This window comes from Planococcus notacanthi (assembly GCF_030407825.1).
Lineage (GTDB): Bacteria > Bacillota > Bacilli > Bacillales_A > Planococcaceae > Planococcus > Planococcus notacanthi.
Map to the genome: position 1 here is coordinate 1,094,759 of NZ_JASDCQ010000001.1, position 57,212 is coordinate 1,151,970.

The following is a 57,212-nucleotide window of genomic DNA, read 5'->3' on the forward strand; positions in this document are numbered from 1 at the left end:
GTAAGCGGGGCTTTCGCTTCGTGAACCCATCCGGCGATATAATCATCTTGGATAATCGTATTTTGCCGAACTTCACTCAATTGTTTAGAGAACGAAATGCCTGCACTTTGCAAAATGTCGTTTACCTGTTCATCGCGCTCGAATATTGGGTCAGGCAAAGCTTCGTACCAGTCAGTCTCCGTTTCTTCTTCCAGTAATGCCAACTGCCGAATATACGCTGTCTCCCGGTAGTACCGCCAACTGATAAATGCAATAAAAGCAATCAGCAGTAATGCATTTACGTAAACCAGCGAAGAAATTTCCACGTCAATTCCTGGATCCAACCACAGCAACAAATCAGCTGACAAGAGAGACAGGAAAAAAAAGAATATCCAGCTTTTCATATCATTTATATAGCTGAAAAACATAAAATCCCTCCATCATGAAGTAACGGCTACATAACCCAGCCCTTTTTTCGTCAGTATCGCTTCCCCTAAACCCAGATTCGCCAGTTTTTGGCGAAGCCGTGTAATATTGACCGTCAAGGTATTGTCGTTTACGAATCGTTCATCATCCCATAAAGCTCGGATCAACTCATCACGGGAGACGATTTCTCCTTTTGCCTTCACCAAAACAGTCAAGATGAAAAATTCATTTTTGGTCAGTTCTTCTTCTTGCCCATCCAAACGAATCATGCCGCGTTTCAAATCGATCAATGCCCTGTTCCACTCCATGGTGTCAGGAGATTCTTCTCCATAAGAATACACTCTTCTCAATGTGGCTTGTATTTTCGCAAGCAGGACATCCGAGTGAAACGGTTTTTGAACATAGTCATCCGCTCCCATCTGCATCGCCATAACCATGTCCATTGGGTGATCGCGTGAAGACAGGAAAATAATCGGCACTTTCGAAATCGAACGAATCTCACGGCACCAATGAAACCCGTCGTAAACCGGCAATTGGATATCCATAATGACTAAGTGTGGTTCATCTCCCCTAAAATCAGACATGACGTCTTGAAAGTTTTCCGGTCCTGAAATGTGCATGCCCCACTTTTCCAAGTTTTCTTTTAATGATTGAAAAATGGCCAGATCGTCCTCTACAATGAAGATTTTCATTTCCATTTTTAGGCACTTCCTTTCTTTCTCCTAATTCTACTAAAAATCCGTTCAAGCAATCAATCAATAGCAAAACCGAATCCGATCCCTTTAACAGATCGAAAAGTTATTTCGCACATTAAGTTTTTAGTTATACGTAAAGCCCGGCACAAGCATTAACGAATCGCTTGCGCCGGACTCTATTCAATCAATGAGTTTTAATTTCCCGTTTATTGCTTTTTTACTGCTATTTGTTGAGCAAAATGACGAAAACCAGCACTACGGCAGCTAATGCAATGATAACCGTAGCCCATCCGATTTTCACCCTCGTCAATAACCGGTCCACTGTAAAGAAGGAAATAGCGGACACCAGGCTCATCACCAATAAGATGGATCCAAATAAACAATGGAAAACGAGCGAAATAATTTCACGTGTCACCGTTTTCTTGCTAATCTTTCTGCTGATCCAGTCACTAAAGAGAGAAGCAGCCAATCCATAGGAAACAGCAAACATGAAATTCAAGTAATACATGTTTGCGAATCCATTTACTGAAAAATCAAATCCGCCAGCTACTGAAAAAATAAAGGCGAACAACAAACTACTGACAAGTGCCGTTACGATCTTTCTTTTTAAAGCTGTAATAATTCTTTCTCCCGTGTTGTGAGTGTTCAACTAAAGCGCTCCCTTGGCTGGTATCTATCATCTATCTATTTACCGCTATTAAACGGTCTTCTATATTATTCCTTATTTATCGGCATACAACAATACCAGTCAACAGATAAGATGACTGGTATGGCAATCTTTAGTTTGCTGCACCGACCAACATCGGTTCACGATGAGCTACAACTTGTTCTTCGAGACGGAAATAGCGCTTGTACCAAATCAGAAAAGTGAAAATTGTCCATACTTTACGGCCGTTATTGGATTTCCCTTCGTAATGGTCGTTCAACAACAGCATGATTTCATCTGTATTGAAAAAGTCGGCAGCATCCGCACTTAAGAAATACTCTTGAATTTGGCGGTAAAATCGTTCTTCCCGGATCCAATTGCGGATCGGCACCGGGAAACCGATTTTCTTGCGGGCAGCAGAAAATTCAGGAAGGGCTTTTCGCGCTGCAAGGCGCATCGCATGTTTTGTTTCCATTTTAGTGATCCGGTATTTGGAAGGAACTTGTTCTGCGATAGCCATCACTTTTTTATCCAGGAAAGGCACACGCACCTCGAGTGAATGGGCCATGCTCATCTTATCGGCTTTCAATAAAATATCGCCCACCAGCCATAGATTCATATCCAGAAATTGCTTTTTCGTCAAATTGTCTTTGTCTTTTACTTGATTGTAAAAGGGAGTAACGATTTGTTTAATGGACGGACCGTGCTGAAACGGTTCTTTGACGATCCTTTTCGCATCCGTCTCACTGAATATATTCGCTTGTCCGATAAACCATTCTTCAACAGGGAGACCGGCATGCATCAAAAATTGTTTGCCGCGCATTTCGGGAAGTTTGGAAGCAACTCTTCCTGCGGGTCTACGGACGATGCTCGGGATTTTCCCGTACTTTTTCATCAACGGTGTCATGTCATAGGCTTCATACCCACCGAACAATTCATCTGCCCCTTCCCCCGATAGAATGACGGTGACGTCTTTTTTGGCCAGTTCGGCCAGAAAGTACAGCGGCACGATCGATGGATCTGCATGCGGTTCGTCCATTTGGTACTGAATATTTTCCAATTGCCCAAAGCAGGCATCCGCATCCAGTACGGCATGGTTGTTTTGGATCTCCAGTTCATCTGACAATAGTTTCGCATTGTCGATTTCCGAGAAATTTTGGTCGCTGAATCCTACTGTAAACGTTTTGTCCGGCTTTAATACGGAAGCCACATAACTGGAGTCAACACCACTCGACAAAAACGATCCGACTTTCACTTCACTGACACGGTGGCTGAGGATGGATTCCTGAATGGTCTCATCGATTTCATCCACCAGCTGCTCCAGTTTCCGGTCGCTTGATTGAAAATCAGGTGTCCAGTATTTCTGGAGCGTAACTTCTCCCTTTTCATAGACCAAATAATGGGCAGCCGGTAATTTAAATATCCCTTTAAAAAAAGTTTCATCCAAAACAGAGTACTGGAATGAAAGATAAGGCAACAAAGCGTCTTGATTGAACGCTTTCTGGAAACCTGGATGCGGAAGAAAACTTTTGATTTCAGATCCAAAAAAGAACGTATCCTTCATTTTCCCATAATAAAGCGGTTTGATGCCGAACATATCCCGCCCTGCAATTAGTTTCTTGTTTATCCGGTCCCAAATGACAAAAGCGAACATGCCACGCAATTTGGACAGAATGGCTTCTCCATACTCTTCATAGCCATGAAGAATCACTTCACAATCTGACGCTGTTTCAAAAACATGCCCTTTGTCCATCAACTCTTTACGGAGTTCCAAAAAATTATAAATTTCGCCGTTAACCATCGCAACCAACGAATTGGATTCGTTATAAAAAGGCTGTCCTCCGGTCTCCAAATCGATGATACTCAAGCGCCTGAAGCCGAGAGCTGCATCCCCTTCGATAAACTCTCCCGCTGAATCAGGACCTCTGTGTATAATCCGATCCATCATATTCGTCAAATCTGTTTTCATGTCAGCTTTTTTTCCAATAAACCCCGTAAACCCGCACATTTCCATTCTCCCTTTTAATAAAAAATAAATTCCTAAACCATTGTGTAATGCTTGTTTATTCCACTACCCTAACCAGTTGGGTGTCGTCTACATCAAAGTCCATCAGTTTGATGCTGGGATCTTTTTTGTATTCCATGATTGCCATGAACTTTTCTTCTCCTTCGATTTTCGGCCAATCAGCATCGTCGACGATCAAAAATTTCTCGACGTATGCTCTGCCATCACCGATGATCGAGTTGCCGCCATAGCTTGCCTTTAGGTTTTGGCCATCCAAGTTCAATTGTTCCTGTTCGGTTTTTGCATACACGACGGCCTCCCCTTCAGAAAGCTTTGCAACCGATGAGATGGCTTCTGTTTTATCTCCGGTGGTGACTTTTCTCAACAATTCTTTGTCCGCAATAGCTTGAGCTGTCTCTTCACTCAAAACCATCATCCATTCGCCTGCTTCGGCCACTATTTTTATCGGATATTGGCTCTCGTCGATCAACTCATCCTTCTCCTGTTCCAATGCTTCGGCTACCTTCACTTCATCCCCGTACAAAATGATTCCATTCGCTTTTTGAAAAAAACTGCAGCCAGACATTAATGCCCCTGCCATGATTGCTGCGGCGCATACTGATAAGGTTTTCTTCAATGCAATCTCTCCTCTCTTCGTTCTTTCATGAGTTGCCTTTAACATTTTATGTAAAGCTGCTCTTGCTCACGGAGCACTTTAGTAACTTTAGTATAAAAGAGGCTATTCACTTTATCGTTTGTTCCAGATGACGTTTACCTTACAATATTGCAAGATACGAATTTCAAGAAAATCGGCTGAAAAGGAAATAAAAAGAAGATGCAGTATTGGCAGCATCTTCTTTCTTTGCAATTCTATATACTTTTCAGTGCATTCATTCTTCATCTTTCCCAGACATCACTGCGAATAAATAAAACTCCTGCAGATCACAAAATTTTGAAGTCTGTCAGTTCTTTATGGTTCTTCAGCAAATCCAGAAAGGCAGAAAGGGCTTTTGTTTGGAAAGGCGATCTTGTCACGATCGAAAAATCCCTGGTGTATGGAAGACCTTCCACATTCAGAACCTTTAAGTCTCCGTAGCGCAGCTCTTTTTGAATCGCCCACTCGGAAACCAAGCTGATGCCCATTCCCGCTTCGACCATGGCTTTAATGGGTTGTGTGCTGCTGAAGTGCATGAGGGACGGAGGTAAAATCGAAAATTTCTTAAAGACAGCTTCTGATGCTTCCCTTGTCCCTGAACCGAGTTCCCGCAATATCCAGGTTTCTTCAATCAGCTCTTTTACTTTTATGGGCTTAGTGCGCTGCACCAAAGGGTGATCAGCAGCAGCGACTACAAACATCCGGTCTTCTGCAAAAGGTTCAGTCTTCAACTCCTGGACTCCTTTGAAATGGCCTTCTACAATGCCGACATCCAATTGATGGCTGAGGACGAGCCCGGCAATGGTAGTGGTGTTGCCTATGGTGACAGTTGGCTTGATATCCGGAAATTGCTCTTTTGCTTCTGCGATGATTTGCGGCAGCAAGTATTCTCCGAATGTGTAGCTGGCACCAATGGCAATCGATCCGCTCGCTTTGTTGGTGAGGTCATCAAGAAGATGATTCATTTTCGCGTAGAGCTCTTTGATTTCGATTGCATGGTGGTAGACGATTTCTCCCGCTTTGTTCAGCCGCACATATTTGTTTGTCCGTTCCAGTAATTTGACGCCTGTTGTTTCTTCCAATGAACGGATATACTGGCTGACGGCAGGTTGTGTCATGTGCAGCTCTTCTGCCGCTTTCGAAAAATTCTTCTTTTCGATTACCTTGAGAAATACTTCCAAGCGCTGATCCATCTTTATCCTCCAATCATTTATATGCTTTTGCTTATGATAATCATATTAGATCGTTATTTTACTAATGTATAGAAGTTTTTTATACTAACTGCAGGAGGTTTCATCATGTCTGCACATTATAATAAACCTGCACAATCCAATTCCACCGGTTTATCACCAACTGCTGCCTGGATTAGCGGAGTGCTATTTACTTTTCTTTTGGCTTTTCTCGGCTATTTATTGGCTCAAATCCCTGGCTTCAACCAAGTCGGCCAACTTGCTTGTGCCATCATCATTGCGGTTTTTTACCGGCAGATTTCCGGTTATCCGAATGCCATTCGTTCCGGCATTGTGTTTTCCTCAAAACGCCTATTGCGGGTCGCCATCATTCTTTATGGATTGAAACTGAACATCGACATCGTCCTCAGTGATGGACTTGGCTTGTTGCTGCGGGATATGGTTGTCATTGCTTTCGCTATCCTGCTGACGGTATGGCTGGCTAAACGCTTTAAAGCCGATCAGACCATTTCCCTGTTGCTTGGTGTGGGAACCGGAGTTTGCGGAGCGGCTGCGATTGCCGCAATCGCCCCGATCATCAAAGCTAAAGACGAAGACACGGCAATCAGTGTCGGCATCATCGCCCTTGTCGGCACGGTCTTCGCTATTTCATACACCATTCTTCGTCCGTTTTTGCCGCTTGATGATGTCCAATACGGCATGTGGGTCGGCATCAGCCTGCACGAAATTGCCCATGTGGCATTAGCCGGAGCGCCCGCTGGTGAAGACGGTCTGGCAATTGCGTTATTGGGGAAATTGGGGCGTGTCTTCCTGCTCGTTCCTCTTTGCTTGATTTTCATTTTTCTGATGAAACGAAAAGACAAAAATCAGGAAACAAACGCAAAAATTGAGTTCCCCTGGTTTCTTCTCGGCTTTCTCTTATTGAGCGTTTTAGGCAGCTATGTTTTTGGCCAATCGATTCCATTCCCGCAAGAGTTGCAGGAGTTTGTATCGACAGCGACTACCTGGCTCCTGACGGCTGCGATGGTTGGGCTTGGATTGACGGTCAGCTTGCGCGATTTGCGTGAACGTGCCATGCTGCCGCTCGCTGCAATGACCATTACATCGATATTGCTGGCAGTCTTTACATATTTCGCTGTCTGAATAATTTCAGGCTGTATTCTACCTAATAAAAAAAGGAAAAGCAGATGCCTCCAAGGCCATCGCTTTTCCTTTTTTGCATTTATGATTGCGCTGGCCATTCTTCACGCAACATCCCCATCTTGATGGCATCGAAGTAGTTGCTATCCACGACGCGTGCTTTTCGAATCCGCGCTTCTTCTTTCATGCCCAGCCGCTCCGCCACTTTCATCATCCGCTCATTGCCGGACCAGGTAGACATGCCAAGACGGTGAAGTGTTGTGAAGTCGAATAAAAAATCGATCCACAACCGGTAGGCTTCGGAGCCGTACCCACCGTTCCAGTACTGGGTGTCGTATATGACAATGCCTGTCTCCACCCAATCTGTATGGCGGTCGATCCAATAAGCTCCGACGTAGCCGATCGTTTTCTCATCTGCTGTAATGACGAGCGAAGCGGGAACGCCATTTGTGATTTCCTCTTCTTCCATCCATTGTTTTCGGTGCTGGTCTTTACTCAGCCAGGGTTCCGGAATGTAAGGCCCATTCCACTTCTTCGCTTCCTACTGTTTTTCCTCGTAACGCCAGTAATAGATGCGATCCATCTGGGCTGCTGTTGCTTTTTCAAGTTTCACTTTTTTGCCAATGATATTTACCAACACCGTTTGCATCCTTTCTCGCTTGTTTTTTATTTTGTATCGATCACGTTATGTACCTGCCTTTTGTGTTCAAGCCCTTATCATGCAGCAGCTTCTTCCGCCAACTGTTTTTCCGGCCAGTTCACCAGGAAAATCCCTGCAAAAATCAAGCTTCCTCCAATTAGTAAAGGCAATCCAAGCTGCTCTCCAAGAACCAGCCAGCCGAACAGGATGCCGAATAAAGGAGCTAAAAACAGAAACGCGCTCACTTTTCCGGAATCACCTTTTTGCAGCAGGTAGAACCACACCGTGAACTGGATGATTGAAGCCGGGATGGCCAGCCATAACAAGATCAAAATGGAGCTTGAATTGATGACCAGACGGGACGTTTCCAGGAAAACCGACCCGACCAGCAAAATAAGCCCGCCAAAAAACATCTGATAGGCAGTCATGACCCAAATATCGAACAGCCCACCCCATTTCTTGATAATCAATGTCCCAACCGACCAAAAAACAGCGCTCAAAAATCCGAGAAACGTACCGATTTCAATCGTCAAATGGCTTCCCATGGCAATGAAGACCCCGGCAAAACCCAAAAGCACACCTGTCCATTGAACCACTCGGTACCGGATGCCCAGTGCCAGAGTGCCGATCAATACCACCAATAAGGGATTCATGAAAGTTAAAATCGCGGATTCACCGGACGTAATAGTGCGCAGGCTCAAAAAGATTGATCCCATGACGCCGGCTGTTTGGATGGCGCCGATCAGGATCAGCTTGCCCCATTCGCCTTTGTTGGCAGGCTGCTTTCTTTTGAACAAACGCACAAAGACCAGCATGATGCAGCCAGCAATGACAAAACGAAGACCTGCCAGCAACAAAGGCGATATGTAGGTTAAGCCGATTTTGGCTACCACAAACGAAGACCCCATCAACCCAGTCGTCAGGACGACCAGAAACGAGAATACTAATTTTTCTTTCATCTGGCCACCCCCTTTACCTGAAGCTTGCCTTCGCACTTCAGCGCTTCTCTATTCTGTATTATTACAAGGCGAGCTTTCTTGTCGACAATTTCTCAGCAGTTTTAATGACGTCAGTCGAGCGCTTAATTGGAATAATCATATCATTTTTAAGAATATAAATTGCAATACTTAATTTTTTTTGCTCACGTTGAAAGTTTACTTTTAAAACAAAAAAAGAGATTCGCTTTTATAAGCGAGATCTCTTCGTTTTCATTTTCATTCCCGCAATAATCCAAAGCTTAACAATTTGCTTTACAACTTGTCATCTGCCCCGCTGACTTCAACGGAAATGATGAGCATTAAAATGGCTGTAACAATAAGAACGAGAGACATGATTACCAGCATAGGAATCTCCTCCAAGCTTTTTTTTCTGTTTGTTTACTGTAGTATACCCAAATTTCTTATCGATAGCGTTGACCTGCATCAACTTTTAGCTGCACCATTTTTTATGGCCAAATTGACCGGAAAAGACGATTTCCCAGTAATTTTAAAAAATAAAAATGACAGGATTTCCTTGACGCAGGTCAAGGTTATGTGGGATGGATTTCGGTATGATAAACAATCAATGAAATCTTTTTTAGCTTTTCCTTTTACTTATTAGTCGTGCTAACTCGAAAAGAAAGCAGATTCCTCTTCCAAAGAGTGTGTATTTTTGGTAAAATTCAGATAATTCAAATAATATTATTTTCATTTAGTTATGCCTTTATAGAACGTGCCATCCGGTTCTCTAATGTAAATATTAGGAAAGGAGGAACTTAAAATGAATGATTCTTCTTCTACAAACAGAAAGAGCAACACACGCAAGAAATACGATGAAACTTCCTTGAGCGGCACTTTTGTATCCGTTTTGATTATCGCGGTTTTTATGCTTATCTCCTGGTTCAGCGTATTCTTATTATTCTTGGAGCGCAATTAAAATTAACGGTTTACTCCCGAATTTAGAAAGGAGACTGTCACGCATGCATATCCATCGTTATGAAAAACTATGGTTAATTATCGGCTCTCTTATCTTATTGGTATTCTTGGCCATTTTAGCGATTCAAACTTTTTACCTTGAAATGGGTCCGCCCAGCCATGCTGAGATGATTGATCCGCAAACTGTCAAAGAATCGGAAATCTTTGCAGATGCCGGACTGAAGGAGATTGGCGACAACGAATACGAAATCGCCATTGTGGCTGAAATGTTTTCATTCCAGCCTGGAGACTTGGAAATACCCGCTGGTGCGACGGTGCATTTTACCTTGGCCTCTCCGGATGTCACACATGGCTTTAAGATCACCGACACCAATGTGAACGTCATGGTGGTGCCCGGCCATATCTCGAAAGTCAGCCATACCTTTGATCAGCCTGGTGAATACTTGATCTTATGCAACGAATACTGTGGCCTAGGGCATGAATACATGGCCAATACCATTACAGTCAACTAAACAAATGCAGATCGCTCTGATTTACCCGAATCAATTCTATCAGAAAGAAGGGGAAACCATGACGCATATCACCGATATACACACTCGCCATAAAGGGGCAGCCGTAAATGAAGATGTCGCAGCCGGCATCTCAAAGCGGGATTTCCATTTGTCCATTGCTAATTTGTCCATCGCTTTTATCGCTTTGCTGGTCGGCGGAGCAGCAGGCTTGTTGCAGGGATTTGTCCGCAGCGGATTTTTGGAACTGCCTTCCTGGATCAGCTATTATGCACTTTTAACGGCTCACGGAGTCCTATTGGTTTTGGTATTAAGTTCTTTCTTCAGTATCGGATACTTGTACGCAGGAACTTCGCGTGTACTGGGCGGTCTCGCCGATAAGACACTTGCTTTCGGATGGGCCGGATTTGCGCTAATGGCTGCTGGAACAATCATCGCCGCCTTCTTCATCTTGGCTGGCGACGCTAACGTTCTTTACACATTCTATACACCGATGCAGGCACATCCATGGTTCTACATCGGACTGGCTCTTCTGGTCGTTGGAATCCTGTTGAATTGCATCGGGATGTTCATCACCTACCAGAGTTGGAGAAAACGAAATCCGGGCGTGCTGACTCCACTATTTGCCTTCTTCTCGAATGCTGTTTTTGTTCTGTGGGTTTTCGCTTCTCTCTTTATCGCTGTATTCGTCGTCGGAATGGTCATTCCTTGGGCATTCGGATGGGTGCCGACCATCGATCCAATGATGGGGCGTACTTTGTTTTGGGCGTTCGGCCATACACTCGTCAACATTTGGATGCTGACATCTATTTCTGCCTGGTATGTCTCTATGCCGAAAATCATTGGCGGAAAAGTGTTCAGTGATTCACTGGCACGTGTCGCAGTCGTCATTCTTGTGGTTGCCAATGTACCTGGTGGGTTCCACCACCAGATCCTCGACCCAGGACTGTCGGTTGAATTGAAATTCTTGCATGTCATCCAAACGTTTATGATTATCTTCCCTTCCCTTATGACAGCTTTTGCAATGCTCGCAACCATGGAGCGTTCCGGAAGGGCAAAAGGCGTGACGAGTTTATTAGGATGGTGGAAAATTTTGCCTTGGTCCGATGCACGCTTTTTCGCTTTGATCGTCGCGATGCTTGCTTATATTCCCGCTGGGCTTGGTGGCATCATCAATGCCAGCAACCAGGTCAACCAAGTGGTCCATAACTCGATCTGGGTTACCGGCCACTTGCATTTGACTGTCGGCACGACGGTCATGCTGACTTTTTTCGGCATATCCTATTGGTTGATTCCATATCTGTCCGGAAGAAAACTGACGAGGAACCTTAACCGACTGGGCATCGCCCAAACCATCATTTGGGCTTGCGGCATGTTGCTTATGTCGGGTGCCATGCATGCCAATGGCTTACTTGGCAGCCCGCGCCGGACTGCGAATACGACGTATAACGGCCACAGTGCCGCTTCTGACTGGGCGCTTTATGAAATGTTCATGGCCATGGGTGGTGTTATCCTGTTCGTGGGCATTCTGCTGTTGGTCTATATCTGGATTCAATTGGCATTTTTCGCACCAAAAGGTGATACTGATTTTCCGATCGGCGAGGATTACAATCCGAAAGACGCTTCGCCTTTATTCATGGACCGCTGGTCGATATGGGTGGTGCTTGCCACACTTTCAATCGCCATTGCCTATGTGATTCCATTGCTGGACTTCGCTTCAGGCCACAGTCCGGGTTCACCGCCATTTTTGATGCCTTGATCCAGGCACTAATTTACGATATCCAAAAGAGGAAGAACCCAAACGGGCTCTTCCTCTTTTGCTGTTTCTTTTATCATCAATCTGGCATCCAGCAGTTCCTGTTATCAAAGTACAAATTTCCTCATCTAGCCATCCTGTCGAAATCTGACGGAGAACACGGTCCCTTCATCGCTCGTGTTAACATCAATTTGCGCGTTGTGGCGTGCGGCGATGGCATAGGTTACCCCAAGGCCCAGTCCGGTTCCATTGTCTTTTGTGGTATAGAAAGGTGTGCCGATTTTTTTCAATACGTTCTTGTCTATTCCTCCGCCTTGATCACGGATTTCCAGAACAGGTGTATTTTCATTTTCCATATACGTTCGGATTGTCAGCAACTTGCCCGGCTCCATGGCTTCTAAGCCATTGCGGCATAAGTTAATGAGCAATTGGCGGATTTCATCCCGGTTCAGCAACATTTCAGGAATCGGCTGTGTAAAGAATTCAATCGCCTTATTTTGATTGAAAGTATCGATTTCCAAAAGAGGTGCAATGTCATAGATAATGGCATTCAGATTCTGCATTTTCATATCCGAAGAACGTGTATTGCCGATGGATAGAAACTCAGAAATAATCGAGTTGGCGCGATCGAGTTCATCAATCATCAAATCAAAGTACGTATTGTATTTCTCTAATCCTTGCTCACCTGTCAGCAATTGCAGGAATCCCCGGACGGTGGTCATCGGATTTCGGATTTCGTGGCTGATTCCGGCTGCCATCTGGCCGATCAGCTCGAGGTTCGACAAACGCTGCAATTCCATTTCATATTTCTTCTCGGTGGTATTTTTGCACAGGCAGCAAATACCGTCATCAAAGGGATAGGCAACCACTTCAAAACAGCAGCCATTTGCTGAAGACACTTCAAACTGGACAGGGACTCTCTCGACCATTGCCCGATGGAGTTCCTCATGCAGAACCGGATTGAGTGTATCGGAGTAAACTGTCCAAATGCTTTCCCCGAGTACATTTTTAAAAGTTTTTCCTTTAGGCAGGTATTGATGTTCATTGATGTAAATGAACTCCCATTCCTTATTGAGTGCAAAAAATCCATCCGTGATGCTGCCAATAAGACTCGTTACTTTGTCGTTGGCAGTTGCCAACTGATTGGTCCGCCTGGCCACACGCAGCTCCAGCTGGTCCATATACGTTAGATTCGAATAAGTCAGCGCTGTAGCATCAACAATGGAATGCGCTAAATGGACCTGTGATTTTTCATCGGCTTGCAGCGTCTCCATCAGGCAAGCAATGGCGATAAATCCGAAGACCTCTCCTTTGGAAATCATCGGAATCAACAACAGCCTGCACCTTTCCTCACTTGGGATAAATTTGACTGTCCGGTTGACCATGACTTCATGAATCACATGGTCCGTCTGTTGGTTGGTTTGAATATCTTCAAGCGCTCTTTTCCATTCATCTTCAGACCACTCGGAATCTTTGCCCATTTTCTTGAAACTGAGGTTTCCTTCTTGTTCTGGGTCTCGAAGAAAAGCTGCGACGTTATTGCAATCTACCGTCTTGCCCAAATAATGAAAACACGTATCCAAGGTTTCCGGAATGGTTGAACACATGGATAGTTCCCGGTTTGCATCAAGCAACAGCTGCTTCTCCGCAATCAAGTACTCCTTCTGTTTCAAGTTGTTGGCATTCTGAATAGCGACAGCCGCCATATTGACGTACGCTTCAATGCTTTGGATCTCAATTTCCGTCAAATTCATCCGCTTTCCGCAATCAAACAAAAAAATCAGCCCGTATAAATGCTGTTCATAAATGATCGGCAGCCCTAGCAGTGATTTGATATTGAACGCAGCCACCGACCTTGGATCCGGACGCGAATCAATGGACGTATCTGGAATATAAATTGTTTGTTTAGTTTCCATGACTTGTCTAGCAAATGCATCTGCTTCAAAATCGATCAGTTGTGCAGTGATCATCTCGTTATTGATGAAGTCGGGTTTACCAGCCATCCCTCTGTATACTCCATCTTCACCCGGCAAATAAATTCCGACAGAATCGCATTGGACGATTTCTTCAGATATTGCTGTAGTGACATGCTGCAGCATGTCGTTCAATTCCAGCTTGGTATTGATGATTTTCGTCAATTCAGCCAGCCTCGAATATCTTGTTTGTTCTTTTAACATGGCTATTCGCTCCGCTCTTGATCATCGGGAAACGGGGTTGCAGCTTCCCGCTGCAACTCCCTCTATTCCGTCAAGACATTATGTCAGTAGCTTACCATAAATGATTTCTCGCGGCTAAATAATTTCTGCTGAACTTGCGGTTAGTCGCAATTCTGTTAAGCTGACTGCCGTTAGACAGGCAGAATGATGCCTGCAAATCCACCGATCAACACTTCTTTAGAAAATTGGTTTTTGCAGCTGAAGGAAGCTTCTATCGCCGTCCGCCTGTTTTCCAATCGATCGTAGCGATCGATTTTCACGTCACAACGAATGGTATCTGTAGAAAAAACGGGACGCAGAAATTCAAAGTTCATGGTGCGTGCCAGTACATTGTTATCTCCACCCACTTTTGTCGGCAACGTGGCTGTCAATAGACCTTGCACAACCAGCCTGCCTTCTTCGTCGGGCGTCAGGTGATGATTTCCGTAGTCCCCAGAAACCTTAGTGAATAATTCTATGTCTTCTTTCGTAAATGTCCGTTCGAATGTAATGATATCTCCGACAGATAGTGACAAAGCATTTCCTCCTTTTTAGCAGCCTGTTTCATAAAGATGACCTTAATTGTTTTTTCACCCGCTCTTACTCGGCAACTTTTTTGTAGTTGAATACTTGCTTTCCTTCAAATAGGCTGTGTTCTTCTATTATAAACATAAAGAATCGATTCATCTGAAAAATTCATCGTATATTTTTTCGCTGATTATGTTCCAATCAAACTTTCTGCAAAACAGTTAATCTTTCCTTGCACCCAAAAGGACATATGTCCTTTTTTTTGATATCGTAAACTATAGCCAAAGAAAGGGTGTGAAGCGCTTGAAAGGAATCTTTTTTGCATTAGCGGGTGGGTTCTTCCTGACCTTCCAAAGCGTCGCCAACGCCACAATCAGCGGCAGCATCGGCACTTGGCAAGCTGCCACGATGACGCAGTTCACCGGCTTTGTGCTGGCAATATTGATTGTCATTGTGCTGCGTGACCGATCTTACTGGAACTTGAAAAACGTGCCGCTTCTTTACGCTTCCGGCGGGCTGCTGGCCGCTATCGTGCTCTACACCAACATGACTGCTGTCCACCGAATGGGCGTGACGTTGACCATCGGCATTTTCCTGATTGCCCAATTGCTGGCAGCCGTATTGGTTGACGCCAAAGGCTGGTTTGACATGGCCAAACAACGGATCGGTGTAACGCAGATTGCCGGGCTGCTGTTGATGATCGTGGGAGTTGTCGTTCTTAAATGGTGAAGAATCGAGAACAAACCATCCATGATTACCTCAATCAATATGGAATAGCATCTGTGTTCCCGGAACGCGTTCAGCGGTAAATGCAGCTGGAAAACTTGGCATTAGGAGATTGCTTATTGTCTCAAGGCGACATTTCACAGTCACTGTATTTGCTGGTGGAAGGAAAACTGAAGATTTCCATGCTGTCTCCTGAAGGGAAGCGCCTGATTCTGGCTTTTAAAACGCCTTTCGATCTGGTTGGTGACATTGAATACATTCAGCAATGCCCGTTAATCAATACAGTGGAAGTTGTCACGGATTCACGGGTCATCCGGATTCCCTATGAGGTTTTACGTAAAGAAATGGAGAACCATGTTCCTTGGCTTCAATTCCTTCTGGGGACCATCACACAGAAGTTCAAAATGAAATCGCAGGCAATGAATTTCAATCTGTTTTATCCTGTAGACGTGCGTTTGGCGAGCTACTTATTGTCGATGACGCCAAAGCAGCCACAACTCGACTCCGCGTCGCTTATCGATATAGCCGATTTGATCGGTACCAGTTACCGCCATTTGAACCGCGTCTTGCAGCAATTCGAAAAAGCCGGATGGATCACGAAGAAGCGCGGGAAAATCACTGTCCTTGACCGCTCTTCCCTGCTCGCCGAGGCGGGTCAAAATATTTACGAATAGGAGATATGTATATGGCTATCGGCATATTACTGGCATTGCTTGGCGGGGCATTTGTCTGCCTTCAAAATACATTCAACGCCAACGTCAAAAAACAGGTCAGCGTCTGGTCTACTACAGCCCTTGTCCTGCTCCTCGGATTTGTGGCTTCACTCGCCGCCGGCCTCGCTTTTGAAGGCAGTAGCCTGTTCGAATTCCAGGCACAGCCCTGGTTCTGGTTCAGTGGCATTCTCGGTGTCGGCGTTGTCGCTTGTGTAACGCAAGGCGTCCAGCTTCTCGGACCCAGCCGCGCCATTTCCCTGATTATGGTGTCGCAGATTTTCTTCGGCCTCATGTGGGACACACTCGGCTGGTTCGGCCTGGAAAAAGTGCCTTTCACCTGGCAGTCTTTGCTTGGCGTCCTGCTGATTAGTGGAGGCGTCTTGTTGTTTCAGCTTGGACCTAATCTCGAACAACGCTATGCCTTGAAACGAAAATCCGTTCGCACAGACAGTTCTGTAAAAGGGTGAAATGCCTAATTATCTACGTTTTATTAATAAACCACATCAAAAAGGAAGAGCCGTTGTTGCAGCTCTTCCTTTTTGTATGCCATTCAATAATAGATCATTTCATATATCGGTATTCGCGCAGGCTGTTCAAATTGAAGATTTCCTGCAATAAGCCTTCACCGATATTCGTTTCTCGTACTTTTTTGCGTTCCAGCTCTTCATCGACGAGGCGTTTCGCCGACAAGACATCGGTCCCTTTTTGCAGGACTTCTTCTTTCGAATTGAAGAGCTGATGCGCGACCAGCTGCATGCCATATGAATTGTACAACAGCGTATAGCCTGCGATTCCGGTGGTCGATTGATAGGCTTTAGAAAATCCGCCGTCGATGACCAGCATCTTGCCGTTCGCTTTGATTGGATTTTCGCCGTCGCGTTCCTTGACTGGCGTATGGCCATTGATGATGCGCCCGTGATCCGGATTCAAATCAAACTCCTCCAGCATTTTACGGCACATGTCCTCATCTTCACGCAAATAATAATACGGATTTTTCCGTTCCTTATGCGTGTCTTTGTCTTTGATGAAATAACGCTCGAACGTCGTCATTTCCCTTTTGCCGAAAAGCGAGGAATATTCGCCAGTCCATAAATACCAGACCATATCGGTCGCGAAATCGTCGGTTTCTTCAGGATGGGCAAAGGAATGGCGAAGATAATCTTCAAACAGATCCAGCAGATCACGGCCGGCATAACTTTTCCCATCTATTTCCATTTTCTCCATATTGCCTTCTTCATCCAGCGGAATGCAGCCATGAATCAGCAGATTGCCATTGTACTTCAAATAAAGGCTGCCTTTTTTCATGAGGAAATTCATATGCCTTGCCAGTTTTTCAGAATGCTGTAGTGAGAACAGCAATTTATCGATGACCTGCTCTTCTTCTTCCAGCAATTCATCCGGCTTTTCCGGATTGACAGTAGCGAAACAACCGTTTTCCAGTGGATAGGTTTTCCCGTGGATGGTGGCTTCATTTTTATCATAATCCACTTTTTCAAGCAGGAGGCGATCTTCCATAGCAAAACATGGACGTCTCTTGATGATCGGGCTTTCCAGCTTGAACTGGATGATGGAAATGGCCTGGTGGATTTTGGTGATTTGCAGCTGTTCCTGTTCCGTCATGGTTTCCCCTGAAATTCTTTTCGGGTGGAACGCTGGATTGTCCTCATAGTATTTTTCGGCCAGGTTCAGCAACGGCCGCAGATTGATGCCGTAGACGTCTTCAATGATGTCCAGATTGTTGTAACGTGCACAAATGCGGATGATGTTCGCAAGACACACTTTCGATCCTGCAAAAGCCCCGATCCAAAGAACGTCGTGATTTCCCCATTGAATATCGACGGAATGATAGTCGATCAGCGTGTCCACGATTTTATGCGGATCCGGCCCCCGGTCATAAATATCACCCACTACATGCAGATGATCCACAACCAATCGCTGTGTTGTATAAGCAAGCCCGATAATCAGCTTATCGGCTTGGCCAAGCGCAATGATCTGCTCAACCATTTTGGCGTAATACTCTTTTTTGTTTTTGAATTCATCGGTTTTGTACAACAGCTCTTCAATGATATAGACGAATTGCTTCGGCAAGGCTTTGCGAAGCTTTGAGCGCGTGTATTTGGATGACGCATACGAAACAAGTTTCAGCATCCGCTCAATAACTTCTATGTACCATTCCTGCAATTCCTTTTTGCTGGTGAAATTGCTTTTGATCAATTGCAGCTTTTCTTCAGGGTAATAGACCAGTGTTGCAAATTCATTGAGCTCTTTTTCACTCAGTTCCTCTTTAAACAAGTCCTTGATTTTCACTTTGACATTACCGGAACCATTTCGCAGCACGTGCTGAAATGCCTGAAACTCCCCGTGTAAATCGCTTACAAAATGCTCCGTCCCTTTTGGCAGATCCAGGATGGACTCCAGGTTGATGATTTCAGTCGCCACTTTCTCTTCACTATCGTATTTTTGCGCCAACAGATCCAAGTATTTTAAATTCAACATGGTGCATCTCCCTTCACAACTTGCTTGTAATTTTCTGTCGATTAAACCCATATAGATTATGGCCTTAAACACCGGTATCCAACTCTCGTCTTATCCGTATGAAAAAACCGTTTACTCACGCTTTAAATAATGGTCTTATTTGGATAGAAGGTAAATTAACCAGCTTTTTTACTGATAAATGAGAATGGAAGCGAACTTTTCTCGATAAGATCTCCAATAACCAGATAACAGGAAAAATTAGGCTTCCTTATGATTCAGTTTACCGCAGAACCCTTATAAGCTCTAGTGGAAAAAAGTAGGATTAGAAGAACAAATTGAAAATGGTGCTGAAAAACAATGCACCACATGAAAAGAGGAATGGTAAAATGATTAATTTCTCAGCAATTGTCAATACCACGGCGTTTCCACAGTGGGAAGAGATTTTAGCAACCGCGTTGAACCTGGCAGATGAATTTGGCGTGGTTTCCCTGGCGGCCCATACGATCCTGAAAACCCTTTTCTTAACGGCAAACAAGAAATCTCTTCCTTGCCCAACCTAAAAGTCGGGCGTTGGCCGAATATAGTCCACTGCAGTTAAACTATTCTGCTCATTCGTTACATCATGGCTATTTCCTTTATTCGCCTCTTTTTTGGAAATTCCTTCTAGAAATAAAAAAAGCAGCAGAAAAGGATTTCCTTTTTCCGCTGCTCACTTCATGCCTCGTCATTCAAGTTTCCAGCCGTTATTCAACCAGCCGATATGCACAGTTTTCAATATGGTCATGAACCATTCCGATCGCCTGCATAAATGAATAGGTTGTAACGGGACCAACAAACTTGAAGCCGCGCTTTTTCAATTCTTTGCTCAGTTGAACGGACAGAGGCGATTGTGCAGGAATCTGTGCATCACTTGTCCAATTGTTGTAGACCGGCTTGCCATCGGTAAAGCTCCATAGAAAATCAGCAAAGCTACCCCATTCTTTTTGGAGATCCAATACCGCCCGGGCATTGCTGCGGACAGACTGAATTTTGGCGATGTGTTTGACGATTGCATAATCCTGTTTAATAGACACCAAATCCTCATCTGAAAGCTCCGCACAATAGGAAAGGTTAAAATGGTGGAACGCTTCCTGATAAGCGCTCCGCTTTTTCAACACAATATTCCAGGACAAGCCGGCTTGTGCCCCTTCAAGTGTCAGCATTTCGAAAATGTAACGGTCATCAAAGCTCGGCCTGCACCATTCTTCGTCATGATAAGCCTGCATAAGTGCATTGCTTTGCGCCCACAAACAGCGGTTTTCCATATGCGCCACCCCATTTCTTAAGTTCTTTCTACTATACCATTTTAATCCTGAAACAATAAAAGGGGGTTCAGCATTGGCTGAACACCCTTTTTACCGGATTCGCGGGTACTTGGCGCAACCGTTAAATCAATAAATTGAACAACATCGAATCGTTGTTAAGGTCTTTATAAGGGAAGCCGTTTTCCGCCATGCGTTGAACAAGCGGCTCGTAGTCTTCACGGCATTTCAGTTCGATGCCGACCAGCACCGGCCCTTCTTCGCGGTTTGTCCGTTTCGTGTATTCGAAATGCGTAATGTCATCCGTCTCGCCCAGAACCTGTTCCATGAATTTACGGAGCGCTCCTGCACGCTGAGGGAACGTGACGATGAAATAATGCTTCAAGCCTTCATAAATCAAGGATTTCTCTTTGATTTCCTGCATGCGCTCGATGTCATTATTGCCTCCGCTGATTACACACACCACATTCTTGCCTTTGATGTCGTCTTTATAAAAATCAAGCGCGGCGACAGATAAAGCTCCTGCCGGCTCCGCGACGATGGCATTTTCATTATACAGCTGCAAAATCGTCGTACAGACCTTGCCTTCGGGAACCAAAGCGATATCGTCTAAAACATCCGTGCAGATCGCCATAGAGAGATCGCCTACCTGTTTAACCGCAGCACCGTCCACAAATGTATCAATGGTGTCCAGGCGCGTCACTTGTCCATTGGCAAGTGACGTTTTCATGCCGGCAGCACCTTGAGGTTCCACGCCAACCAATTTCGTCGAAGGGCTGATTCCCTTCAAATAAGAACCCACTCCGGACGCCAATCCCCCTCCACCGATTGCACAGAACATATAATCCACCGGTTCTTGCATATCGTTCAGCACCTCGACCGCGACCGTTCCTTGGCCCGCAATGATGCGGCTGTCGTTGAACGGATGAACAAAGACTTTTTCTTCCATTGTGCAATAATCCATTGCCGCAGTGAATGAATCATCAAAAGTATCGCCGATCAAAACAACCGATACCTTATCTCCACCAAAGCGTTCCACTTGCGACACTTTTTGGCGCGGTGTTGTCAGGGGCATGAAGATTTTGCCTTCAATTCCAAGCGCAAAGCATGAGTATGCAACGCCTTGTGCGTGATTGCCCGCACTGGCACAGACCACTCCTTTGGCACGGTCTGCGGGGCTCAGACTGCGGATAAAGTTATAGGCGCCGCGCAATTTAAAGGACCGCACTACTTGCAGATCCTCACGCTTTAAATAGACGTTGCAGTCATAGCGTGCAGACAACAGTTCGTTTTTCTGCAAAGGTGTCTTGATGACGACATCTTTGAGCGCTTGGTTGGCTACCATAATTTCTTCCACGGATACTCTGGCTAATGTAAGTTCTCTGTCGAGCTCTTTGATGTTGCTCTTAGTCATAGATGTCACCTTCTTATTTTTATTTATCTCACTACTCTAACACATCACAGCGTCATAATGTCTAGAAGATTGCGACAATTTGTTGAAAAGTTTTTTCATGACTGCTTGCTATGAAATTCCACACCTTCTTTCAACAAAATTCAGGCCTCCCTCTAGTTCCCTATATTCATCTTTAATCACTTCTCTATCCATTTGTTCCCCATTGCTTTTTCATGGATTCCAAATGAATAATTAACCATTTCTATACCTTATCGAATGAATGAATAAAACCCACTCCTACATTCAAAGGAGTGGGTTAATTTGTTTATTCTTTTGTTTCAATTCGGTAAGCTGCAACTACTTTGCCGTCTGTCGCTTCATCAGCAATGAATGATCCGTTTGAATAACGGTCCACATTTTTTAGTGAGTTGGCAACCAATGGAATTCGTATTCCTTTAGCTGTTTCAAGCAGAATCTCTTCTTTTCCGGTTGCCCCAATAACGGCGACGACACGATGAGGATTTGATTTCAATTCGCGCAGCATCACTACGCCTCGTTTCGCGCGGCTGCCACTTTCGAATTCCTGAAGCTTCATTTTCTTAGCTGCTCCCCGTTGGGTCACCAGCACAAGTTCCTGTTTCACTTCCGGGTCAATCATCACAGCAGAAACAACTTCATCGCCGTCCTTCAGGTTGACGCCTTTGACTCCGGCGGTGCGAAGTCCAGTAAGCGGCACTTCATCCATCGGGAAACGAACACCATATGCTTGGTTGGTTCCGATGAACAGTTCCGTCTCTTTTGTCACCAATCCAGCGAATATCATGGCATCGCCAGATTTCAAGTTCATGGTTTTAATGGCACGCGAATACCGCTGGATATGATAGTCTTTTAAAGCTGAACGTTTAACCTGGCCGAATTTCGATACGGTCAGGATACTGGCATCCGCATCAAAGTTCTCAAATGGGCAGACGGCAAGGATCGATTCATTCGCATCCAATTGGACGATGCTTGATAAATGCTGGCCGAGGTCTTTCCATTTGATGTCCGGTAATTCGTTGATCGGCTGGTAAACGAAATTCCCGGCTGTAGTGAAAATCAGAATCGTATGCTGAGTGTTCAAATTGCCTTCGAACAACAAATAATCCGATTCCTTCATCGCAAAATCTTTGCCGTTGGAAGCCGCATGCGAACGGGTGCTGGTCCGCTTGACATAGCCTTCCTTCGTAACCGTCACGACCACTTCTTCACTCGGAATCATGATTTCGCGTGTAATGGTGATTTCTTCAATTTTGTCTTCAATGACTGAACGGCGCGGTTCGGCGAACTTCTTGCGGATCGTTGCCAATTCTTTTTTGATGACGTTTTTCAACTTGGTTGCACTGGTCAGGATGCCGGTCAACTCAGCGATGAGTTTTTTCAGATCCTGCTCTTCTTTTTGAAGATCGGTGATGTCCGTATTGGTGAGACGGTATAATTGCAGCGACACAATCGCTTCTGATTGAGCTTCAGAGAAATCATACGATGTAATCAAGTTGTTTTTAGCATCCCGTTTATCTTTTGAAGAACGAATGGTTTTGATCACTTTATCCAGAATCGACAAAGCTTTCATCAAGCCTTCCACAATATGCATGCGGTCGCTTGCTTTTTGCAGATCAAATTCCGAGCGCTTGGTGATGACTTCTTTTTGGTGTTCAATATAGGCGTCAAGCATCGTTTGCAGGGTCATCATCGTTGGCCGGCGATTATGGATCGCCACCATGTTGAAATTGTAGCTGACCTGCAAATCGGTATTTTTGTATAAATAATTAAGGATGCCAATAGCCTGAACATCTTTTTTCAGTTCAATGACAATACGCAGGCCAGTTCTGTCGGATTCATCGCGTACTTCAGAAATCCCTTCGAGTTTGCGGTCAAAGCGGTGATCATCGATTTTCTTGATCATACTGGCTTTATTGACTTCAAACGGAATTTCCGTAATGACGATTTGTTCTTTTCCGCCTTTTAATGGTTCAATTTCCGCTTTTGAGCGGACAATGATCTTGCCTTTACCGGTTTCGTAAGCTTTACGGATGCCGTCCACCCCTTGGATGATGCCCCCTGTCGGGAAATCTGGTCCTTTGATGACGGTCATCAATTCAGCAACGGTTGCCTGTGGATTGTCCATGCGCATCAGTACCGCATCCAGCACTTCGTGAAGGGCGTGAGGTGGGATATCAGTCGCATAGCCGGCAGAAATACCAGTTGATCCATTGACTAAAAGGTTCGGAAAACGTGCTGGCAGAACGGTCGGCTCCATATCCGAATCATCAAAGTTCGGAATGAAGTCAACGGTGCGTTTGTCGATGTCCCGCAGCAATTCAGATGAAATCGCTGACAGGCGTGCTTCTGTATAACGCATTGCAGCCGGCGAATCGCCGTCCATCGATCCGTTGTTGCCGTGCATTTCAACGAGCATGTGGCGGATCTTCCAGTCCTGGCTTAAGCGAACCATCGCTTCATAAACCGAACTGTCACCATGTGGATGGTAGTTACCGATAACGTTACCGACAGTTTTTGCTGATTTCCGGAACGCTTTATCATTGGTATTGCCTTCGTGGTACATAGCATATAAAATCCGGCGCTGAACGGGTTTTAAGCCGTCACGGGCATCCGGCAGTGCACGGTCCTGGATGATGTATTTGCTGTAACGGCCAAACCGATCACCGATTACTTCTTCCAGTGGCAAATCTTGAAATCGTTCGGTTTGTGTCATACAAGTTCCTCCTCAGCGTGAATCAAATCATTTTCAAGAATATTGCTGTCTTCTTCCAGTCCGAAGTCGACATTGTTTTCAATCCAGCGGCGTCTTGGCTCCACTTTGTCACCCATTAGCGTCGTGATGCCGCGTTCTGCACGGGCACTGTCTTCAATGGTTACGCGGATCAGCGTCCGTGTTTCCGGGTTCATGGTGGTTTCCCACAATTGGTCTGCGTTCATCTCACCCAGACCTTTATAACGCTGCAGCATATAGCCTTTTCCGACTTTTTTGATGGATTCATCAAGATCGGCTTCTGTCCATGCATAGTCGATCACTTCTTTTTTGCCGATGCCTTTGGAGACTTTGTACAGTGGGGGCAAGGCGATGAAGACTTTGCCTGCTTCAATCAAAGGCTTCATGTAGCGGAAGAAGAACGTCAGCAGCAGCACTTGGATGTGCGCACCATCTGTATCGGCATCCGTCATGATAATGACTTTGTTATAAGCGATGTCGTCGATTGAAAAATCCGAAGATACCCCACCGCCGATGGCATGGATAATGGTCGAGATTTCTTCGTTCTTCATGATTTCCTCAAGTTTTGCTTTTTCAGTGTTGACGACTTTCCCGCGCAGCGGCAAAATCGCTTGGAATGTCCGGTCGCGCCCCTGTTTTGCAGAGCCGCCGGCCGAATCTCCCTCCACCAGGTACAATTCATTTTTTGCAGCATTTCGGGATTGGGCAGGCGTCAATTTACCGGATAACAAAGCATCCGATTTTTTTCGTTTCTTGCCGTTTCGTGCGTCTTCCCGTGCTTTTCTGGCGGCCAGGCGAGCCTGTGATGCCCGAATCGCTTTGCGTACCAGAGATGCGCTGAGATCGGCGTTTTCTTCCAGGAAATACATTAACTTTTGGGACACGACCGAATCGACGATGCTCCGTGCTTCGCTCGTACCCAGCTTGCTTTTCGTCTGTCCTTCAAATTGCAGCATCCCTTCGGGAATACGGACAGAAACGATAGCTGCCAATCCTTCGCGGATATCCGAGCCTTCCAGGTTCTTATCTTTATCTTTCAAGAGATTTATTTTTCTTGCGTAATCATTGAAGACTCGGGTCATCGCTGCTTTTGCGCCGGTTTCATGTGTACCGCCGTCACGAGTGCGGACGTTATTGACGAATGACAAAATCGTCTCGGAATAGCCATCGTTGAATTGGAAAGAAAACTCGATTTCCATCTCATCCTGCTGCCCCTCGATATAAGCCACTGGATGCAGCACATCTTTTTCTTCGTTCAAATAAGAGACAAATGCCTCAATACCGGTTTCGTAATGGAAAACATCCTTGGCTTCTGTCCGTTGATCGAACAGCTCGATCTTCAGTCCTTTCAGCAAGAAAGCCGATTCGCGAAGACGTTCTGACAATGTTTCATAATTGTATTTGCTTACAGAAAAAATGGCGTCATCCGGCAAAAAGTGAATGACTGTACCGGTTTCTTTCGTTGAACCGATTTCTTCCAATGTGGTGACCGGCTTGCCGCCATTTTCAAAACGTTGGCGGTATTTTTTGCCGTCGCGGTAAATAGTGACTTCCAAAAACTTGGACAGTGCATTGACCACTGACGCACCAACTCCGTGCAGGCCTCCGCTTGTTTTATAGCCGCCTTGCCCGAATTTCCCTCCAGCATGCAAAACCGTCAAAATCACTTCTGGTGTGGGTTTGCCGCTGCGGTGCATTCCTGTAGGCATGCCGCGTCCATAATCCCGGACACTGATGCTATTGTCTTCGTGGATCGTAACGGTGATTCTGTCTCCGTAGCCTGCAAGCGCTTCATCAACTGAGTTATCAACAATTTCATAGACTAAATGATGAAGTCCGCGTGTGTCCGTCGAACCGATATACATTCCCGGCCGTTTTCTGACGGCATCTAAGCCCTCGAGTACTTGGATCGCTTCTTCGTTGTATGCCGTGCTTTGAATTTTAGCCATCTAATTCCCTCCAACAAACATCTGTTCGTATAATTCTCTCTCTTAATCGTATTCTATTCTATGGCCATCTGTCAAACTTCATAGAAAAAGAGCGCTGGGCGCTCTTAGCGGTAATGCCTTATTTCAAAATGGCGTGTTCCACTTTGATGCAGCGGTCCATGATGACCGTATAGCCTGCATCAGCCAATCGATTAAATACATTTTCATCCACTACATTCAATTGTGTCCAAAAAACTGGACAATCGATTTTCACAAATTCATCAGCGATATCTACCAAAAACTCACTGCGCCGGAAAACGTTGACGATATCCACTTTTTCTGGAATATCACTCAAAGAAGCGTAACTTTTTTCGCCCAGTACGGAATCTGTCTGCGGATTAACTGGGATAATGCGATAACCGGCCCGTTGCATAGCTTCCGAAACCATATAGGATGTTCGGCTCGGATTAGGGCTGAGCCCGATTACAGCGATGGTTTTCGCATTGTCGAGTACGTTTTTGATTTCTTCACGGCTAGGATTGTTCAAGATGATCACCTGTCCTTTTTATTCTATCATACACGATTTCGTCTTGCCTGTTGAATAATCTGCCATCTATTGTTCAAAGATCTTCAGTCATGGTAAACTGATACTACAAAATAAGGTTGTTTTAAAGGAGTTTATCATGAGTACATTGCTTCCTATTCTATTAGCTTACCTGCTCGGCTCAATTCCATCTGCTCTGTGGATCGGAAAGTTATTCTACAATACCGATATTCGCACAAAAGGAAGCGGCAACCTGGGCGCCACCAACACATTCCGGACTCTCGGCAAAAAAGCAGGCATTGTCGTTACGCTGCTGGATATCCTGAAAGGGACCGCTGCTACATTGATTCCCCTGTACATTGCTACTGATATCCATCCATTGATATTCGGGGTCGTTGCAGTCATTGGCCATATCTATCCTGTATTCGCCAAATTTAAAGGCGGAAAAGCAGTTGCAACTTCAGGCGGCATTCTGTTGGGCTACCAATGGCCACTATTCATCATGGCAGTTGCAGTGCTATTGATTGCATTGAAAATCACTAAAATGGTGTCTTTGTCTTCAATCATCTTGGCCGTGGTGTTCATCATCTACACCACCATCTATGGAGTGATCACCGGTGATTACTTGTTTATGGTCGTCATCTACATTTTAGCGATTTTCATCATTTTCCGCCACCGGGCTAATATTTCCAGAATCCGTGCGGGTACAGAACCAAAAATCAACTGGTAACATCTGCGAAAGGACGTGCCATATGCAAATCAAAATCAGTGACGACGCATTCAATTGGTTTAAGGAAGAAATGGAAGTGTCTCCCGGTGAGTCGGTAAGGTTTTTTGTCCGCTACGGAGGTGCAAGCAAGCTTCAGCCCGGATTTTCATTGGGCGTCACTAAAGATCAGCCCCATGAAATGGATGTTCAGGTGGAGGAAGACCAAGTCACCTACTTTATTGAACAAAGCGATGTCTGGTATTTTGATGGACACGATCTTCAGGTCACGGTTAATGATGACCTGCACGAACTTGATTATTCATACTCTAAACAGAACGCTTAAATGAATGAATAGTTGGTTGTTTTATACATTCTCATGCATATAAGCATAAAAGCTGCCGTTAACTGTCTTGATTTTGACAGTTGACGGCAGCTTTTTCGATGTATTCCGGACAAATTCCAGACTGGTTTAGATGTTCAAAACCTGGGAATTGCAACAAAATTTATCAGTTGAATAATATTGCTACACGTATTCCCCCGAAAATCACGAGTCTTTTCGTCCGCACATCTTTCGGCAATTCGAGTAGAATAAAGAGTTTTTTTACCGATGAAATCTGTTTAATTGCTCCAGATAACCTTCAGTCTCCAAGATTTCCCGTTGCCGATCGCCGAAAAGATCGAAATGCGGGTAATCTCCCCGCAAATCCATCCACTCCCGTTTCAATCCGTATTTTTTGCCCCATTCCTCCAATTTGTCCATGTCGCAGCAACCCACTTTCGTCACGGTGCTGCAGCCGGGAAAACGCTCATCCACCCAGTAATGCGTCAAGAAAGCAATTCGGCCGTCCGTGACATCCTGTTTCCAGCGATTCAATTCGTCCCTTTTAATTCCGAACGCCATCGGCCACCTGCTTTTTGATTTCTTCGTATTTGGCGTGCCATTCGGGATAAATCTTTTTGATGGACACTGGTCGGAAGTTGTCTTTTTTGACCACGACATGTTCAGAGATTGCGGTAGCGGCGATCGTTCCATCTTCATGGAGAATTTCATAGCCATATTTGGTCCGCAACCGGCCATGCTCCTCGACCCACGTCCGGACAACAGCTTTCTGTCCATAGCGGAGTGCCGCCTTATACTGGATGGAGATGTCTGTTACGGGGGATAAATACCCGTCCTTTTCCATACCTGCATAGGTGAATCCCAGGTCTTCAATGAGCTTTGTACGGCCAATTTCCAGCCAAATGATGTAGTTGGCATGATAGACCACACCCATTTGATCGGTTTCTGCGTAACGGATTTCTATTTCTTTTTCACTTATGTACATGTCCATTTCACCTCTACATTAGTATACAAGAAATCTCATTCTTTATGTAACAGAAAAGGCTGCCGGGGAATTCCCCGGCAGCCTTCACATGAATAAATCTTATACTTCTAGCAATTTGTTGCGCAGCACCATTTGCAGGATGCCGCCGTGGCGGAAGTAATCCACTTCGACTTCAGAATCGAAACGTGCCAATACTTTGAACTCAGTCACTTTACCGTCTTCAGCAGTAGCTGTAACAGTAAGGACGTCGCGAGGTTTCACGTCATCAGTCAAGTTGACGCTGATTGTTTCGCGGCCAGTCAAACCAAGAGAATCCGCGCTTTCGCCATTGACGAATTGCAATGGAAGAACACCCATCATCACAAGGTTTGAACGGTGAATACGCTCGTAGCTTTCAGCGATGACTGTTTTGATGCCTAGAAGGAATGTACCTTTAGCAGCCCAGTCACGTGAAGAGCCCATGCCGTAATCTTTACCAGTCAAGACAACAAGTCCTGTGCCTTGCTCCTGGTACTTCATAGCAGCATCGTAGATCGCCATTGTTTCGCCCGTTGGCCAGTAAGTTGTGTAACCGCCAGTTGTGCCTGGAGCTACTTGGTTACGGATACGGATGTTAGCGAAAGTTCCGCGCATCATAACTTCGTGGTTACCGCGGCGAGATCCGTAAGAGTTGAAATTACGTGGCTCTACGCCGTTTTCACGAAGGTATAGGCCTGCTGGCGTATCTTTGCCGATGGCACCAGCTGGTGAAATGTGGTCAGTCGTGATAGAGTCTGCAAATTTCGCAACTACACGAAGGCCGGATAGTGCTTGGATCGGTGCCGGTTCTTTAGAAAGACCTTCAAAGAATGGCGGGTTTTGGATATAAGTTGATGTTGCATCGAACTCATACAATGAATCGTCGTTAGTTTCAATCGCATTCCATGCTTCGTTCTCGTTGAATACGTGCTCGTATTCTTTGCGGAACAATTCTGGAGTAACTGTGTCTTTAACGACTTGTTTGATTTCTTCAGTTGTAGGCCAGATATCTTTGAAGAAGACATCTTTTCCTTCTTTGTCTTTGCCGATCGGCTCAGATTCAAAGTCGATATCCACAGTTCCAGCAAGTGCATAAGCAACAACAAGCATTGGAGATGCCAAGTAGTTAGCTTTAACAAGTGGGTGGATACGTCCTTCGAAGTTACGGTTACCTGACAATACAGATGATACCAATAGATCGTTGTCCAAGATCGCTTCTTCAATTTCAGGAAGCAATGGACCCGAGTTACCGATACATGTTGTACAGCCGTAGCCAACAAGGTTAAAGCCGATTTGGTTCATGTAGTCCAACAAACCAGAATCGTTCAAGTAACCTGTAACGACTTTAGATCCCGGCGCCAATGAAGTTTTCACGTAAGCAGGTGGAGTCAATCCTTTTTCTACTGCTTTTTTCGCTACTAATCCAGCACCAAGCATTACGTACGGGTTAGAAGTGTTTGTACAAGACGTGATTGCCGCAATCGCCAATGCACCAGTCTTCATTTCGGCAGTTTTGCCGTCTTTGAAGTTAACTGTTGCTGTTTTCGCGATTTCAGCTGCATCAAGTGCAAAACCGTGTGGTCCTTCTTCGCCTGTTACAGCTTTGTTGAACTCAGGTTTCATTTGAGACAAAGGAATCAAATCCTGTGGACGTTTTGGTCCAGCAAGGTTAGGTTCGATTTCAGAAAGATCGATTTCCACAAGGTCTGTGTAGATCGGATCTTCGTTGTCAACTGTGAAGAACATGCCGTTCTCCTGCAAATATTTTTTAGTGACAGCGATTTGGTCTGCATCACGTGCAGTCAAACGCATATAGTCAAGCGCTTCTTCGTCAACTGGGAAGAATCCGCAAGTTGCGCCGTATTCTGGAGCCATGTTGGCAATCGTTGCACGGTCAGCAAGTGGCAATGTTGTAACACCAGGGCCGAAGAACTCAACAAATTTACCTACAACACCTTTTTTACGCAAAGTTTGTGTAACTTTCAACGCCAAATCGGTTGCAGTAGCACCGTTTGGAAGTTCGCCAGTCATTTTAACTCCGATAACTTCAGGAATCGGGAAATATGAAGGCTGCCCAAGCATACCGGCTTCTGCTTCGATACCGCCTACGCCCCATCCAAGAACACCGATTCCGTTGATCATTGTCGTATGTGAATCTGTACCGACTAATGTATCAGGGAATGTTTCGAAAGTACCATCCGCATTTTCAACAGCATGGACAACGTTTGCAAGATACTCAAGGTTTACTTGGTGAACAATACCAGTTGCGGGTGGAACTGCACGGTAGTTGTCATAAGCTTTTTGAGCCCAGCTAAGGAATTGGTAACGCTCAGCGTTGCGGTCGAATTCAAGTTCCATGTTAATGCGTAGTGCATCTTGTGTTCCGTAGTTGTCAACCTGTACCGAGTGGTCAATAACCAGATCCACTGGAATTTCAGGGTTGATTTTGTTCGGGTCTCCACCCATTTCAGACATAGCTGAACGAAGTGCAGCCAAATCAACGACTACTGGTACGCCTGTGAAATCCTGAAGGATAACGCGTGACGGCTTGAATGGAACTTCAGCTTCTTTGTTAGCGTCTTTGCCCCATTTTGCTAATTCTTCAACGTGCTCATCTTTGATTACGTACCCGTCGTGCTGACGCAATACGGATTCCAATAGGACTTTGATTGAATAAGGAAGGCGTGATACTTTAGCGATCCCTGCTTCTTCTAATGCTGCTAAACGATAATAGTTAAACGTTTTGCCATTTAGCTCAAAAGAAGTGCGGCTGTTGTGCAAACTGCTCTTTGCCATTTGTGTGTTCCTCCTTTAAATCTTCTGAAAAGGCTCGTGACAGCACTTTTCTCCTCTTCCATCATACCTAATGCTTGAGCATAAGTAAATTACATTAAAATTATACAATGTGATAAGTTTTTCGAATGACTTTCTTTCGACTCAATCGAGTTTGCTTAAGGTCTCTTGCAGTTGCTTGAAATGGCGCTTTTCGTGTAAGCCCACAAATGGAAACCACTGGACCAGAGGTACTTTCCCAAAGACCGGGTGCGGCATTGATTTTTGTTTCAGCTGTTCAGGCGTAGCCTGGCTGTACACTTCGTACAGAAAATTATGGGAAGCATTCAGGCGTTCTTTCATTTCTTCGAGTGTAACAAAGTCTTCGGTGGGCACTACGTGTTTCGGAGCATCCACTTTAAAAGAACGGCTGACAGTCAACGCAATCGGTTTTTTCACCGCTTTTTCACCAGTTTCTTTTTTCAGCTCACGGGATACGCCTTTGGCAACAGTTGTCTCCATTAATTGAAGATGATCCAAGATTTGAATAGGTGACCATTCTTCAGGTGTCGGTTTTCTGTTCAGCTTTTCATCAGGCATCCCTTCTACGGCCTGCAGAATCTGGTTCCTGATTTTGGCATTGTCTTCTTTGAACATATCAGTATGCACCTTCGTTTCCTCTAATTGCCTATCCTTATTAACATACCCTAAATCGAATGGTTTATATACATTTATGGCGATAGATTTTCTTTTCTCTTCTATAGAAAGAATAAAAATGAGATTGGTTTCTTCAAAATAGGAACGAAAGGGAAAATACGTTCTATTTACCTGTATTAATGGTATAATTTAAGGAAATCCCTTAGAAGAGGTGACGCTTTATGCCTTATGGTTACGAGAAATTCCGATTGGACAACGGCATCAGCCCCAACACGGTTGTCCATGAAGTCCAATTGATCCGCTCGCTCTTCGCTTTTCTTAGGCATACGTACAAAAGACCGGTGGAACCTCACGAAATCCGTCCTTCCGATATTCAGCAATTTCTGCAGGACCAGCACGCTGCCGGCATCAAAGACAGCACACTGAACCGAAAACTGATCTATATAAGAAGATGGTTCGATTATATGTGGCAGATCGGACGCATTCCCAACGATTTTATGCCCAAGTTCAAATTCAACAGAAAACTGGATTTGACCCCTTCCGATATTCACTTGGATTACGAAGACCTGCTGAAAAAGAAAGACGCGGTGCTCGAAGCCGATCACCTTTCATTAAATGCTAAGATTTTATATATCCTTTACCTGCGCGGCCTTCGCCTGCGGGATATGGTGGCTATTGATATCGATAACTTTGAAGACCGAGATGGCAAGCTGGCGTTGGCAGTCGAGAAAAAAGACGGCTATCAATGCCGCCTTGAATTCACAGACAAAGAAATCCCTGTTATGTTGGATGGAATTGAACGCGCCGTCTTTCGCGGTACGTCCTACCTGTTATCTTCGAAAGTGAAAAATGAATACACCATGTTCCAGATGGGTTCATTGTCCGATTACACCGAAGCCCTTTCCTCGTTTGTCGGCATGCCCATGAGGTCAGGTGATATTCGTTTTGCTTATGTATATTACCTTTACTCTGTGGAGCATAAGAATTTGGAAGAAATCCAGGAAATTTTAGGAGTTTCACTCGACTCCGCATCCCGAATCCTAAAAGATTCTTTGGTCCGCCTGAAAAGAGGCACCCATTAAAAAAGCCTATCCCATTGAAAACGGGATAGGCTTTTGCTTGTTTCGCTTCATGTCAAGAAACCGAAATCCAATGCAAAATTAAAAATAAGCAATGTATGAAGGACCACAAATATTAACGCTTGTCTGTCAAGCTTCTCAACATTTTCGTATTGCATCAAGACCACCCCTCCCTTATGAATAGTCTGATTATACTGAATTCGAATGAAGATGGCAAGCATTGTTTCTTTCTCCTGCTTTTAGCTATAATCAAGAAAAAGGATTGGAGTGATTTTATGAAGAAAGCATTATTGGTTGTCGACTATACAATAGATTTTGTAGCAGATGATGGAGCCTTAACCTGCGGAAAACCAGGACAGGCTATTGAAGAAGCGATTTGCAATCTGACAGAAGAATTTTTGACTGAAAAAGAGCTGGTGGTTATGCCGGTTGATCTTCATGAAAAAACCAACGCCTTTCATCCGGAAGCAGAACTCTTTCCTCCCCACAATATAAGAGGAACTGCCGGAAGAGAACTTTATGGCCGCCTAGCAGAAGTCTATAAAGCCAATGCCGACCGGATCATTTGGATGGACAAAACCAGATACAGTGCATTTGCCGGTACCAACCTGGAATTGCTGCTGCGGGAACGAAAAATTGAAGAAATCCATATCGTAGGCGTTTGTACAGATATCTGTGTACTGCATACTGCGGTCGATGCCTATAACAAAGGCTATAAAATATTCATTCATGAAAATGCTGTTGCAAGCTTTGATCAAGCTGGCCATGATTGGGCCCTGCGCCACTTCAGCACTACCTTGGGCGCACACGTTTTATAACTTTTTTTCTCTTTTATGTTTCAAACGTCCTGATTCCGGTTATACCTAGAGTGTAGCACTTATTCATTACATTAAAAGGAGCTGGAAAAAATGGGTTTTATTTTATACCTTATTATGGGCGGTATCATCGGTTGGATCGCAGGAATGATTTTAGGTAAGGATGTTCCAGGCGGCATTATCGGTAACATCATCGCAGGTATCATAGGTGCCTGGTTAGGTGGATTGATTCTAGGAGATTTAGGTCCTGTCATTTGGGGCGTAGCTATTATCCCTGCATTAATCGGTGCTTTGATCTTCGTATTCGTTCTTAGCCTGATTATGGGATCTATGAGAAAAGGCCGTAGAGCCTAATAAAAAAAGAGTGGACATATGTCCACTCTTTTTTTTGCCGTCAATTATAATCTTCTTCGTAAAGATGATAATAATGAAGAACATCTGCTACGTATTCCTCACTATGGTTGTACTGGAAAATCGCTCTTTCCAAATCCCCATCCGCTGCTCCATTTAGGGACAGATAGTTGGCTGCACTGTACAGTGCATCCGTTAAATTATAAGGATCTGCTATGCCGTCTCCATTGCCGTCAACTCCATAACCGCCATAATAAGCGATTACTTCGAGGTTGGTCTTGTCTTCTTCGCTGATCTCCCCTTGGCCTTTCCCAGAACAAGTCGGATGTCTCCATCCCACAAACGTACAAGGCATAAATTGCAGATGCCCTTCTGCCCCTACTGGAGACAGCAACGGATCCATTGTCGAAAATCTTGTTTCGATCCGGTGATGCGCAGCCAGCAACGTCCATGGAATGCCATATGCTTCAGCTGCATCTTTGTAAAGCGGAATATTTTCTTCTGGAAATTCCATCTCTATCAAGTGGCTTGGTGCTTCTTTGAGCGTAGTGAACACAGAAGCCGAATTGGCCAGCATAAAAACAAGGATTCCTAGTGTCGCTAAGACAATGGCCCCTGGCACCAAAAGGATCAGGCAACCGATTTTCCGCTTCCATTTCATGGGTAGTTTCTTTTTTTTCATTTACACACACCTATTATCCCGTTTCAACAGACAACATAACTCCACTTTTCCAAGCGGAAATAGCTAGCTGTTAAAGCTTGATTAAATACTAACAATCAATAGAGACGAGTCCCTAATGATTTAAGTTGCTTTTTATCTATATCTTTTAGTGTAACATAGCTTCCAGACTATATCGTTCCATACACCGGTGCTCTTTCAAAAGCACTCTTGTATTTCTTTATTTTTCAGAATATTTCTGATAGACTAAACAAATGAACAGAGGAGGTGAATACTATGTGGGAAGATTTTAAAAAGTTCGCCTTAAAAGGAAATGTCCTTGACCTTGCAGTAGCAGTCGTTATCGGTGCCGCTTTCGGGAAAGTTGTTTCTTCTTTGGTGGAAGACATCATTATGCCACTGGTCGGGATTTTGGTCGGTGGAATCAGCGTGGAGAATTGGAGCTATACCTTCAATGACGTAGTCTTGAATTACGGGCTATTTATCCAAGCTATCATCGATTTTTTTATTATTGCATTCTCCATCTTCATGGTGATCCGCGTTTTCACCAAACTGAAACGCAAAAAAGATGTACCTGCCGACGAAGAACCGGAAGTCCTGGACAAAACTCAGGAAATCCTTCTCGAAATCAGAGATCTTTTGGGCAAAGAAAAAACCGGTCTTTGACCGGTTTTTTACTTCCCTTCAATTAATCCGCGCAAGTCTTCCTTGATCTCTTCTACCGGCACATCTTCAAAACCGTCGTAATTATGGGCAACGGTTCCTTCTTGATCCACTAAATAAAAAGCGGTACCATGAATGACCTGATCACTTTCAGGATCATTTTTGACAAAAGAACTGAAATTATCTTTCGCAAATTCAGCTATTTCGGGTTGTGTATACCCCGTCAACAGGTGCCATTTTGATTCATCAGGAACCGAATACTTCGCTAAATAATCTTGCATCGTCTCAGGCGTATCCACAGTCGGATCGACACTGAACGCTACTATTTTATAATCTTCAATTCCCTCAGCTTCCAACTCTTCCTGAATCCCGCTTAAATTGAAAGTCATTGGCGGACAGACAGTTTCACAATTCGTGAACATAAAAGTCGCCAGCCATGGCGTTCCTTTTAAATCTTCAAGAGACACCGGTTCTCCCCGATGGTCTGTATAGGAGAAATCCTCAATTGTTGAACTGCCGCATGCTGTTAACAGCAGAACCAGGCTGAGCAAAGCCAAAAAGTAAGTATATCGCATAAAATGCCCTCCACTCTTCCGTCATCCTTATCATAGCGAAAGCGCAGAATCCGCACAATACATATCGCGCTGCCATTGTCACGAATTTGTGAAGTCAGGACAGCTTTAATGTAATCAATGCGTCATGAATCGCGACCAGTTTCGTTTCCACACGATGCATCAAATAAAATGACACAAAAATGGGGAATCCGAGTTCTTGGATCCATTGCATCCACTCAGCCATAGTTTCACTCCTTTCTACTGAAAAAGAAGCTCTCCCAAATCAGGAGAGCTTCTTGCTTATACTGCGTACTCTACAATATTCCGTTCAACCACACGCGCACCTTTTACCGATGCGAATGAAGAACCTTCCACTTCAAAAATATCCTGAGCGATGATTGCCTGCATTCCTGCCAGCAATTCTGCATCGTTGATATTTTCCCGTGGCTCTTCTACAGTCAAAGTGACGTCTTTCCCAGCAGTGGTTGTAAAAATCAATTCCAATGTTTTAGCCATTTTCCATTCCCCCTATGCCGATTATTGGTAGATCGTGATGGTCGATTGTTTCTCGACATCCATCAACGTTCTTGTTCCGAAATTTGCCAGTACAGCTGTTGCTCCGAAAATGTTGTCTGTGGCTGCTGTTTCTTTCACATTGTGGTACGCTTTAATCTTTTTCTTTACTTTGCCGTTGGCATCCAAGCCGTTTTCGTAAGTGCAACGGATGCTGGCGTTTTTAAAATCACTAAAGGCCATGTTTACCACCTCCTTTCATTCGCTATATAGACACAGATGAAAAAAAGAGATACATTTTTAATGAATTTCTTTTCAAACCCTTCTATAATAGAAGTAATGGGAAAAACGAGGTGAAACAATATGGAACTGAGTGGCTGGTTTTTATGGTTTATCCTATTTTGGGTTGTGGTGCTGGTTGGGTTATTCGCGATTGGCGGATATTTCATGTTCAGAAAGTTCCTCAAGTCCATGCCAAAGGAAGATGGCCTTTCAGATTTGAACTGGGAAGAATATTATGTCGATAAAACCATCCATTTATGGGGGGATGAAGAAAAAGCGATGTTGAATGAGCTGGTGCAACCTGTTCCTGATTTATTCCGTCCGGTTGCAAAACAGAAAATCGCGGGCAGGATCGGACAGGTTCTGCTTGAAGAAAAAGTTAAAAAGATGAAACTGGAACATATTATCCGTGGATACATCCTGGCAACACCAAAGCGTGACCATAAGTTTTTGCGGAAAAAGTTAGCTGAACTCAAGATTGACGTAAGCCCTTACGAGCAATATTTTGAACAATAAAAAGCGCTGCTCCCTTAGATGGGAACAGCGCTTTTACCTTTTGCTGCGATTTTTTTATATTGCCAAAGCATGCTCAAACGCCATGGCCAAAGCATTCCGAATGCCAGAATCCAGAACATGCCTCCTAATTCGCCGACATCAATGCTAGAGCTTAATACCACTTTTCCAACTACGCGCAGAAGCAATAGCCCAAACAGGATGAAAACAAAGGCTTTCGATTGTTTCAAATAAATCTCACCATCACGGACTTCGAATTTCGAAGTCCAAATCAAGACAGTCGAGAAAAGAATACCGACACCTAATGCTTCGAGAATCTGTATAGGTGCTACACGAAAGATTGGAAAAATGAACATCAACGCACCAGTCGACATGAAGAAAGGCGGCAGAATGATTTTTTTGACCGATGCCGGTTTTTTTGCCGATTTCGAACGGACAAACATGGCTAATAACCCCATAGCGAATGCCCCGGCGGTAGTGATAATCAAATAGACTTCTGAAGGAATCTGATCAAACATTCAAACTCTCCTCCAGTTCATCCAACCGGTGGCGCAATTCATCGATAGGCACGAACCGCGCCCATCGTTGAATTTCTTTCCCTTGACGGAACAACAGGATAACCGGTGCAGTAAAAAGCATCAACTGTCCTGCCAATTCCGGCACTTTTGCCGCATTAACCAAATAGAAAGGCAGCCCGTAATCGGATTCGAACGCTTCGACCTGCGGGCGCAACCCTTCACAAACCGAGCAATTTTCCGTTTTTACAAATAACAGAAATGATTGCTCTTGTGCAATTTTTGATTGATATTCTTCTATCGCAGAAATGATTTCCATCTTGCTCACCTACTTAGTTGTTGTTTTAAAATCCTTGGAAATCACCAAAGACTGGGCTCATGATCCGGATTAAATACGTCAAACCGTCGAAGAACAGCAGAATTCCGACTGCAATCATAATGTAACCGCCAATATTCATGATTTTCTTGTTATGCTTGCGCAGCCAACCCATACGCGTCACGAAGAACGATAGGACGAAGAATGGAATCGCAAACCCTAAAACATAAGCCAGCATGTACCAGACACCTGATCCCGGATTGGTGGCAGCAAGAGCGTAAATAGCTGCTGTAATCGGTCCTGTGCAAGGTGTCCATCCAGCTGCAAATGCCAATCCGATAACAAATGTCCCAAAAAATCCGGAAGGCCGGTTTTTAAATGAGAACTTGCGGTCCTGCATAAGGAATTTCGGTGAGAAGACACCAACAATCATCAATCCGAATAAGACGATGAAGATTGCGCCTACCTGTCGAATCAATTCATCATATCGGATAAACCATTCATAGAAAAATGAAGTACTGAATCCGAGGGCTATAAAAATTGTTGAAAACCCTAAAAGGAAAAACAAGGTGTGGAACATGCCCCGGCGTTGCATGACTTTTTTATCGTTTTTGATTTCATCCATGGTCATACCTGTTATATAGGATAAAAATGCAGGATACAAAGGCAAAGTACAAGGTGAAACAAAACTTAAAAAGCCGGCTCCAAAAGCCAAAAATAAATTGATATCAGATGCCACTGGTAATTCTCCTTCCTATACTTCTCCCATCTTACCAAATATTTATGCGAAACACCGCCCTTGCGCCTGTGAAATCTTTGTGGACAAATGCCTAATTGTTCTCTTTGGTAGCTTAAACCCCTGCTGAATGTCTCTTTTTCTGTTTTGCCACTGTTTTTTTCTTGTTGACGTGTTTAGGTTTTAGCCTAAAACCTTTTGTAGTTTACTACATAGTAAGTAAAAAAGAGCATTACTTAAAATCGGATAAAATTTATGAAATAAAAAAGAACGGCCTGAGCCGTTCATTTTCACTCAACAATACCATTCTGAAGCAAATACATTTTGTGGTACAGTCCGCGTTGATAAAGCAGCTGCTGATGTGTTCCTTGCTCGACGATTTCGCCGTTATGCAGCACCAAAATCAAATCCGCATCCTGGATGGTGCTGAGCCTATGCGCAATCGCAATCGTCGTTCGTCCACGCCGCATGCGCTCCAAACTGGCTTGAATAGCCACTTCAGTTTCCGTGTCAATGTTCGCGGTGGCTTCATCGAGCACCAGAATCTTGGGATCGGTTGCCATCGTCCGCGCAAATGCCACCAATTGACGCTGCCCGCTCGAAAATGTCGAGCCCCGTTCTGTAACTTGCTGGTTATAGCCTTGCGGCAAAGTTTCAATAAACGGGTTGGCCTGTACAAATACTGAAGCTTTTCGGACCTCATCGTCCGTCAGTGTTTGATCATACAACCGGATGTTGCTGGCGATCGTTCCGTAAAACAAGAAAGGATCTTGCAGCACCAACCCCATTTTCCTGCGCAGTTCATCTGTTTCATATTCTTTTACTGAGTTGCCGTCAATCAGGATTTCCCCTTTTTCGAATTCATAAAAACGCAGCAATAAATTAATGATGGAACTTTTTCCGCTGCCGGTGTGGCCGACTAAAGCGATCGTTTGCCCTGGCTTAGCTTTAAAGGAAATATTCTTCAGCACTTCCTTATTGCCATCATAGGAAAAACTGACATTGCGAAATTCGATTTCGCCATTTGTGATTTCACCAGCAGTGCCAAACTGCCGGGGTGCTTTCTCCTGTTCATCCAGCAGCAAAAAGACGCGGGAAGCAGCCACGATCGCTTGCTGAAAAATCGACAGCCGCTGCATCACTTGATTGATCGGTTCAAAAAAGCGATCGATGTATGTCACGAATGCATAGATGACGCCGACTTCCACCGTGTTTGAAAATGAGGTGATGCCGAAATAACTGAGCAGCATGATGAGCGCCAATGCGTAGACGAGGTCAATCGCTGGACGCAGCAGCAGACCATCAATTTTGATATTGCGTTTTCCGGCCTGCCAATGTTTGTCGTTGATCTCATTAAACTCATCTTTCAGCCTTGTCTCCTGGCCAAAAGCCTGGATCATCCCCATCCCCTGAATTGATTCGGATAATTTGGCATTCAATTGCCCGAGGCGTTCCCTTAGATCCTGGTAAAATACCGAGCTGTATTTTCGGTACAGGTAAATGATCCACCCAAGAATCGGCAACAGCAGAAGGGTAATAAGGGCCAATCGGAAATTCAGGAAAAACATGGCGATGTAGACGCCGACAATCAAAAAGGCGCTTTGGATAAAGCCGATAAGGACAGTGACGAACATTTCCTTGATAGCTTCGGTGTCATTGGTGACGCGAGAAACGATGCCGCCTGCTGGAGTCTGGTCGAAATAACGCATCCCCAACCCATGCACTTTCGCAAAAGCATCAATCCGCAACTGCTGGATAATCTTTAATGCCGCTTCCTGAAATTTCAACAGTTGAAAATAACTGATGATGACATTGGATGTTTGAATAAACAAATAAGCGCCTGCCAATCCTATAATCGGCCCTGTCGGAAAGTTTCCGGGCGTCAAATAATCATCGATGAATATTTTAATGAGCAAAGGACCAAGGACATCTCCAAGCACCGTCAAAATCAACAGCCCCATCGCCAAAATCAGCATTTTCTTATGCGGCACCAAGTATTTCAGCAAGCGTCTGAACACAATCAATTGGTCCCGTCCGGTAAGTTCCTGTTGTTTTTGAGTTTCTTTAGCCAACATTACAACTCGCCTCCCTGTTCGACGAGCGCTTCCAATCGCTGCAGCTCATACATTTCATAGTATTGCCCTTTTTTCTTCATCAATTCTTCGTGCGAACCGATTTCCGCAATGGTGCCTTTGTCCATCACCAAAATCTGATGGGCATGTTGGATGGCGCTTAAACGGTGTGAAGTGATGATGGTGGTTTTTCCGCTCCGTGTCGTCTTCAGTGACTGCAAAATCGCTTCTTCTGTCTTGGCATCCACGGCAGACAGCGAATCATCCAAGATCAGCAGCTCCGGCTCTTTCAGCAATGCCCGTGCAATCGAAATCCGCTGTTTCTGCCCACCAGACAACGACACGCCGCGCTCTCCCACCATTGTTTCATAGCCTTCCGTAAAGTTCTCGATGTCTTCATGAATATGGGCCAATGATGCAGCTTCCTGAATTTCCTGGAGACCGGCATTTGGCTGCGCGAATGCAATGTTACCGGCAATGCTTGTCGAAAACAGGAAATGGTCCTGTGGGACATAGCCGATCGCCTGACGCAAACGCTGCATTTTATAGGAATCGATCGATATTCCGCCAAATAGGATCAAACCTTCATAATCATCAAATTCCCTTAGCAGCAGACGCAGAATAGCGGATTTCCCCGAACCGGTCTTCCCTGCAATTCCCAGGGTTTCACCTTGTTTGACAGTAAAGTGGACATCTTTAAGCGCCGCCCGCTCGTCTCCGGTGAATTTGAATTGGTCAATTGAAAAGGACAAGCCTCCCGAAGGTTCTTCATCGACGGCATCTTCGCGGTCATCGATATCAACCGGTTCTGCCAGCAATACCCGAATGCGGTCATAAGAGGCGCGCCCGCGTTCCACAATATTGAACAGCCAGCCGAACGCCAACATCGGCCATACCAAAAGCCCGAGATAGGCAGTAAAAGCGACCAAATCTCCGATGGTCATCTCCCCATTCACGACGAAATAAGAACCGAAACCGATGGCCAGAAAATAACAGATGCCGATAATTGCAGAAATTGTCGGATCGAATAAAGAGTCGACACGCGCCACCCGGATATTCTCTTCCACCACACGTTCCGATAAACTTTTAAAATCATCGATGTCTTGCTGTTCCTGGCCGAAGGTTTTGATGACCTTCATTCCGGAAATGCTTTCCTGGGTTTTGTCATTAAGCCCTGAAAAAGCCTGCTGCGCCCCGTGAAACCGCTGGTGCATCATTTTTCCGTAATAATTGGTCATATAAGCCATCAACGGCATCGGCAACAACACAATCAAAGTCAATTTCCAATCAATGGTGAGTGCCATGGCCGCGATGACGAAGCCGCCGGTCGCGATGGAGTCGACCAGCGTCAGTACACCCGCACCCGCTGTCTGTTGCACCGCCTGCAGATCATTGGTGGCATGTGCCATCAAATCACCGACACGACGTTTTTGATAGAAAGCCGGAGACATCTGTGTAAAATGCTGAAACAGCTGTGCCCGCAGATTACGTGCCAAAATGATGGAGGAACCGAATATCAACAGACGCCAAATGTAGCGCAGCACGTACATCACTAAAGCGGCGCCAGCCAGAATGGCCAACCATGTCGCAAGGTATTCCGGCGTCAAGCTGCCTTCACTGATGCGGTCCACTACAAATCCGATAATGCGCGGAGGCAATACACCAAGAAATGCCACCATCAGCAACAGCAGGATCCCCAATGTGTATTGCTTTTTTCGTTCTTTGAAAAACCAGCCTAGCTCCCAAAAGACTTTCATCGCATCTTGCCCCTTGCTTTTTAATGTTTTACTCATAACCCACTGAGCCATTTTTTAGTTACTTGAATAATGGGACTTTTTTTGCCTGCCGTTCATGCAAAACATAGACAAATTCAGCTGGTACCGATATTTTTTATCTCATATATTTTACCAAAGCCTGTTAACTATTGGAAAGAGAATATTTCGATTTGCAAAATAAATCAGTCTTGCGGCTGAACTTCTTTTTCTCTGTATACCTCAATCATTCTTCAGAAAAAAAGGCAAAAAAAATAAAAGCCGATTTTCCATAGGGGAAGAGGAAAATCGGCTTTTATGGACCGGCAGCGGGTACCAACCGCCAACGGCTTTATAGAGATGGACTTTTTACCCGATGAGCTGCTTGGCAAGTCCCAATTGATGATGTACTTGTTCAAAACCAGTGCCGCCCAGTGAGTTTCTTCGCTCTACTGCAGTTCTCGGCATCAACGTATTGTATATGTCTTCATCGATCAATGGACTTGCTTCCTGCAAATCTGCAAGAGGCAGGTCTTTTAAGAAATAACCGCGCTGGATGCATGTGAAAACCAGTTTTCCGGTTACATCGTGCGCTTCGCGGAACGGCATGCCTTTGGCAGCGAGGTAATCCGCCAATTCCGTCGCATTGGAGAAATCCGAATGAACGGCTTTTTCCATGGAATCGGTACGGACGGTCATGGTGCGGATCATGCCTTCGAAAATCGGCAGCGATCCCATCAGCGTATGGACCGTATCGAACATCCCTTCTTTGTCTTCCTGCATGTCTTTATTGTAAGCAAGCGGAAGGCCTTTCAAGGTAGTCAGCAAGCCAAACAGATTGCCGTAGACACGGCCTGTCTTACCGCGGATCAACTCCGCCATATCCGGGTTTTTCTTTTGGGGCATGATGCTCGATCCCGTTGAGAAGGTATCATCCAGCTCGATAAAGCGGAATTCTTCGCTTGACCACAGAATGATTTCTTCCGCAAAACGGGACATGTGCATCATCAGCATGGACGCATTGCTGAGGAACTCCAAAATAAAATCACGGTCGCTGACAGCATCCAAGCTGTTCTGGTAAACGTTTGAAAAGCCCAATAGCTCGGCTGACAATTCACGGTCAATCGGGAAAGTCGTGCCCGACATCGCTCCCGCTCCAAGCGGAGAAATGTCAATACGCTTCAACGATTCCGTTAACCGCTGTTTGTCGCGCTGCAGCATCCAGAAATACGTCAACAAGTGATGGCCGAAGGAAATCGGCTGGGCACGCTGAAGATGGGTATAGCCCGGAACAACCGTTTCTACATGCGTTTCCGCTTGTGCCACAATAGCATCCTGGAACGCCGTGATGGCTTCGATGATTTCCTGGACGCGGTTTTTTAAATACAGATGCATATCAGTCGCTACCTGGTCGTTTCGGCTTCTTGCAGTGTGCAGCTTGCCGCCGACAGGTCCGATTTCATCTATTAAATGCTTTTCCAAGTTTAAGTGGATGTCTTCATTCGATACACTGAATTCTAAATCGCCGTCCTGCGCTTTTTGTTTCAGCGTTTTAAGACCCGATAAGATCAGATTTGCATCTTCTTCCGGAAGGATGCCACAGGCAGACAGCATTTTTACATGCGCCGTACTGCCTTCCAGATCCTCCATCACCAATTTTTGATCGTAGGAAATTGAAGCGCCGAACTCATCGACCCACTGTTCGGCCGATTTTTGAAAACGGCCGCCCCACAGTTTGGTCATGCTTTCACCTTCTCTTTCAAATCTTCAGGTACTGTAACTTCTTTTTTATTGACCATCGAGTTGACAACTGTTGGAAGGCCCCATAATTCGATAAAGCCGACTGCAGATTCATGGTTGAATGTATCATCCGTAGAATAAGTCGCCAATTGCTCACTGTATAGAGAATTAGGTGATTTACGGCCTTCAATGATTGCATGTCCTTTAAACAATTTCACACGTACAGTTCCGTTGACATAAGCCTGTGTTTCTTTCAAGAATGCTTCGAGCGCAACACGCAATGGAGAGAACCATAGTCCTTCATAGATCAATTCTGTCAGTTTCTTCTCAATAACCGGCTTGAAATGAGCCATTTCTTTTACCAATGTGATGTCTTCCAACTCTTTATGCGCAGCAATCAATGTCATGGCAGCAGGAGCTTCATAGACCTCACGCGATTTGATGCCGACCAATCTGTTTTCGATATGGTCAATTCTTCCCACTCCATGCTTGCCGGCAATTTCATTTAGTTCAAGGATCAAGTTAGAGAATGAGTACGAAACGCCATTCAATTGAGTCGGTACGCCATTGACGAATTCAATTTCGACGATGTCTGCTGTGTCTGGGGTGTTTTCAAGTGAAGAAGTAATGTCATAAGCTTCTTCCGGCGGTGTAGCCCATGGATCTTCCAATACGCCACATTCATTTGCGCGGCCCCATAAGTTTTGGTCGATAGAAAACGGGCTGTCCAAATTAACCGGAATCGGAATGTTATGCTCTTTTGCATAAGCGATTTCTTCATCACGTGACCAAGCCCATGCACGCACAGGCGCTACCACTTCAAGGTTCGGATTCAATGACTTGATGGATACTTCGAAACGTACCTGGTCATTCCCTTTTCCAGTGCAGCCGTGTGCTACAGCAGTAGAGTTTGTCGCTTCAGCGATTTCTACCAATTTTTTCGAAATCAATGGACGCGATAACGCAGATACTAACGGGTACTTACCTTCGTATAGCGTATGCGCCTGCAATGATATTAATGCATATTCTTCTGCAAATTCGTCTCTTGCATCGATCATATAGCTTTCAACCGCTCCGACTTGAAGCGCTTTTTGTTTAATGAAGTCCAAATCTTTTCCTTCCCCGATATCCAGGCAAACAGCGACGACGTCGTAGCCTTGTCCCTTCAGCCACGGAATGGCCACTGATGTATCTAATCCACCTGAGTATGCGAGTACAATCTTTTTATTCAATATGAAAACCTCCAATGTATTTTTATGCAATGTTTGAAATGAATATACAAACTATATCATGGATTTTTGCCCAGCGCAAGAGATACAACTATAATTTTTCATGAAAAAAAGCAGCCGCAGCTGCTTTCTTTTTCTTAATTTACTTTATTCTCCGTCAATTGTATAGTCATATGTCTCGAGATCGATCCGCACTTCGGAAATTTCCCCTGATTCCATATTGTTGAAAAGGAAGCCGATTTCATTATCACGGACAATGGGCTGGCCCATCATGATCAGGCGCGGCAATTGTTCCTTGGTAATGAATGCTTCAAGTGCTTCCGATTGTTTGGCTGAATCCTCATCGGTCAGAATCGTCACCGTTTCCGCCTCTCCCTGCATTGGAAAGGACTCTTCAAGAGGCCCCTGGTAATCCAGGCTCACTTTCATTCCAGTTCGTATATCCCGCACTTCAGCTTCCGTCGCTTCGGCGCCATCACTAAATTGAACTTTCACATCTTCGGGAATGCTGAAATAAATACTGTTGATTAAAATATCGGTTTCATTGATCTGTGTAATAAAACCTTCTTCTGTCATGCTTTTCTGTTCGACAGCCATCTCGGCTTGATCGGCTTGTTCTTTTTCAGCCGGCTCAGCTTCTTCATTTGAACATGCTGCCAATAACAGGACACTTGCTAAAAATAAACTCCATTTTTTCAAAACGACCCAATCCTTTTCCTGTAATTTCGTGATGCCAAAACCTATCGACCAGCTAATTTTACCTGTTGTACGGAATAGTTGCAATTGTCAGCAATGAGCCGATTGGCGTTTTTCTTACGCCTGAAAACCAACATATCGCTACGCGCGAATTTTCAATTCATACCTTATTATAATAGAAAATTCCATCCTCACCCAAACGCTCTGTAATCAGACCGTCTTCCAGCAGGTAATCGATTTGCCCGATGGTTTCCGATAGCGTCAGGCCAAGTTCTTTTTCGTAGGCATGGGCAAACAACTCTTTTGTCAGCCCATAGACAGTACGCTCTTCGTCACCGATCATCCCCAACGCTTTCATGGCCCGCTGATGCTGTTTGGTGAGGCGGGCTGTAATCAATTCATCAACATTTCGGATTTCTTCACCGTGCCCGCTGTAGATTACATCCACCGGCATTTTCAGCAAGCGGCTGAGAGATGCATTGTATTGCAGCAGCGATTTCGGCCGCCCTTGTGTCGGATCCAACGGCGGTTCAATCAAAGGATTTGAGGAAACTTTGGCTATAACGTGGTCACCACCGATCATTTCATGCGTTTCTTTATTCCAAAAAGACAAATGGCTCTGTGCATGGCCCAATGTTTCAAGGACTTGCCATTCAGGGTGGCCTGGCAGCGTATCGCCTTCATTAATGGACATATCAAGCGGACGGCTCCCCATCAGATTTAAGGGGCGCTTCATCTTCTTGACCCAAAATTCCAGATCGCCTGGAACCCCTTCTTCTTTTAACCGCTCCAAATAGAAGGCATCATGATAATCAAAGAAATTTTGGTCACGGCGCAACCAAGGATCGTTGTAAGGATGCCCATATAATTTTGCATTTTCGAAGCCGTCCACCCACCCGGCATGATCAGGATGGTGATGCGTCAACACAACTTGTTCTACGTCACCTGGTTCTGCACCAAATTCTTTTAATCCTGCTTTAATGGCCATCCAGGCTTCCGGTGTTTTCGGACCAGCATCAATCAACGTCAGCATATCCCCTTTTAATAGATAGGAATTGACGTCTCCTACCGCAAAGGGTGTCGGAATAATAATCTTATGTAAAGTCAATATGGCCATCTCCTTTAAATGAATCGCTATTCATCCATCATACATGGAAAACGGAATGCCGTCACTTCTTTCAGGCATTTGACAAGAAGCCGATTTATCCTCTATAATTCACTATCATATGTGAGCGAAGATAAAGATCAGTACACGGAGTGATGGAGTAAAGAGAGTGCAGCTTTTGCTGAAATGCGCACCCCCTCTCCTTTGTGGAACCTGCTTTTGAGCTGCCGTGAAAACACGGCCGTTTGTCCGCGTTATGGACATCGAGTGGTGTCTTTATGGCAAACTTAGGTGGTACCGCGGAAACAAAGCGTTTTCGTCCTTGTAACAACAGGGATGATTGCGCTTTTTATTATGAAGAAAGTTGGTGAGTCGAATGAAAATCGTATGTGTAGGAGCCGGCTCTATGGCCGAATCGATGATCCATGGCTGGATCAATAAACGAATCATGAAACCGGAAGAAATTTCCGTTATGAACCGATCCGATCAGGACCGTTTGGAATTTTTGAGTGATGAATACGGCGTCAATATCGTCTGTCCAGAGAAAACGGAACTGAAAGATGCCCACTTTATCCTCTTGGCGATGAAACCGAAAGATGTGGAAGCAGCGCTAAGCGGAATTAAAGATAAACTGGTTGGCAATACCGTCATCTTGTCAGTCGCAGCCGGTGTATCCATCGACACCATCCAACGGCATGTCGGGAATTTCCCGGTTGCCCGCGCTATGCCGAATACATCTGCTAAAATCGGCAAGTCGGCTACTGGAGTTGCCTGGAGCAAACACGTGTCGCTTGAACAACAGCATGAATTGCGCAAGCTCCTGTCTTCCATCGGCAGCGTGACCGTTGTAGCAGAAGAACAATTGCATGCAGTGACAGGCGTTGCCGGAAGCGGCCCTGCTTATATCTATTATTTCGCAGAAGCGATGACAGAAGCGGCAGTCGCCAATGGATTATCCCATGCCGATGCAAAAAAATTGGTGCGCCAAACTTTTTCCGGTGCAGCCGAAATGCTCCAACAGGAAGATTTCGCGGAACTGCGGATAAAAGTGACGAGCCCGAATGGTACAACAGCAGCCGGCCTCAAGACACTCGAGGAAAATCATTTCAAGGAAACGATTGGAGCTTGTGTGACAGCAGCTTCCCAGCGTTCCCAAGAGCTCGGAAAAGAATTTAAGTAAACTCTTCTGTATAATTTACAGTTGTATCTATAGAGGAGGTTGTCTGATGGCTAAGTTATTTGAACCGTTTGAAATTAAAGATGTCGTTTTTAAAAACCGCATTGTAATGGCGCCGATGTGCATGTACCAAAGTGATAAGGAAGATGGAATGGTGACGGACTGGCATCGCATCCATTATCCAACCCGAGCAGTCGGCGGCGTCGGACTCATTATCACCGAAGCGACGGCTGTCCAGCCACAAGGACGCATTTCAGCACAAGACCTCGGCATTTGGGATGACCGCCATATAGAAGGGCAAGCAGAAATTGTCCGCCTGATGAAACAGCACGGGGCAAAAACCGGCATCCAATTGGCACATGCCGGAAGAAAAGCAAGAGTTGAAGGCGCCATCCACTCAGCGAGTGCATTGGCATTCGACGAGAATTATAAAAAACCGGCAGAAATGGCTCCAGCAGATATTGAAGAAACCATTGAAGCGTTTAAAAAAGGAGCAATCCGCGCCAAAACCGCAGGCTTCGATGTCATCGAAGTCCACGCCGCACATGGCTACTTGATCAACCAGTTCCTATCCCCATTAACAAACAAGCGCACCGACGCATACGGCGGCAATGCAGAAAATCGCTATCGCTTTCTGCGTCAAATTATCGATGCTGTCAATGAAGTATGGAACGGTCCGTTATTCGTCCGAATTTCCGCCCATGACTACAGCAATGGTGGCATGACACCGGAACAATACGTGGAAATGTGCCAATGGATGAAACAACAAGGCGTTGATTTGATCGATGTCAGTTCAGGCGCGGTCGTACCCGCACAAATTTCCGTCCATCCCGGGTACCAAGTGCCGTTTGCAGAGACCATCAAAAAGCAGACTCCAATAGCTACTGGAGCGGTCGGCTTGATCACCAGTGCACTGCAGGCAGAAGAAATCCTTCAGAACGGACGCGCGGATCTGGTCTTCCTAGCCCGTGAATTGCTTCGTAATCCTTATTGGGCATACACAGCTGCGCAGGAACTTGACGCCGATTTAGAGGCTCCAGTGCCTTATAAACGCGGTTGGGTATAAGGCGGTTGCAAAATGTTTGAGATTTAGTATACTAAGGGTAACGTAAAAAAACCGAATGCGTGAGCATTCGGCCAGCTGTATGCCGCCACGAGAGCGGTTGGCTGGAATATAGGCTTAAAAGATAACCGTCATTCCACGCCACATGGGACGGTTATTTTTTTTTGTTGATGACCAAAATCATGGAAACGACAAGTGTCAGAGCGCTGATCGTTATCCCGATACTCGTAAACACGAGACCGAATGATTCTGCTATGGTCATGTTACCACCCCCTTTCCTGGGGAATGGCCAAACCGCCCTCATACAGCTGTACCTTTATTTTAGCACAAAGGGAACATTTGTTCTATTATTTCCATTAAATATTTTAATGCAACCAAAAAATGCCATCTTTTAGATACGGCTTTCTTGTTTTTTCCTTATTTTTTTAGCTTGCTGCAGCCACTCGAATTCCGAAAAATCATGTGCAATAAATCCAAGCGGATGAATTTCCTTCATCTGCTTCAACAGCATCCGCTCGTCTTCCGGAAGGAAGCGTGCGCTGATATGCGTCATGATTAACGTTTCCACTCCTGCTGCACGAGCCGTTTCCGCCGCTTCGTAGACCGTTGAATGGCCGTATTCAGCAGCCATTTTCTTAGCGGTTCCGTCAAAGGTCGCTTCGTGCACCAGTACATCTGCACCGCGCCCCAATTCTATTGCTGCTTCGCAAAAACGGGTATCCCCGAGAATCGTGACAACAAAACCGGGTTCTTCCGGTTCTGTTACATCCGCACTTCTGACCCAATGCCCCTCAGCTGTTTCAACGTCTTCCCCATTTTTCAGCTTTGCCAGCAGCGGACCTTTTGGAACGCCCAGCGCCAAAGCTTTTGCAATCAATAATTTAGGCGGCAACGGCTTTTGCGTGATCCGAAAACCATAGGACGGAATCACATGGTCCAACAAGCGCGTTTCCACCACCATCAACTCATCTTCAAACAGTAAACCGTCTGCCAGTTCATGATAAACAATCGGGTATGCCAAGTGGGTTCGGCTGAGCGCCAAAGCCATTTCAACAAACTCCCGGATTCCAGCAGGTCCGTATATATCCAGTGTCTCATCGCCCCCTTGGAAAGAACGGGATCCCAGAAGGCCAGGCAGACCGAAAATATGGTCGCCATGCATATGTGTAATGAAAATCTTTTCAATTTTCCGCGGTTTCACCGTCGTATGTAGAATCTGGTGCTGTGTCGCTTCTCCGCAGTCAAATAACCACACAGTTCCCCGCTCTTCGAGTAATTTCAAAACCAGTGCAGATGTATTGCGCTGTTTAGAAGGCATTCCGGCACCTGTGCCCAGAAATAATAATTGCATGCTTCCCCTACTTTCTCTCGTGGTCGTGATCATCCAAAAAATCCTTGCTGAAGCTTGTTTTGGAGTCGTAATTCGTTTTTTTGATTTTTGTCCCCCGCGTGAGGACACTTTTGCCGAAACGGCTTTCGAGTTGTGCCATCAAGTCGAGAATCGGCTCTTCCTTGGCATGTTCCTGAAAATTAAAGATTGATAATTGTTCGGTCATATCGCCTTTGTCCGCAACGTTCGATACTGTAACTCCGATTAGCCGCAGGGGTTCTCCGTTCCAATGCCGTGTGAACAATTGCCAGGCATTCCGGTGGATGTCTTCTGCTTTCCAAACGGTATTGTTCAGCGTGACGCTGCGTGTTCGGTTTTTCCAATCGGAGCTGCGGGTCTGAATACTGACAGTTGGGCCCGCCAGTTCTTTCGCTTCCAAACGATTGGCCACCTTTTCACTGAGCTGGCGGAACAATGCCTTTAGATTCTGTTCATCCGTTTCATCAATCGGCAAGGTTGTGGATGTTCCGACACTTTTGGTATCGTAAATGGAATCCGGATCTACCAGCCGATCGTCCAAACCGTTCGCACGAGCTTGCAGCCGGATGCCGTTTTTGCCCATTTTTTCCTTGACCAGGCCTTCATTTGCTGTTGCCAGATCTCCAATGGTCTCAATTTTCAAGCCCTTTAATCTGGCTGCCGTACTATCGCCGATGCCATGCATATCAATTACTGGTTTAGGCCACAACATTGCCTGAATATCCCGTTTCCTCAAAACAGTTATGCCCATGGGCTTTTTCATATCGGATGCGGTTTTGGCCAGGAATTTGTTGGGCGCAATGCCGATTGAACATGGCAGATCCAATTCACTTAGCAGACGCCGTTGGATTTCATCCGCAATTTCCAATGCATGGCGCTGCTCTGTCAATTCCGTCACATCCACATACCCTTCATCTATCGAAACCGGTTCCACCAAATCGGTATAGGAACGCAAAATTTCAAACATCGCTTTGGATGCTGCCCGGTAACGCTCGAAATTCGGCGGCAGCAGCAAAAGTTCCGGATATTTCCGCTTGGCTTCATGTACCTGCATGGTCGTGTAGATCCCATGCGCGCGCGCTTCATAAGAACAGGTGACGATAATGCCTCTCCGTTCTTTCGGATTCCCGGCAATGGCAATCGCTTTTCCCTTCAGTTCAGGATTATGCGATTGTTCGACAGAGGCATAAAAACTATTCATATCGATATGAAAAATAACTCGGCTGGCCATGAAAATCGCTCTTCTTTCCGTTTTCTTTCAGTGTATCAAAAAAAGAGAGAACATACATCCTGTTCTCTCTTTTTTGAAGGCGCTCTTTATTCGATTGATGTTGATTCTTTGACAATTTCAACCAACAGTTCAGCCAATTTCTCAAGCTCTTCAATCGGCATGCGTTCGTTTTTCGTATGGATTTCTTCATATCCGACACATAGGTTGACGGTCGGGATGCCAAAACCATTGAAGATATTGGCATCACTTCCGCCTCCGCTTGTGAGAATCGGGGAAGGACGACCGATTTTCGCGGCTGCTTTCTGGGCAATCTCTACGACCGGGTCCATGTCATCAAAATGGAAGCCCGGATACATCAGCTTGACTTCCGTTTCAGCACGTCCACCCAATAGTTCAGCCGTCTGTTCAAAAACGGATTCCATATGGATGGTCTGTGCCGCCAATTTATCTTCGCTGATCGAACGTGCCTCCGATAAAATATTCACTTCATCGCAAACAATATTGGTGGCTTGTCCGCCTTCGAATCGCCCGATATTGGCCGTTGTTTCTTCGTCGATGCGCCCGAGCGTCATTTTAGCAATGGCTTTGGCTGCAATTGTAATGGCAGAAATGCCTTTTTCAGGTGCAACGCCGGCATGGGCCGTTTTGCCATGGATGGTCGTCCATAATTTTGCCTGGTTCGGAGCAGCTGTCACAATGCCGCCCACTTTGCCATCGCTGTCCACGGCATAACCGTATTTGGCGATCAATAGAGATGAATCCAATTCCTTGGCGCCGACCAATCCGCTTTCTTCTCCAGCTGTAATCACCAATTGAATATCCCCATGGTCGATTTGCTGTTCTTGTAGAGTGCGGATCATTTCAAACAAAGCGGCAATTCCGGCTTTGTCGTCAGCCCCCAGAATGGTCGTTCCATCGGAATAGACATAGCCATCACGGATTTCAGGTTTGACGCCGACTCCAGGAGTCACCGTGTCCATATGGACCGTAAAGTAGATAGCAGGAACCTGGCTTAACGTGCCGCGCAAAGTTGCAATGATATTGCCTGCGCCATGCCCCGTCACTGCCGCTGATTCATCTACTGCTACATGGAAACCCATCGCTTCAAGTTTGGTCTGCAAAATGGCAGCGATTTCGCCTTCGTGTTTGGTTTCTGAATCGATTTGCAGCAATTCCAGAAACTCGTTCATCAGTCTTTCATTGTTCATTTCTAGCACCTCTTCTATTTCTCTTAAAGCGGCATATTGCCGTGTTTTTTAGCTGGACGTGTATCTTTTTTATTGCGCATCATTTCCAATGCCTGGATCAGTTTGATGCGTGTTTCGCGTGGATCAATGACATCATCGACCATTCCACGTGCTGCAGCAACATAAGGATTGGCGAATTTCACGCGGTATTCCTCAATTTTTGCTGCGCGTGTTTCTTCCGGGTTATCGCTTGCAGCGATTTCACGTGCAAAAATGATATTCGCAGCGCCATTCGGCCCCATAACCGCGATTTCAGCATTCGGCCATGAGTAAACCAAGTCGGCACCGATCGATTTGGAGTTCAACGCCACATAAGCGCCTCCATAAGCTTTTCTCAAAATCACCGTCATTTTAGGCACAGTCGCTTCCGAGTAAGCATAAAGAATTTTCGCTCCGTGGCGAATGATGCCGCCGTGTTCCTGTTTGATGCCTGGGAAGAATCCAGTAACATCTTCAAAAGTGATCAATGGAATATTGAACGAGTCACAGAAACGGATAAAGCGTGCTGCTTTATCAGATGAGTCGATATCAAGTCCGCCAGCCATCACTTTCGGCTGGTTACAGATCAAGCCGACCGTTTCGCCTTTAATGCGTGCTAAGCCAATCACGATGTTGCGGGCAAATTCAGGCTGCACTTCCATAAAGCTGTCCTTGTCGACCACCTGCTCAACCACTTTCCGTACATCGTAAGGACGGATCGCTTCATAAGGAACGACGTCAGCCAAGTCCGGACGGTAATCATCTTCTTCTCCGCCTTCCAGGCGAGGCGGCATTTCCGTATTGTTCTGTGGCAGATAGCTGATCAGTTGGCGTACCATTTCCAGTACTTTCTGTTCTGAATCGCCACGGAAATGAGCGTTTCCGCTAATTGCAGTATGTACTCTCGATCCTCCAAGATCCTCAGAGGAGATTTTTTCACCCGTAACCGTTTCAATGACTTTCGGTCCTGTGATGAACATTTGGCTGGTTTTATCAACCATGAAAACAAAATCAGTGATTGCAGGCGAATATACTGCACCGCCGGCAGATGGTCCCATAATGACAGAAATTTGAGGAATGACGCCAGAATAAATCGAGTTGCGGTAGAAAATTTGGCCATAGCCATCAAGTGACAAGACGCCTTCTTGAATCCGTGCTCCGCCTGAATCATTCAATCCGATAAACGGTGCGCCATTGCGTGCTGCCAAATCCATTACATTGGCGATTTTCTTTGCATGCATTTCTCCAAGTGCTCCACCAAAAACCGTGAAGTCCTGTGAGAATAAATAGATTGGCCGGCCGTTTACTTTACCGTAACCAGTGACAACCCCTTCGCCAGGCCCTTTAGCCATGCCGAAATCTGTTGTGCGGTGCTCCACAAAAGGACTCAATTCAACGAATGTGCCTTCATCAAGCAATAAATCAATACGTTCACGTGCTGTCAATTTGCCTTTTTGATGCTGTTTGTCTATACGTTCTTCGCCTCCGCCAAGCTCAATTTCACGCTTGCGGTCATACAATTCATTGATTCTTTCGTAAATGTCCATTTCGCCAATCACTCCCAATCACTCTTTTTCACAAAGTTCGTATAATACTCCATTCGATGATTTCGGATGCAAAAATGCCACCATGGCTCCGCCAGCTCCAGGGTTCGGCTTGTCGCTCAAAAGGCGGATGCCCTTGTCGCGCAATTCTTCCATACGCTGTTCGATGTTTTCGACACCAAAAGCGATATGATGAATGCCTTCACCTTTTTTTTCTAAAAATTTGTAAATGGCGCTCTGATCATCCATCGCTTCCAACAATTCCAATTTGACATTGCCGGCATCGATGAATGCGACCCGCACTTTCTGCGACTCAACTTCTTCGATCTTCATAAGCGGAAGCCCAAGCGTGTCCGTGTAATAGGGAAGGACAGCATTCAGATCCCGTACAGCGATTCCAATATGGTCTACTTTCTTCATCCTTTTTTCACTTCCTTTTTTAGCTTCTCTCTTATTGTACAGATACAGAGCCAAAAACTCTAGGCTCTTAGCGAATATTGTGAATTCTATATCTGCCTCTCTTCAAATATGTTGGAAAATATGGTATGATTCATTCAAAGATTTGATTGATAAAGGAGTTTATTATTAATGAGAAACGCAGCTTTCCGTAAGTTTATCGTCTACGCGATGATTGCCATCATGCTGTTATCCAGTTTATTGATGGGATTGAGCTTTGTAATTTAATAGAGTGATAAAAGACAGCTGGAGCTTTTTGCTCCAGCTGTCTTTTATGGTTGAAAATGTATCAATCCTGCTCCAGCAAACAGATCTAAACGGCTGCTTCCGCTTTTCATATTGTCCAGCTCCAGCAGCCAGCCACTCGAGTCGCTTCAGCCTTACCAGCAATGGCAAAGAACGCCATTACCGGTAAGGCTTCCAGCGCTTGTCGGAGGCCCGCAGGATGCGGGTCAGCTAACCGTTGCGACAGGAAGTCGCGTTCTTAGGTTAGCTTCTACTGACGGCTGCTTCCGCTTTTCTTGTATGAAAGCCTTTATATGACTGCTTGATTTCCAAATACTTTTCCATTTCCTGAATGACTTGATATAGTTCGGCCATGGCCAAAAATTTCTTATGGCTGTCCGGCAATGGCAGCTTGGCAAAATTTTCTTTCACGATGTCCAGCTTCGAAATATAGCGGTATGCTGTATTGCCGGAGTGGACGTGTTCCGCCAAATCTTCCAGGAAATCCGCGACCAGGTCTGTTTGGTCTACAATCACAGGCAGTGCGGTGATTTTCGGCAAGATACGCTCGATGATTTCCAACTGCTGCTCCCGCATTTCAAAATAATGATAGTATTTATTTTCATGTCGGGTGATGTGATTCTCGACATCCTGGTAAGCCAGCGCTTTCGCCTTCTCCAGCAATTTCCTGGCATCCATCAATTCTTTGCCGCTCCAACCAGATTCACCTTCCCGCAAATAAATGACGATTTCACGGAAAATGGAAGCGTATAAATTTTCAATTTCGTGCCGGTAATTATCCAGTTTCTTCTCAATGCTCGGCATGTACATATTGACCACCAATGCTGTACCGAAACCAACCAGCATCAAAATCAACTCATTGGTCAGCAAATCAAAATTCAAATTTTTTGCATCATATAAATGCAGCAAAATGACTGAACTCGAGACAAAGCCGTCCTGAAACCGCAATGTCACCAATAAAGGAATAAAGAGCACAATCAGAATGCCGAGCATGACCGGATGATAGGCGATGCCTTCAAAAAAGATGAAAGCGTAGGCAATCCCGATAATGCTCGCAATAAATCGGGAAAAAGCGGCCCGTATCGATTTCTTTTTGGTCGGTTGTATGCAGAGGATGGTCAGGATGCCGGCAGATACATAATAATCCAACTGCAGCCATTGTGCCATGGTTATAGCGATTGCCACACCTAAAGCAGTCTTCATCGTGCGGTAGCCAATTGAATAAGACCTCAAATTCAGCTTCATCTTCCCCCTCCAAATTTCGGCATGAAAAAAATGCCCCTAAAAGAGGCATTCCTTCTTAAACTTCATCGCAATGCTGTTCGAAAATGGCTTGGATATGCGTAATGACAGACATTGGGTCATGGCCTTCAATTTCATGGCGGCCAATTTCATCAACCATTTTTCCATCTTTCATGAACACGAAAGAGGGAGATGATGGCAAGTGATCGTCCCCGAAAATCGCACGTGCCTGAGCTGTCGCTTCTTTGTCTTGACCAGCGAAAACCGTATACAGGTTATCCGGGCGTTTGTCATAATGGATCGAATGCAAGGCTGCTGGACGGGCGATGCCGCCTGCACATCCACATACAGAGTTGACCATGACAAGGCTTGTGCCTTTTTGAGAAAATGCTTCATTCACCGCTTCAGGTGTTTCAAGCTGTGTGTATCCACCATCAATCA

Annotated in this window: 58 protein-coding genes, 1 pseudogene and 1 other annotated feature (2 of these 60 running past the window's edge); of the genes and pseudogenes, 18 read left to right on the top strand and 41 right to left on the bottom strand. The window is 45.2% G+C overall.

Features of this window, described 5'->3' with window-relative positions; all coding sequences use genetic code 11:
- From QMA01_RS05340 to QMA01_RS05365, 6 genes are all read right to left on the bottom strand, one after another.
- Window positions 1-407 carry the 5' portion of a sensor histidine kinase gene (locus QMA01_RS05340; RefSeq protein ID WP_290214483.1) on the bottom strand. It extends 616 nt beyond the left edge of the window, so the window shows 407 of its 1,023 coding nt (coding positions 1-407); its start codon is at window positions 405-407; its stop codon lies off the left edge, out of view.
- A gap of 12 nt (window positions 408-419) precedes the next feature.
- The gene (locus QMA01_RS05345) at window positions 420-1,103 is read right to left on the bottom strand and encodes a response regulator transcription factor (RefSeq protein WP_284700309.1); all 684 of its coding nucleotides are present in this window, start codon (window positions 1,101-1,103) and stop codon (window positions 420-422) included.
- A gap of 220 nt (window positions 1,104-1,323) precedes the next feature.
- Window positions 1,324-1,749, bottom strand: coding sequence for a hypothetical protein (locus QMA01_RS05350; protein ID WP_191715776.1), 426 nt, complete (start codon window positions 1,747-1,749; stop codon window positions 1,324-1,326).
- Between the two features lie 130 nt (window positions 1,750-1,879).
- Window positions 1,880-3,754: an asparagine synthase (glutamine-hydrolyzing) gene (gene asnB, locus QMA01_RS05355; protein ID WP_290214484.1), complete on the bottom strand. Its 1,875-nt coding sequence runs from the start codon at window positions 3,752-3,754 to the stop codon at window positions 1,880-1,882.
- A gap of 55 nt (window positions 3,755-3,809) precedes the next feature.
- The gene (locus QMA01_RS05360; RefSeq protein WP_191715778.1) at window positions 3,810-4,388 is read right to left on the bottom strand and encodes a lipoprotein BA_5634 family protein; all 579 of its coding nucleotides are present in this window, start codon (window positions 4,386-4,388) and stop codon (window positions 3,810-3,812) included.
- Window positions 4,389-4,693: 305 nt separating this feature from the next.
- Complete coding sequence (locus QMA01_RS05365) at window positions 4,694-5,599, bottom strand: LysR family transcriptional regulator (RefSeq protein WP_290184945.1); 906 nt, start codon at window positions 5,597-5,599, stop codon at window positions 4,694-4,696.
- 105 nt (window positions 5,600-5,704) lie between these two features.
- Between QMA01_RS05365 and QMA01_RS05370 the strand changes: the two genes are divergently transcribed.
- The gene (locus QMA01_RS05370; RefSeq protein ID WP_290214485.1) at window positions 5,705-6,739 is read left to right on the top strand and encodes a YeiH family protein; all 1,035 of its coding nucleotides are present in this window, start codon (window positions 5,705-5,707) and stop codon (window positions 6,737-6,739) included.
- Window positions 6,740-6,818: 79 nt separating this feature from the next.
- Here the strand turns inward: QMA01_RS05370 and QMA01_RS05375 are convergent.
- Window positions 6,819-7,373 (bottom strand): annotated as a pseudogene (locus tag QMA01_RS05375) (GNAT family N-acetyltransferase).
- Between the two features lie 80 nt (window positions 7,374-7,453).
- Window positions 7,454-8,335 (bottom strand): DMT family transporter, encoded by an 882-nt coding sequence (locus tag QMA01_RS05380; RefSeq protein ID WP_290214486.1) that lies wholly within the window; start codon window positions 8,333-8,335, stop codon window positions 7,454-7,456.
- A 799-nt stretch (window positions 8,336-9,134) separates the two neighbouring features.
- Here QMA01_RS05380 and QMA01_RS05385 point away from each other — a divergent pair.
- From QMA01_RS05385 to QMA01_RS05395, 3 genes are read left to right on the top strand one after another with little or no spacing between them, the layout of a single operon-like run.
- Window positions 9,135-9,290: a cytochrome c oxidase subunit 2A gene (locus QMA01_RS05385; protein WP_203339889.1), complete on the top strand. Its 156-nt coding sequence runs from the start codon at window positions 9,135-9,137 to the stop codon at window positions 9,288-9,290.
- 43 nt (window positions 9,291-9,333) lie between these two features.
- Complete coding sequence (locus QMA01_RS05390) at window positions 9,334-9,801, top strand: cytochrome c oxidase subunit II (protein WP_191715783.1); 468 nt, start codon at window positions 9,334-9,336, stop codon at window positions 9,799-9,801.
- 58 nt (window positions 9,802-9,859) lie between these two features.
- Window positions 9,860-11,557: a cbb3-type cytochrome c oxidase subunit I gene (locus tag QMA01_RS05395; RefSeq protein WP_290184952.1), complete on the top strand. Its 1,698-nt coding sequence runs from the start codon at window positions 9,860-9,862 to the stop codon at window positions 11,555-11,557.
- A gap of 125 nt (window positions 11,558-11,682) precedes the next feature.
- Here the strand turns inward: QMA01_RS05395 and QMA01_RS05400 are convergent, their stop codons facing one another.
- Both QMA01_RS05400 and QMA01_RS05405 read right to left on the bottom strand, forming a co-directional pair.
- Complete coding sequence (locus tag QMA01_RS05400; protein WP_290214487.1) at window positions 11,683-13,731, bottom strand: GAF domain-containing sensor histidine kinase; 2,049 nt, start codon at window positions 13,729-13,731, stop codon at window positions 11,683-11,685.
- 170 nt (window positions 13,732-13,901) lie between these two features.
- Window positions 13,902-14,285, bottom strand: coding sequence for a hotdog family protein (locus QMA01_RS05405; RefSeq protein ID WP_191715786.1), 384 nt, complete (start codon window positions 14,283-14,285; stop codon window positions 13,902-13,904).
- 295 nt (window positions 14,286-14,580) lie between these two features.
- Between QMA01_RS05405 and QMA01_RS05410 the strand changes: the two genes are divergently transcribed.
- The 3 genes from QMA01_RS05410 to QMA01_RS05420 all read left to right on the top strand — a co-directional run bounded on the left by QMA01_RS05410 (window position 14,581) and on the right by QMA01_RS05420 (window position 16,183).
- Window positions 14,581-15,006, top strand: a complete 426-nt coding sequence (locus QMA01_RS05410; RefSeq protein WP_290214488.1) for a DMT family transporter — start codon at window positions 14,581-14,583, stop codon at window positions 15,004-15,006.
- Window positions 15,007-15,086: 80 nt separating this feature from the next.
- Window positions 15,087-15,677 (top strand): Crp/Fnr family transcriptional regulator, encoded by a 591-nt coding sequence (locus tag QMA01_RS05415; RefSeq protein WP_290214489.1) that lies wholly within the window; start codon window positions 15,087-15,089, stop codon window positions 15,675-15,677.
- 11 nt (window positions 15,678-15,688) lie between these two features.
- On the top strand, window positions 15,689-16,183 hold the full coding sequence (locus tag QMA01_RS05420; protein ID WP_191715789.1) for a DMT family transporter: 495 nt from the start codon (window positions 15,689-15,691) through the stop codon (window positions 16,181-16,183).
- A 94-nt stretch (window positions 16,184-16,277) separates the two neighbouring features.
- Here the strand turns inward: QMA01_RS05420 and QMA01_RS05425 are convergent, their stop codons facing one another.
- Window positions 16,278-18,209 carry a fructose-1,6-bisphosphatase gene (locus QMA01_RS05425; RefSeq protein ID WP_203340048.1) on the bottom strand — a complete coding sequence of 644 codons (1,932 nt, stop codon included), beginning with the start codon at window positions 18,207-18,209 and terminating at the stop codon, window positions 16,278-16,280.
- Between the two features lie 317 nt (window positions 18,210-18,526).
- Between QMA01_RS05425 and QMA01_RS05430 the strand changes: the two genes are divergently transcribed.
- Window positions 18,527-18,751, top strand: coding sequence for a hypothetical protein (locus tag QMA01_RS05430; protein WP_290214490.1), 225 nt, complete (start codon window positions 18,527-18,529; stop codon window positions 18,749-18,751).
- Window positions 18,752-18,934: 183 nt separating this feature from the next.
- On the opposite strand, the gene QMA01_RS05435 is transcribed toward QMA01_RS05430, so the two are convergent.
- The 5 genes from QMA01_RS05435 to QMA01_RS05455 form a co-directional block, all read right to left on the bottom strand.
- Window positions 18,935-19,495 (bottom strand): DNA-3-methyladenine glycosylase I, encoded by a 561-nt coding sequence (locus QMA01_RS05435; protein ID WP_290184963.1) that lies wholly within the window; start codon window positions 19,493-19,495, stop codon window positions 18,935-18,937.
- A gap of 121 nt (window positions 19,496-19,616) precedes the next feature.
- Complete coding sequence (gene ilvA, locus QMA01_RS05440; protein WP_290214491.1) at window positions 19,617-20,906, bottom strand: threonine ammonia-lyase IlvA; 1,290 nt, start codon at window positions 20,904-20,906, stop codon at window positions 19,617-19,619.
- 304 nt (window positions 20,907-21,210) lie between these two features.
- Window positions 21,211-23,637, bottom strand: coding sequence for a DNA topoisomerase IV subunit A (parC, locus tag QMA01_RS05445; protein ID WP_191715792.1), 2,427 nt, complete (start codon window positions 23,635-23,637; stop codon window positions 21,211-21,213).
- Window positions 23,634-25,604, bottom strand: coding sequence for a DNA topoisomerase IV subunit B (gene parE, locus QMA01_RS05450; protein ID WP_191715793.1), 1,971 nt, complete (start codon window positions 25,602-25,604; stop codon window positions 23,634-23,636). The genes parC and parE overlap by 4 nt, the downstream gene beginning before the upstream one ends.
- Window positions 25,605-25,722: 118 nt before the next feature.
- Window positions 25,723-26,136: a CoA-binding protein gene (locus QMA01_RS05455; RefSeq protein WP_191716057.1), complete on the bottom strand. Its 414-nt coding sequence runs from the start codon at window positions 26,134-26,136 to the stop codon at window positions 25,723-25,725.
- 130 nt (window positions 26,137-26,266) lie between these two features.
- On the opposite strand from QMA01_RS05455, the gene plsY reads away from it, so the two are divergent.
- Both plsY and QMA01_RS05465 read left to right on the top strand, forming a co-directional pair.
- Window positions 26,267-26,857: a glycerol-3-phosphate 1-O-acyltransferase PlsY gene (gene plsY / locus QMA01_RS05460; protein ID WP_191715794.1), complete on the top strand. Its 591-nt coding sequence runs from the start codon at window positions 26,267-26,269 to the stop codon at window positions 26,855-26,857.
- A 22-nt stretch (window positions 26,858-26,879) separates the two neighbouring features.
- Window positions 26,880-27,179 (top strand): HesB/YadR/YfhF family protein, encoded by a 300-nt coding sequence (locus QMA01_RS05465; RefSeq protein ID WP_290214492.1) that lies wholly within the window; start codon window positions 26,880-26,882, stop codon window positions 27,177-27,179.
- Window positions 27,180-27,437: 258 nt separating this feature from the next.
- On the opposite strand, the gene QMA01_RS05470 is transcribed toward QMA01_RS05465, so the two are convergent.
- From QMA01_RS05470 to QMA01_RS05485, 4 genes are all read right to left on the bottom strand, one after another.
- The gene (locus QMA01_RS05470; RefSeq protein WP_191715796.1) at window positions 27,438-27,737 is read right to left on the bottom strand and encodes a hypothetical protein; all 300 of its coding nucleotides are present in this window, start codon (window positions 27,735-27,737) and stop codon (window positions 27,438-27,440) included.
- Window positions 27,721-28,161, bottom strand: coding sequence for an acyl-CoA thioesterase (locus tag QMA01_RS05475; RefSeq protein WP_191715797.1), 441 nt, complete (start codon window positions 28,159-28,161; stop codon window positions 27,721-27,723). Before QMA01_RS05475 ends, QMA01_RS05470 begins: the two co-directional genes overlap by 17 nt.
- 99 nt (window positions 28,162-28,260) lie before the next feature.
- Window positions 28,261-30,975 carry an aconitate hydratase AcnA gene (gene acnA, locus QMA01_RS05480; protein ID WP_290214493.1) on the bottom strand — a complete coding sequence of 905 codons (2,715 nt, stop codon included), beginning with the start codon at window positions 30,973-30,975 and terminating at the stop codon, window positions 28,261-28,263.
- Between the two features lie 141 nt (window positions 30,976-31,116).
- Window positions 31,117-31,608, bottom strand: a complete 492-nt coding sequence (locus QMA01_RS05485) for a DinB family protein (RefSeq protein WP_191715799.1) — start codon at window positions 31,606-31,608, stop codon at window positions 31,117-31,119.
- Window positions 31,609-31,829: 221 nt separating this feature from the next.
- On the opposite strand from QMA01_RS05485, the gene QMA01_RS05490 reads away from it, so the two are divergent.
- The 3 genes from QMA01_RS05490 (at window position 31,830) to QMA01_RS05500 (ending at window position 33,856) form a co-directional block, all read left to right on the top strand.
- Window positions 31,830-32,690: a site-specific integrase gene (locus QMA01_RS05490; protein WP_290214494.1), complete on the top strand. Its 861-nt coding sequence runs from the start codon at window positions 31,830-31,832 to the stop codon at window positions 32,688-32,690.
- A 272-nt stretch (window positions 32,691-32,962) separates the two neighbouring features.
- On the top strand, window positions 32,963-33,505 hold the full coding sequence (locus QMA01_RS05495; RefSeq protein WP_191715801.1) for a cysteine hydrolase family protein: 543 nt from the start codon (window positions 32,963-32,965) through the stop codon (window positions 33,503-33,505).
- Between the two features lie 90 nt (window positions 33,506-33,595).
- Window positions 33,596-33,856 (top strand): GlsB/YeaQ/YmgE family stress response membrane protein, encoded by a 261-nt coding sequence (locus QMA01_RS05500; RefSeq protein WP_191715802.1) that lies wholly within the window; start codon window positions 33,596-33,598, stop codon window positions 33,854-33,856.
- A gap of 40 nt (window positions 33,857-33,896) precedes the next feature.
- Here QMA01_RS05500 and QMA01_RS05505 read toward each other — a convergent pair whose 3' ends face one another.
- Entirely contained in the window at window positions 33,897-34,535 is a 639-nt protein-coding gene (locus tag QMA01_RS05505) for a lytic transglycosylase domain-containing protein (RefSeq protein ID WP_290214495.1), read from the bottom strand.
- Between the two features lie 273 nt (window positions 34,536-34,808).
- On the opposite strand from QMA01_RS05505, the gene mscL reads away from it, so the two are divergent.
- Window positions 34,809-35,198, top strand: coding sequence for a large conductance mechanosensitive channel protein MscL (gene mscL / locus QMA01_RS05510; RefSeq protein WP_191715804.1), 390 nt, complete (start codon window positions 34,809-34,811; stop codon window positions 35,196-35,198).
- A gap of 8 nt (window positions 35,199-35,206) precedes the next feature.
- On the opposite strand, the gene QMA01_RS05515 is transcribed toward mscL, so the two are convergent.
- From QMA01_RS05515 to QMA01_RS05530, 4 genes are all read right to left on the bottom strand, one after another.
- Window positions 35,207-35,770: an SCO family protein gene (locus QMA01_RS05515; protein ID WP_290184978.1), complete on the bottom strand. Its 564-nt coding sequence runs from the start codon at window positions 35,768-35,770 to the stop codon at window positions 35,207-35,209.
- A 94-nt stretch (window positions 35,771-35,864) separates the two neighbouring features.
- Window positions 35,865-35,993, bottom strand: coding sequence for a YvrJ family protein (locus QMA01_RS05520; RefSeq protein ID WP_006831430.1), 129 nt, complete (start codon window positions 35,991-35,993; stop codon window positions 35,865-35,867).
- Window positions 35,994-36,049: 56 nt separating this feature from the next.
- Complete coding sequence (locus tag QMA01_RS05525) at window positions 36,050-36,265, bottom strand: DUF2922 domain-containing protein (protein WP_191715806.1); 216 nt, start codon at window positions 36,263-36,265, stop codon at window positions 36,050-36,052.
- A 21-nt stretch (window positions 36,266-36,286) separates the two neighbouring features.
- A complete protein-coding gene (locus tag QMA01_RS05530; RefSeq protein WP_191715807.1) occupies window positions 36,287-36,505 on the bottom strand; it encodes a DUF1659 domain-containing protein in 219 nt (72 codons plus the stop codon).
- Window positions 36,506-36,625: 120 nt separating this feature from the next.
- On the opposite strand from QMA01_RS05530, the gene QMA01_RS05535 reads away from it, so the two are divergent.
- Window positions 36,626-37,060, top strand: coding sequence for a DUF2621 domain-containing protein (locus QMA01_RS05535; protein ID WP_290214496.1), 435 nt, complete (start codon window positions 36,626-36,628; stop codon window positions 37,058-37,060).
- Window positions 37,061-37,074: 14 nt separating this feature from the next.
- Here QMA01_RS05535 and QMA01_RS05540 read toward each other — a convergent pair whose 3' ends face one another.
- The 9 genes from QMA01_RS05540 to QMA01_RS05580 form a co-directional block, all read right to left on the bottom strand.
- Window positions 37,075-37,575 (bottom strand): CcdC family protein, encoded by a 501-nt coding sequence (locus tag QMA01_RS05540; protein WP_191715809.1) that lies wholly within the window; start codon window positions 37,573-37,575, stop codon window positions 37,075-37,077.
- Window positions 37,568-37,891 (bottom strand): thioredoxin family protein, encoded by a 324-nt coding sequence (locus tag QMA01_RS05545; protein WP_191715810.1) that lies wholly within the window; start codon window positions 37,889-37,891, stop codon window positions 37,568-37,570. Before QMA01_RS05545 ends, QMA01_RS05540 begins: the two co-directional genes overlap by 8 nt.
- Window positions 37,892-37,916: 25 nt before the next feature.
- Window positions 37,917-38,627, bottom strand: coding sequence for a cytochrome c biogenesis CcdA family protein (locus tag QMA01_RS05550; RefSeq protein ID WP_191715811.1), 711 nt, complete (start codon window positions 38,625-38,627; stop codon window positions 37,917-37,919).
- A 287-nt stretch (window positions 38,628-38,914) separates the two neighbouring features.
- Window positions 38,915-40,699 carry an ABC transporter ATP-binding protein gene (locus QMA01_RS05555; RefSeq protein WP_290184980.1) on the bottom strand — a complete coding sequence of 595 codons (1,785 nt, stop codon included), beginning with the start codon at window positions 40,697-40,699 and terminating at the stop codon, window positions 38,915-38,917.
- Window positions 40,699-42,453 carry an ABC transporter transmembrane domain-containing protein gene (locus tag QMA01_RS05560; protein WP_290214497.1) on the bottom strand — a complete coding sequence of 585 codons (1,755 nt, stop codon included), beginning with the start codon at window positions 42,451-42,453 and terminating at the stop codon, window positions 40,699-40,701. The genes QMA01_RS05555 and QMA01_RS05560 overlap by 1 nt, the downstream gene beginning before the upstream one ends.
- A 363-nt stretch (window positions 42,454-42,816) precedes the next feature.
- Window positions 42,817-44,190 carry an argininosuccinate lyase gene (argH, locus tag QMA01_RS05565; RefSeq protein ID WP_290214498.1) on the bottom strand — a complete coding sequence of 458 codons (1,374 nt, stop codon included), beginning with the start codon at window positions 44,188-44,190 and terminating at the stop codon, window positions 42,817-42,819.
- A complete protein-coding gene (locus tag QMA01_RS05570; protein WP_191716058.1) occupies window positions 44,187-45,422 on the bottom strand; it encodes an argininosuccinate synthase in 1,236 nt (411 codons plus the stop codon). Before QMA01_RS05570 ends, argH begins: the two co-directional genes overlap by 4 nt.
- Before the next feature lie 141 nt (window positions 45,423-45,563).
- The gene (locus QMA01_RS05575) at window positions 45,564-46,115 is read right to left on the bottom strand and encodes a DUF3221 domain-containing protein (RefSeq protein WP_290184983.1); all 552 of its coding nucleotides are present in this window, start codon (window positions 46,113-46,115) and stop codon (window positions 45,564-45,566) included.
- A gap of 157 nt (window positions 46,116-46,272) precedes the next feature.
- Window positions 46,273-47,220, bottom strand: a complete 948-nt coding sequence (locus tag QMA01_RS05580; RefSeq protein ID WP_191715816.1) for an MBL fold metallo-hydrolase — start codon at window positions 47,218-47,220, stop codon at window positions 46,273-46,275.
- Window positions 47,221-47,338: 118 nt separating this feature from the next.
- Window positions 47,339-47,544: a binding site (T-box leader), on the top strand.
- A gap of 49 nt (window positions 47,545-47,593) precedes the next feature.
- Between QMA01_RS05580 and proC the strand changes: the two genes are divergently transcribed.
- Complete coding sequence (proC, locus tag QMA01_RS05585) at window positions 47,594-48,397, top strand: pyrroline-5-carboxylate reductase (RefSeq protein ID WP_191715817.1); 804 nt, start codon at window positions 47,594-47,596, stop codon at window positions 48,395-48,397.
- A 46-nt stretch (window positions 48,398-48,443) separates the two neighbouring features.
- Window positions 48,444-49,460 carry an NADPH dehydrogenase NamA gene (gene namA / locus QMA01_RS05590; protein WP_290214499.1) on the top strand — a complete coding sequence of 339 codons (1,017 nt, stop codon included), beginning with the start codon at window positions 48,444-48,446 and terminating at the stop codon, window positions 49,458-49,460.
- 388 nt (window positions 49,461-49,848) lie between these two features.
- Here the strand turns inward: namA and rnz are convergent, their stop codons facing one another.
- The 5 genes from rnz to mce all read right to left on the bottom strand — a co-directional run bounded on the left by rnz (window position 49,849) and on the right by mce (window position 55,247).
- Complete coding sequence (rnz, locus tag QMA01_RS05595; protein WP_290214500.1) at window positions 49,849-50,808, bottom strand: ribonuclease Z; 960 nt, start codon at window positions 50,806-50,808, stop codon at window positions 49,849-49,851.
- Between the two features lie 7 nt (window positions 50,809-50,815).
- Window positions 50,816-52,057: a DNA polymerase IV gene (locus QMA01_RS05600; RefSeq protein WP_290214501.1), complete on the bottom strand. Its 1,242-nt coding sequence runs from the start codon at window positions 52,055-52,057 to the stop codon at window positions 50,816-50,818.
- Window positions 52,058-52,143: 86 nt separating this feature from the next.
- A complete protein-coding gene (locus QMA01_RS05605) occupies window positions 52,144-53,265 on the bottom strand; it encodes a M20/M25/M40 family metallo-hydrolase (RefSeq protein ID WP_191715821.1) in 1,122 nt (373 codons plus the stop codon).
- 23 nt (window positions 53,266-53,288) lie between these two features.
- Window positions 53,289-54,830 (bottom strand): acyl-CoA carboxylase subunit beta, encoded by a 1,542-nt coding sequence (locus QMA01_RS05610; RefSeq protein WP_191716059.1) that lies wholly within the window; start codon window positions 54,828-54,830, stop codon window positions 53,289-53,291.
- Between the two features lie 18 nt (window positions 54,831-54,848).
- Window positions 54,849-55,247, bottom strand: a complete 399-nt coding sequence (gene mce / locus QMA01_RS05615) for a methylmalonyl-CoA epimerase (protein WP_290184990.1) — start codon at window positions 55,245-55,247, stop codon at window positions 54,849-54,851.
- Window positions 55,248-55,415: 168 nt separating this feature from the next.
- Here mce and prli42 point away from each other — a divergent pair, with 168 nt between their 5' ends.
- On the top strand, window positions 55,416-55,511 hold the full coding sequence (gene prli42, locus QMA01_RS05620) for a stressosome-associated protein Prli42 (RefSeq protein ID WP_185960040.1): 96 nt from the start codon (window positions 55,416-55,418) through the stop codon (window positions 55,509-55,511).
- A gap of 261 nt (window positions 55,512-55,772) precedes the next feature.
- On the opposite strand, the gene QMA01_RS05625 is transcribed toward prli42, so the two are convergent.
- Together QMA01_RS05625 and QMA01_RS05630 are read right to left on the bottom strand one after the other, a co-directional pair.
- Window positions 55,773-56,774: an aromatic acid exporter family protein gene (locus QMA01_RS05625; protein WP_191715823.1), complete on the bottom strand. Its 1,002-nt coding sequence runs from the start codon at window positions 56,772-56,774 to the stop codon at window positions 55,773-55,775.
- 55 nt (window positions 56,775-56,829) lie between these two features.
- Window positions 56,830-57,212: the 3' portion of a BrxA/BrxB family bacilliredoxin gene (locus QMA01_RS05630; protein ID WP_191715824.1), read on the bottom strand. The gene runs 58 nt beyond the window's last position; only the last 383 of its 441 coding nucleotides appear in the window; its start codon lies beyond the right edge, outside the window; it ends in the stop codon at window positions 56,830-56,832.

Excerpts from the sequence above, each read along its gene's own strand:
- QMA01_RS05505 (WP_290214495.1), bottom strand. The coding sequence starts at position 34,535 with ATGAAAAAAAAGAAACTACCCATGAAATGGAAGCGGAAAATCGGTTGC.
- ilvA (WP_290214491.1), bottom strand. The coding sequence starts at position 20,906 with ATGACTAAGAGCAACATCAAAGAGCTCGACAGAGAACTTACATTAGCC.
- QMA01_RS05475 (WP_191715797.1), bottom strand. The coding sequence starts at position 28,161 with ATGTACATAAGTGAAAAAGAAATAGAAATCCGTTACGCAGAAACCGAT.
- QMA01_RS05545 (WP_191715810.1), bottom strand. The coding sequence starts at position 37,891 with ATGGAAATCATTTCTGCGATAGAAGAATATCAATCAAAAATTGCACAA.
- acnA (WP_290214493.1), bottom strand. The coding sequence starts at position 30,975 with ATGGCAAAGAGCAGTTTGCACAACAGCCGCACTTCTTTTGAGCTAAAT.
- plsY (WP_191715794.1), top strand. The coding sequence starts at position 26,267 with ATGAGTACATTGCTTCCTATTCTATTAGCTTACCTGCTCGGCTCAATT.
- parC (WP_191715792.1), bottom strand. The coding sequence starts at position 23,637 with ATGACACAAACCGAACGATTTCAAGATTTGCCACTGGAAGAAGTAATC.
- QMA01_RS05470 (WP_191715796.1), bottom strand. The coding sequence starts at position 27,737 with ATGGCGTTCGGAATTAAAAGGGACGAATTGAATCGCTGGAAACAGGAT.
- QMA01_RS05435 (WP_290184963.1), bottom strand. The coding sequence starts at position 19,495 with ATGGAAAACCGCTGTTTGTGGGCGCAAAGCAATGCACTTATGCAGGCT.
- QMA01_RS05500 (WP_191715802.1), top strand. The coding sequence starts at position 33,596 with ATGGGTTTTATTTTATACCTTATTATGGGCGGTATCATCGGTTGGATC.
- parE (WP_191715793.1), bottom strand. The coding sequence starts at position 25,604 with ATGGCTAAAATTCAAAGCACGGCATACAACGAAGAAGCGATCCAAGTA.
- mscL (WP_191715804.1), top strand. The coding sequence starts at position 34,809 with ATGTGGGAAGATTTTAAAAAGTTCGCCTTAAAAGGAAATGTCCTTGAC.
- QMA01_RS05555 (WP_290184980.1), bottom strand. The coding sequence starts at position 40,699 with ATGTTGGCTAAAGAAACTCAAAAACAACAGGAACTTACCGGACGGGAC.
- QMA01_RS05535 (WP_290214496.1), top strand. The coding sequence starts at position 36,626 with ATGGAACTGAGTGGCTGGTTTTTATGGTTTATCCTATTTTGGGTTGTG.
- QMA01_RS05525 (WP_191715806.1), bottom strand. The coding sequence starts at position 36,265 with ATGGCTAAAACATTGGAATTGATTTTTACAACCACTGCTGGGAAAGAC.
- QMA01_RS05610 (WP_191716059.1), bottom strand. The coding sequence starts at position 54,830 with ATGGACATTTACGAAAGAATCAATGAATTGTATGACCGCAAGCGTGAA.
- QMA01_RS05605 (WP_191715821.1), bottom strand. The coding sequence starts at position 53,265 with ATGAACAATGAAAGACTGATGAACGAGTTTCTGGAATTGCTGCAAATC.
- QMA01_RS05520 (WP_006831430.1), bottom strand. The coding sequence starts at position 35,993 with ATGGCTGAGTGGATGCAATGGATCCAAGAACTCGGATTCCCCATTTTT.
- QMA01_RS05560 (WP_290214497.1), bottom strand. The coding sequence starts at position 42,453 with ATGAAAGTCTTTTGGGAGCTAGGCTGGTTTTTCAAAGAACGAAAAAAG.
- QMA01_RS05370 (WP_290214485.1), top strand. The coding sequence starts at position 5,705 with ATGTCTGCACATTATAATAAACCTGCACAATCCAATTCCACCGGTTTA.
- QMA01_RS05625 (WP_191715823.1), bottom strand. The coding sequence starts at position 56,774 with ATGAAGCTGAATTTGAGGTCTTATTCAATTGGCTACCGCACGATGAAG.
- rnz (WP_290214500.1), bottom strand. The coding sequence starts at position 50,808 with ATGCAATTATTATTTCTGGGCACAGGTGCCGGAATGCCTTCTAAACAG.
- QMA01_RS05420 (WP_191715789.1), top strand. The coding sequence starts at position 15,689 with ATGGCTATCGGCATATTACTGGCATTGCTTGGCGGGGCATTTGTCTGC.
- QMA01_RS05390 (WP_191715783.1), top strand. The coding sequence starts at position 9,334 with ATGCATATCCATCGTTATGAAAAACTATGGTTAATTATCGGCTCTCTT.
- QMA01_RS05365 (WP_290184945.1), bottom strand. The coding sequence starts at position 5,599 with ATGGATCAGCGCTTGGAAGTATTTCTCAAGGTAATCGAAAAGAAGAAT.
- QMA01_RS05490 (WP_290214494.1), top strand. The coding sequence starts at position 31,830 with ATGCCTTATGGTTACGAGAAATTCCGATTGGACAACGGCATCAGCCCC.
- QMA01_RS05395 (WP_290184952.1), top strand. The coding sequence starts at position 9,860 with ATGACGCATATCACCGATATACACACTCGCCATAAAGGGGCAGCCGTA.
- argH (WP_290214498.1), bottom strand. The coding sequence starts at position 44,190 with ATGACCAAACTGTGGGGCGGCCGTTTTCAAAAATCGGCCGAACAGTGG.
- QMA01_RS05515 (WP_290184978.1), bottom strand. The coding sequence starts at position 35,770 with ATGCGATATACTTACTTTTTGGCTTTGCTCAGCCTGGTTCTGCTGTTA.
- QMA01_RS05540 (WP_191715809.1), bottom strand. The coding sequence starts at position 37,575 with ATGTTTGATCAGATTCCTTCAGAAGTCTATTTGATTATCACTACCGCC.
- QMA01_RS05600 (WP_290214501.1), bottom strand. The coding sequence starts at position 52,057 with ATGGCCAGCCGAGTTATTTTTCATATCGATATGAATAGTTTTTATGCC.
- QMA01_RS05380 (WP_290214486.1), bottom strand. The coding sequence starts at position 8,335 with ATGAAAGAAAAATTAGTATTCTCGTTTCTGGTCGTCCTGACGACTGGG.
- proC (WP_191715817.1), top strand. The coding sequence starts at position 47,594 with ATGAAAATCGTATGTGTAGGAGCCGGCTCTATGGCCGAATCGATGATC.
- QMA01_RS05400 (WP_290214487.1), bottom strand. The coding sequence starts at position 13,731 with ATGTTAAAAGAACAAACAAGATATTCGAGGCTGGCTGAATTGACGAAA.
- QMA01_RS05345 (WP_284700309.1), bottom strand. The coding sequence starts at position 1,103 with ATGGAAATGAAAATCTTCATTGTAGAGGACGATCTGGCCATTTTTCAA.
- QMA01_RS05415 (WP_290214489.1), top strand. The coding sequence starts at position 15,087 with ATGCAGCTGGAAAACTTGGCATTAGGAGATTGCTTATTGTCTCAAGGC.
- QMA01_RS05385 (WP_203339889.1), top strand. The coding sequence starts at position 9,135 with ATGAATGATTCTTCTTCTACAAACAGAAAGAGCAACACACGCAAGAAA.
- asnB (WP_290214484.1), bottom strand. The coding sequence starts at position 3,754 with ATGTGCGGGTTTACGGGGTTTATTGGAAAAAAAGCTGACATGAAAACA.
- QMA01_RS05485 (WP_191715799.1), bottom strand. The coding sequence starts at position 31,608 with ATGTTCAAAGAAGACAATGCCAAAATCAGGAACCAGATTCTGCAGGCC.
- QMA01_RS05530 (WP_191715807.1), bottom strand. The coding sequence starts at position 36,505 with ATGGCCTTTAGTGATTTTAAAAACGCCAGCATCCGTTGCACTTACGAA.
- namA (WP_290214499.1), top strand. The coding sequence starts at position 48,444 with ATGGCTAAGTTATTTGAACCGTTTGAAATTAAAGATGTCGTTTTTAAA.
- QMA01_RS05495 (WP_191715801.1), top strand. The coding sequence starts at position 32,963 with ATGAAGAAAGCATTATTGGTTGTCGACTATACAATAGATTTTGTAGCA.
- mce (WP_290184990.1), bottom strand. The coding sequence starts at position 55,247 with ATGAAGAAAGTAGACCATATTGGAATCGCTGTACGGGATCTGAATGCT.
- prli42 (WP_185960040.1), top strand. The coding sequence starts at position 55,416 with ATGAGAAACGCAGCTTTCCGTAAGTTTATCGTCTACGCGATGATTGCC.
- QMA01_RS05465 (WP_290214492.1), top strand. The coding sequence starts at position 26,880 with ATGCAAATCAAAATCAGTGACGACGCATTCAATTGGTTTAAGGAAGAA.